Source organism: Cypionkella sp. PAMC25878, from assembly GCF_058135695.1.
Map to the genome: position 1 here is coordinate 1,815,774 of NZ_CM176871.1, position 53,782 is coordinate 1,869,555.

The 53,782-nt window shown below is 60.0% G+C and carries 65 protein-coding genes, 3 pseudogenes and 1 other annotated feature (2 of these 69 only partly in view); of the genes and pseudogenes, 24 read left to right on the forward strand and 44 right to left on the reverse strand.

Annotated features, from left to right (window positions below):
* The 3 genes from ACS5RD_RS08655 to ACS5RD_RS08665 form a co-directional block, all read left to right on the forward strand.
* Positions 1 to 13, forward strand: a protein-coding gene (locus ACS5RD_RS08655) for an IS5 family transposase (RefSeq protein WP_489927796.1) (it extends 745 nt beyond the left edge of the window). Within the gene, positions 1 to 13 belong to an annotated coding region that runs on past the window's edge; the region does not span the whole gene.
* Positions 14 to 66: 53 nt separating this feature from the next.
* On the forward strand, positions 67 to 702 hold the full coding sequence (locus ACS5RD_RS08660) for a DUF1007 family protein (protein WP_489930841.1): 636 nt from the start codon (positions 67 to 69) through the stop codon (positions 700 to 702).
* A complete protein-coding gene (locus tag ACS5RD_RS08665) occupies positions 684 to 1,577 on the forward strand; it encodes a nickel/cobalt transporter (RefSeq protein ID WP_489930842.1) in 894 nt (297 codons plus the stop codon). The genes ACS5RD_RS08660 and ACS5RD_RS08665 overlap by 19 nt, the downstream gene beginning before the upstream one ends.
* A gap of 93 nt (positions 1,578 to 1,670) precedes the next feature.
* Here ACS5RD_RS08665 and ACS5RD_RS08670 read toward each other — a convergent pair.
* A pseudogene (locus ACS5RD_RS08670) lies at positions 1,671 to 2,104 on the reverse strand (hypothetical protein); the annotation flags it as partial.
* A gap of 116 nt (positions 2,105 to 2,220) precedes the next feature.
* On the opposite strand from ACS5RD_RS08670, the gene ACS5RD_RS08675 reads away from it, so the two are divergent.
* From ACS5RD_RS08675 to ACS5RD_RS08700, 6 genes are all read left to right on the forward strand, one after another.
* On the forward strand, positions 2,221 to 2,415 hold the full coding sequence (locus ACS5RD_RS08675) for a DUF6900 domain-containing protein (protein WP_489930843.1): 195 nt from the start codon (positions 2,221 to 2,223) through the stop codon (positions 2,413 to 2,415).
* A 15-nt stretch (positions 2,416 to 2,430) separates the two neighbouring features.
* A complete protein-coding gene (locus tag ACS5RD_RS08680; protein WP_489930844.1) occupies positions 2,431 to 2,661 on the forward strand; it encodes a hypothetical protein in 231 nt (76 codons plus the stop codon).
* 88 nt (positions 2,662 to 2,749) lie between these two features.
* Entirely contained in the window at positions 2,750 to 2,986 is a 237-nt protein-coding gene (locus tag ACS5RD_RS08685) for a hypothetical protein (protein WP_489930845.1), read from the forward strand.
* The gene (locus ACS5RD_RS08690; RefSeq protein WP_489930846.1) at positions 2,976 to 3,200 is read left to right on the forward strand and encodes a hypothetical protein; all 225 of its coding nucleotides are present in this window, start codon (positions 2,976 to 2,978) and stop codon (positions 3,198 to 3,200) included. The genes ACS5RD_RS08685 and ACS5RD_RS08690 overlap by 11 nt, the downstream gene beginning before the upstream one ends.
* Positions 3,201 to 3,208: 8 nt before the next feature.
* Positions 3,209 to 3,748: a DUF3489 domain-containing protein gene (locus tag ACS5RD_RS08695; protein ID WP_489930847.1), complete on the forward strand. Its 540-nt coding sequence runs from the start codon at positions 3,209 to 3,211 to the stop codon at positions 3,746 to 3,748.
* Between the two features lie 104 nt (positions 3,749 to 3,852).
* A complete protein-coding gene (locus tag ACS5RD_RS08700; protein WP_489930848.1) occupies positions 3,853 to 4,926 on the forward strand; it encodes a DMT family transporter in 1,074 nt (357 codons plus the stop codon).
* 567 nt (positions 4,927 to 5,493) lie between these two features.
* Here the strand turns inward: ACS5RD_RS08700 and ACS5RD_RS08705 are convergent.
* Positions 5,494 to 5,976: a hypothetical protein gene (locus ACS5RD_RS08705; RefSeq protein WP_489930849.1), complete on the reverse strand. Its 483-nt coding sequence runs from the start codon at positions 5,974 to 5,976 to the stop codon at positions 5,494 to 5,496.
* A 386-nt stretch (positions 5,977 to 6,362) separates the two neighbouring features.
* Positions 6,363 to 7,412, reverse strand: a complete 1,050-nt coding sequence (locus ACS5RD_RS08710) for an exonuclease domain-containing protein (protein WP_489930850.1) — start codon at positions 7,410 to 7,412, stop codon at positions 6,363 to 6,365.
* 278 nt (positions 7,413 to 7,690) lie between these two features.
* Here ACS5RD_RS08710 and dcm point away from each other — a divergent pair, with 278 nt between their 5' ends.
* From dcm to ACS5RD_RS08725, 3 genes are read left to right on the forward strand one after another with little or no spacing between them, the layout of a single operon-like run.
* A complete protein-coding gene (gene dcm, locus ACS5RD_RS08715; RefSeq protein ID WP_489930851.1) occupies positions 7,691 to 8,920 on the forward strand; it encodes a DNA (cytosine-5-)-methyltransferase in 1,230 nt (409 codons plus the stop codon).
* 31 nt (positions 8,921 to 8,951) lie between these two features.
* Complete coding sequence (locus ACS5RD_RS08720) at positions 8,952 to 9,386, forward strand: very short patch repair endonuclease (RefSeq protein WP_489930852.1); 435 nt, start codon at positions 8,952 to 8,954, stop codon at positions 9,384 to 9,386.
* Between the two features lie 15 nt (positions 9,387 to 9,401).
* The gene (locus ACS5RD_RS08725) at positions 9,402 to 10,640 is read left to right on the forward strand and encodes a type II restriction endonuclease (protein WP_489930853.1); all 1,239 of its coding nucleotides are present in this window, start codon (positions 9,402 to 9,404) and stop codon (positions 10,638 to 10,640) included.
* On the opposite strand, the pseudogene ACS5RD_RS08730 reads toward ACS5RD_RS08725, so the two are convergent.
* Positions 10,625 to 11,116, reverse strand: a pseudogene (locus ACS5RD_RS08730) (hypothetical protein); the annotation flags it as partial. The gene ACS5RD_RS08725 and the pseudogene ACS5RD_RS08730 overlap by 16 nt on opposite strands.
* 133 nt (positions 11,117 to 11,249) lie before the next feature.
* Between ACS5RD_RS08730 and ACS5RD_RS08735 the strand changes: the two are divergent.
* Positions 11,250 to 11,609 (forward strand): ATP-binding protein, encoded by a 360-nt coding sequence (locus tag ACS5RD_RS08735; RefSeq protein WP_489930854.1) that lies wholly within the window; start codon positions 11,250 to 11,252, stop codon positions 11,607 to 11,609.
* A gap of 26 nt (positions 11,610 to 11,635) precedes the next feature.
* Positions 11,636 to 12,393 (forward strand): IS5 family transposase gene (locus ACS5RD_RS08740; RefSeq protein ID WP_489927796.1). Its coding sequence is split into 2 segments (ribosomal slippage): positions 11,636 to 11,954 and positions 11,954 to 12,393, totalling 759 coding nucleotides; the frame shifts between segments, so codons are not numbered across the junction.
* A gap of 3 nt (positions 12,394 to 12,396) precedes the next feature.
* Here the strand turns inward: ACS5RD_RS08740 and ACS5RD_RS08745 are convergent.
* The 18 genes from ACS5RD_RS08745 to ACS5RD_RS08830 all read right to left on the reverse strand — a co-directional run bounded on the left by ACS5RD_RS08745 (position 12,397) and on the right by ACS5RD_RS08830 (position 27,610).
* Positions 12,397 to 13,032 carry a phage distal tail protein, Rcc01695 family gene (locus tag ACS5RD_RS08745; RefSeq protein ID WP_489930855.1) on the reverse strand — a complete coding sequence of 212 codons (636 nt, stop codon included), beginning with the start codon at positions 13,030 to 13,032 and terminating at the stop codon, positions 12,397 to 12,399.
* 2 nt (positions 13,033 to 13,034) lie between these two features.
* A complete protein-coding gene (locus ACS5RD_RS08750; RefSeq protein WP_489930856.1) occupies positions 13,035 to 14,570 on the reverse strand; it encodes a phage tail tape measure C-terminal domain-containing protein in 1,536 nt (511 codons plus the stop codon).
* Positions 14,563 to 14,742: a DUF7697 family protein gene (locus ACS5RD_RS08755; RefSeq protein WP_489930857.1), complete on the reverse strand. Its 180-nt coding sequence runs from the start codon at positions 14,740 to 14,742 to the stop codon at positions 14,563 to 14,565. The genes ACS5RD_RS08750 and ACS5RD_RS08755 overlap by 8 nt, the downstream gene beginning before the upstream one ends.
* 50 nt (positions 14,743 to 14,792) lie before the next feature.
* Complete coding sequence (locus ACS5RD_RS08760) at positions 14,793 to 15,230, reverse strand: hypothetical protein (RefSeq protein ID WP_489930858.1); 438 nt, start codon at positions 15,228 to 15,230, stop codon at positions 14,793 to 14,795.
* Positions 15,231 to 15,240: 10 nt separating this feature from the next.
* Entirely contained in the window at positions 15,241 to 16,188 is a 948-nt protein-coding gene (locus ACS5RD_RS08765; RefSeq protein ID WP_489930859.1) for a phage tail tube protein, read from the reverse strand.
* A 15-nt stretch (positions 16,189 to 16,203) separates the two neighbouring features.
* A complete protein-coding gene (locus tag ACS5RD_RS08770) occupies positions 16,204 to 16,641 on the reverse strand; it encodes an acyl-CoA transferase (RefSeq protein ID WP_489930860.1) in 438 nt (145 codons plus the stop codon).
* A gap of 3 nt (positions 16,642 to 16,644) precedes the next feature.
* Positions 16,645 to 17,292 (reverse strand): DUF6441 family protein, encoded by a 648-nt coding sequence (locus tag ACS5RD_RS08775; protein WP_489930861.1) that lies wholly within the window; start codon positions 17,290 to 17,292, stop codon positions 16,645 to 16,647.
* Complete coding sequence (locus ACS5RD_RS08780; protein ID WP_489930862.1) at positions 17,289 to 17,603, reverse strand: head-tail joining protein; 315 nt, start codon at positions 17,601 to 17,603, stop codon at positions 17,289 to 17,291. The genes ACS5RD_RS08775 and ACS5RD_RS08780 overlap by 4 nt, the downstream gene beginning before the upstream one ends.
* On the reverse strand, positions 17,600 to 17,938 hold the full coding sequence (locus tag ACS5RD_RS08785) for a DUF2190 family protein (RefSeq protein WP_489930863.1): 339 nt from the start codon (positions 17,936 to 17,938) through the stop codon (positions 17,600 to 17,602). Before ACS5RD_RS08785 ends, ACS5RD_RS08780 begins: the two co-directional genes overlap by 4 nt.
* A gap of 67 nt (positions 17,939 to 18,005) precedes the next feature.
* On the reverse strand, positions 18,006 to 20,033 hold the full coding sequence (locus ACS5RD_RS08790) for a prohead protease/major capsid protein fusion protein (RefSeq protein WP_489930864.1): 2,028 nt from the start codon (positions 20,031 to 20,033) through the stop codon (positions 18,006 to 18,008).
* A gap of 11 nt (positions 20,034 to 20,044) precedes the next feature.
* Positions 20,045 to 21,592 (reverse strand): phage portal protein, encoded by a 1,548-nt coding sequence (locus ACS5RD_RS08795; RefSeq protein ID WP_489930865.1) that lies wholly within the window; start codon positions 21,590 to 21,592, stop codon positions 20,045 to 20,047.
* A gap of 3 nt (positions 21,593 to 21,595) precedes the next feature.
* Positions 21,596 to 21,799 (reverse strand): phage head-tail joining protein, encoded by a 204-nt coding sequence (locus tag ACS5RD_RS08800; RefSeq protein ID WP_489930866.1) that lies wholly within the window; start codon positions 21,797 to 21,799, stop codon positions 21,596 to 21,598.
* 1 nt (position 21,800) lies between these two features.
* Entirely contained in the window at positions 21,801 to 23,786 is a 1,986-nt protein-coding gene (locus ACS5RD_RS08805) for a phage terminase large subunit family protein (protein WP_489930867.1), read from the reverse strand.
* Entirely contained in the window at positions 23,773 to 24,378 is a 606-nt protein-coding gene (locus ACS5RD_RS08810) for an elements of external origin (protein WP_489930868.1), read from the reverse strand. Before ACS5RD_RS08810 ends, ACS5RD_RS08805 begins: the two co-directional genes overlap by 14 nt.
* Positions 24,379 to 24,456: 78 nt before the next feature.
* Positions 24,457 to 24,804 (reverse strand): type II toxin-antitoxin system RelE/ParE family toxin, encoded by a 348-nt coding sequence (locus tag ACS5RD_RS08815; protein ID WP_489930869.1) that lies wholly within the window; start codon positions 24,802 to 24,804, stop codon positions 24,457 to 24,459.
* Positions 24,788 to 25,063 (reverse strand): ribbon-helix-helix domain-containing protein, encoded by a 276-nt coding sequence (locus tag ACS5RD_RS08820; protein ID WP_489930870.1) that lies wholly within the window; start codon positions 25,061 to 25,063, stop codon positions 24,788 to 24,790. Before ACS5RD_RS08820 ends, ACS5RD_RS08815 begins: the two co-directional genes overlap by 17 nt.
* Before the next feature lie 82 nt (positions 25,064 to 25,145).
* Positions 25,146 to 26,252: a Fic family protein gene (locus tag ACS5RD_RS08825; RefSeq protein ID WP_489930871.1), complete on the reverse strand. Its 1,107-nt coding sequence runs from the start codon at positions 26,250 to 26,252 to the stop codon at positions 25,146 to 25,148.
* A 128-nt stretch (positions 26,253 to 26,380) separates the two neighbouring features.
* Entirely contained in the window at positions 26,381 to 27,610 is a 1,230-nt protein-coding gene (locus tag ACS5RD_RS08830; protein ID WP_489931356.1) for a site-specific DNA-methyltransferase, read from the reverse strand.
* Positions 27,611 to 28,112: 502 nt separating this feature from the next.
* Between ACS5RD_RS08830 and ACS5RD_RS08835 the strand changes: the two genes are divergently transcribed.
* Positions 28,113 to 28,478 (forward strand): hypothetical protein, encoded by a 366-nt coding sequence (locus ACS5RD_RS08835; protein WP_489930872.1) that lies wholly within the window; start codon positions 28,113 to 28,115, stop codon positions 28,476 to 28,478.
* 36 nt (positions 28,479 to 28,514) lie between these two features.
* On the opposite strand, the gene ACS5RD_RS08840 is transcribed toward ACS5RD_RS08835, so the two are convergent.
* The 4 genes from ACS5RD_RS08840 to ACS5RD_RS08855 form a co-directional block, all read right to left on the reverse strand.
* Positions 28,515 to 29,749, reverse strand: a protein-coding gene (locus ACS5RD_RS08840; protein ID WP_489928112.1) for an IS3 family transposase whose coding sequence is annotated in 2 segments (ribosomal slippage) — positions 28,515 to 29,455 and positions 29,455 to 29,749 — 1,236 coding nt in all. Because the reading frame shifts where the segments join, the coding sequence is not laid out codon by codon here.
* Positions 29,346 to 29,462: a sequence feature (AL1L pseudoknot), on the reverse strand. (Overlaps the previous gene by 117 nt.)
* A 365-nt stretch (positions 29,750 to 30,114) precedes the next feature.
* A complete protein-coding gene (locus ACS5RD_RS08845) occupies positions 30,115 to 31,449 on the reverse strand; it encodes an ATP-binding protein (RefSeq protein ID WP_489930873.1) in 1,335 nt (444 codons plus the stop codon).
* Positions 31,449 to 32,096 (reverse strand): response regulator, encoded by a 648-nt coding sequence (locus ACS5RD_RS08850; protein WP_489930874.1) that lies wholly within the window; start codon positions 32,094 to 32,096, stop codon positions 31,449 to 31,451. Before ACS5RD_RS08850 ends, ACS5RD_RS08845 begins: the two co-directional genes overlap by 1 nt.
* A 51-nt stretch (positions 32,097 to 32,147) precedes the next feature.
* Positions 32,148 to 32,618, reverse strand: a complete 471-nt coding sequence (locus ACS5RD_RS08855; protein ID WP_489930875.1) for a PepSY domain-containing protein — start codon at positions 32,616 to 32,618, stop codon at positions 32,148 to 32,150.
* Positions 32,619 to 32,756: 138 nt separating this feature from the next.
* On the opposite strand from ACS5RD_RS08855, the gene ACS5RD_RS08860 reads away from it, so the two are divergent.
* Positions 32,757 to 33,701, forward strand: coding sequence for a hypothetical protein (locus tag ACS5RD_RS08860; protein WP_489930876.1), 945 nt, complete (start codon positions 32,757 to 32,759; stop codon positions 33,699 to 33,701).
* A gap of 182 nt (positions 33,702 to 33,883) precedes the next feature.
* On the forward strand, positions 33,884 to 35,713 hold the full coding sequence (locus ACS5RD_RS08865; protein WP_489930877.1) for a sensor histidine kinase: 1,830 nt from the start codon (positions 33,884 to 33,886) through the stop codon (positions 35,711 to 35,713).
* 53 nt (positions 35,714 to 35,766) lie between these two features.
* Here the strand turns inward: ACS5RD_RS08865 and ACS5RD_RS08870 are convergent, their stop codons facing one another.
* Together ACS5RD_RS08870 and ACS5RD_RS08875 are read right to left on the reverse strand one after the other, a co-directional pair.
* Positions 35,767 to 36,744 (reverse strand): response regulator, encoded by a 978-nt coding sequence (locus tag ACS5RD_RS08870; protein WP_489930878.1) that lies wholly within the window; start codon positions 36,742 to 36,744, stop codon positions 35,767 to 35,769.
* 443 nt (positions 36,745 to 37,187) lie between these two features.
* Positions 37,188 to 37,334, reverse strand: a complete 147-nt coding sequence (locus ACS5RD_RS08875; protein WP_489931444.1) for a hypothetical protein — start codon at positions 37,332 to 37,334, stop codon at positions 37,188 to 37,190.
* 78 nt (positions 37,335 to 37,412) lie between these two features.
* On the opposite strand from ACS5RD_RS08875, the gene ACS5RD_RS08880 reads away from it, so the two are divergent.
* Both ACS5RD_RS08880 and ACS5RD_RS08885 read left to right on the forward strand, forming a co-directional pair.
* Positions 37,413 to 37,853 carry a thermonuclease family protein gene (locus tag ACS5RD_RS08880; protein WP_489930879.1) on the forward strand — a complete coding sequence of 147 codons (441 nt, stop codon included), beginning with the start codon at positions 37,413 to 37,415 and terminating at the stop codon, positions 37,851 to 37,853.
* Between the two features lie 44 nt (positions 37,854 to 37,897).
* The gene (locus tag ACS5RD_RS08885; RefSeq protein WP_489930880.1) at positions 37,898 to 38,116 is read left to right on the forward strand and encodes a hypothetical protein; all 219 of its coding nucleotides are present in this window, start codon (positions 37,898 to 37,900) and stop codon (positions 38,114 to 38,116) included.
* Positions 38,117 to 38,153: 37 nt separating this feature from the next.
* Here the strand turns inward: ACS5RD_RS08885 and ACS5RD_RS08890 are convergent, their stop codons facing one another.
* The gene (locus ACS5RD_RS08890) at positions 38,154 to 38,576 is read right to left on the reverse strand and encodes an acyl-CoA transferase (RefSeq protein ID WP_489930881.1); all 423 of its coding nucleotides are present in this window, start codon (positions 38,574 to 38,576) and stop codon (positions 38,154 to 38,156) included.
* An 84-nt stretch (positions 38,577 to 38,660) separates the two neighbouring features.
* On the opposite strand from ACS5RD_RS08890, the gene ACS5RD_RS08895 reads away from it, so the two are divergent.
* The gene (locus tag ACS5RD_RS08895) at positions 38,661 to 38,945 is read left to right on the forward strand and encodes a CopG family ribbon-helix-helix protein (protein WP_489930882.1); all 285 of its coding nucleotides are present in this window, start codon (positions 38,661 to 38,663) and stop codon (positions 38,943 to 38,945) included.
* The gene (locus ACS5RD_RS08900; RefSeq protein ID WP_489930883.1) at positions 38,933 to 39,223 is read left to right on the forward strand and encodes a type II toxin-antitoxin system RelE/ParE family toxin; all 291 of its coding nucleotides are present in this window, start codon (positions 38,933 to 38,935) and stop codon (positions 39,221 to 39,223) included. Before ACS5RD_RS08895 ends, ACS5RD_RS08900 begins: the two co-directional genes overlap by 13 nt.
* 13 nt (positions 39,224 to 39,236) lie before the next feature.
* Here ACS5RD_RS08900 and ACS5RD_RS08905 read toward each other — a convergent pair whose 3' ends face one another.
* From ACS5RD_RS08905 to ACS5RD_RS08945, 9 genes and pseudogenes are all read right to left on the reverse strand, one after another.
* The gene (locus tag ACS5RD_RS08905) at positions 39,237 to 40,523 is read right to left on the reverse strand and encodes a peptidoglycan-binding domain-containing protein (protein WP_489930884.1); all 1,287 of its coding nucleotides are present in this window, start codon (positions 40,521 to 40,523) and stop codon (positions 39,237 to 39,239) included.
* 64 nt (positions 40,524 to 40,587) lie between these two features.
* Complete coding sequence (locus ACS5RD_RS08910; protein WP_489930885.1) at positions 40,588 to 41,217, reverse strand: DUF6441 family protein; 630 nt, start codon at positions 41,215 to 41,217, stop codon at positions 40,588 to 40,590.
* Positions 41,214 to 41,360 (reverse strand): head-tail joining protein, encoded by a 147-nt coding sequence (locus ACS5RD_RS08915; protein ID WP_489930886.1) that lies wholly within the window; start codon positions 41,358 to 41,360, stop codon positions 41,214 to 41,216. Before ACS5RD_RS08915 ends, ACS5RD_RS08910 begins: the two co-directional genes overlap by 4 nt.
* 34 nt (positions 41,361 to 41,394) lie before the next feature.
* A pseudogene (locus ACS5RD_RS08920) lies at positions 41,395 to 41,574 on the reverse strand (IS110 family transposase); the annotation flags it as partial.
* Positions 41,575 to 42,135: 561 nt separating this feature from the next.
* Positions 42,136 to 42,708 carry a chemotaxis protein CheB gene (locus tag ACS5RD_RS08925; RefSeq protein ID WP_489930887.1) on the reverse strand — a complete coding sequence of 191 codons (573 nt, stop codon included), beginning with the start codon at positions 42,706 to 42,708 and terminating at the stop codon, positions 42,136 to 42,138.
* A gap of 168 nt (positions 42,709 to 42,876) precedes the next feature.
* Entirely contained in the window at positions 42,877 to 43,101 is a 225-nt protein-coding gene (locus ACS5RD_RS08930) for a rhodanese-like domain-containing protein (RefSeq protein ID WP_489930888.1), read from the reverse strand.
* Complete coding sequence (locus ACS5RD_RS08935; RefSeq protein ID WP_489930889.1) at positions 43,094 to 43,276, reverse strand: extracellular solute-binding protein; 183 nt, start codon at positions 43,274 to 43,276, stop codon at positions 43,094 to 43,096. Before ACS5RD_RS08935 ends, ACS5RD_RS08930 begins: the two co-directional genes overlap by 8 nt.
* 58 nt (positions 43,277 to 43,334) lie before the next feature.
* Entirely contained in the window at positions 43,335 to 44,204 is an 870-nt protein-coding gene (locus tag ACS5RD_RS08940) for a translation initiation factor eIF-2B alpha/beta/delta subunit family protein (protein ID WP_489930890.1), read from the reverse strand.
* Between the two features lie 453 nt (positions 44,205 to 44,657).
* Positions 44,658 to 45,143: a prepilin peptidase gene (locus ACS5RD_RS08945; RefSeq protein WP_489930891.1), complete on the reverse strand. Its 486-nt coding sequence runs from the start codon at positions 45,141 to 45,143 to the stop codon at positions 44,658 to 44,660.
* Between the two features lie 218 nt (positions 45,144 to 45,361).
* Here ACS5RD_RS08945 and ACS5RD_RS08950 point away from each other — a divergent pair, with 218 nt between their 5' ends.
* Both ACS5RD_RS08950 and ACS5RD_RS08955 read left to right on the forward strand, forming a co-directional pair.
* The gene (locus tag ACS5RD_RS08950) at positions 45,362 to 47,005 is read left to right on the forward strand and encodes a DUF4331 domain-containing protein (RefSeq protein WP_489930892.1); all 1,644 of its coding nucleotides are present in this window, start codon (positions 45,362 to 45,364) and stop codon (positions 47,003 to 47,005) included.
* Between the two features lie 4 nt (positions 47,006 to 47,009).
* Positions 47,010 to 47,240, forward strand: coding sequence for a hypothetical protein (locus tag ACS5RD_RS08955; protein WP_489930893.1), 231 nt, complete (start codon positions 47,010 to 47,012; stop codon positions 47,238 to 47,240).
* 119 nt (positions 47,241 to 47,359) lie between these two features.
* Here ACS5RD_RS08955 and ACS5RD_RS08960 read toward each other — a convergent pair whose 3' ends face one another.
* The 3 genes from ACS5RD_RS08960 to ACS5RD_RS08970 are packed head-to-tail and all read right to left on the reverse strand — an operon-like array spanning position 47,360 to position 49,844.
* The gene (locus ACS5RD_RS08960) at positions 47,360 to 48,232 is read right to left on the reverse strand and encodes a type II secretion system minor pseudopilin (RefSeq protein ID WP_489930894.1); all 873 of its coding nucleotides are present in this window, start codon (positions 48,230 to 48,232) and stop codon (positions 47,360 to 47,362) included.
* A 2-nt stretch (positions 48,233 to 48,234) separates the two neighbouring features.
* Complete coding sequence (locus ACS5RD_RS08965; protein WP_489930895.1) at positions 48,235 to 48,837, reverse strand: type II secretion system protein GspJ; 603 nt, start codon at positions 48,835 to 48,837, stop codon at positions 48,235 to 48,237.
* Complete coding sequence (locus ACS5RD_RS08970; RefSeq protein WP_489930896.1) at positions 48,834 to 49,844, reverse strand: penicillin-binding protein activator; 1,011 nt, start codon at positions 49,842 to 49,844, stop codon at positions 48,834 to 48,836. The genes ACS5RD_RS08965 and ACS5RD_RS08970 overlap by 4 nt, the downstream gene beginning before the upstream one ends.
* 119 nt (positions 49,845 to 49,963) lie before the next feature.
* Between ACS5RD_RS08970 and gspN the strand changes: the two genes are divergently transcribed.
* Positions 49,964 to 50,665 (forward strand): type II secretion system protein N, encoded by a 702-nt coding sequence (gspN, locus tag ACS5RD_RS08975; protein WP_489930897.1) that lies wholly within the window; start codon positions 49,964 to 49,966, stop codon positions 50,663 to 50,665.
* Positions 50,666 to 50,671: 6 nt separating this feature from the next.
* On the opposite strand, the gene ACS5RD_RS08980 is transcribed toward gspN, so the two are convergent.
* The 3 genes in view from ACS5RD_RS08980 to ACS5RD_RS08990 are tightly spaced (at most 3 nt apart) and all read right to left on the reverse strand, a layout consistent with a single transcriptional unit that may run on beyond the window.
* Positions 50,672 to 51,922 (reverse strand): type II secretion system F family protein, encoded by a 1,251-nt coding sequence (locus ACS5RD_RS08980; RefSeq protein WP_489930898.1) that lies wholly within the window; start codon positions 51,920 to 51,922, stop codon positions 50,672 to 50,674.
* 3 nt (positions 51,923 to 51,925) lie between these two features.
* Complete coding sequence (gspE, locus tag ACS5RD_RS08985) at positions 51,926 to 53,425, reverse strand: type II secretion system ATPase GspE (protein WP_489930899.1); 1,500 nt, start codon at positions 53,423 to 53,425, stop codon at positions 51,926 to 51,928.
* 3 nt (positions 53,426 to 53,428) lie between these two features.
* A protein-coding gene (locus ACS5RD_RS08990) for a type II secretion system protein M (RefSeq protein ID WP_489930900.1) crosses the window boundary here: on the reverse strand, positions 53,429 to 53,782 show its 3' portion. 126 nt of this gene lie beyond the right edge of the window; the window shows 354 of its 480 coding nt (coding positions 127-480); its start codon lies beyond the right edge, outside the window; it ends in the stop codon at positions 53,429 to 53,431.

The window sequence follows — 53,782 nt, forward strand, 5'->3', positions numbered from 1 at the left end:
GTTCTGGCTTTGACGATCAATGAGTCTGGACCCTAAAGGACTGATCCATCTATGAACCGACGTTCGATGATCATCGTGCTGTCAACGGTCCTTGGTACGCCAGCCAATGCGCATCCGCATATTTTTGTTGATACACAGCTCGAAATCTCTTTCAACACGGCAGGTGAGGCAGAAGGCGTCCGAATTACCTGGACCTATGATGATCTTACGTCACTTCAGTTTATCGCCGATAGGGGGATGGACGTAGACTTTGATGGAAAGCTTACGCCAACAGAGACAACAGCGCTGTCTGGGTTTGATATGCACTGGGATGAAGGTTACCCCGGCGATACGTTCGCACTAAATGGCGCGGTTCCTTTGCAACTGTCTGGGCCGTCGGACTGGACTGCGGCCTATGCCGATGCAAAAATTACGACGTCGCATTTTCGACGTCTCATCCCACCCGTTGCTCTTGGTTCTGACCCGCTGGTCATACAGGTCTATGATCCCAGCCTGTATTCGGGGTATTACATTGTGGGGGAACCCAAAGTGACCGGGCGACCAGACTGCAACGCTCAAATTCAAAGACCGGACATGAAGGCTGCAAATGAAAAACTCGATGCTGCGATTGCGGCTTTGCCAGGGGATGTCGAAAATGAGTTTCCCGCTCTTGGGGCCATCTTCGCCGAGGGGGTTCGTGTAACATGCGCCGCGCACTCTTAGTTCTCGGCGTCGTATTGGCAGTTTCCCTTCTGATTTTGTGGCTCTCCGGTGGTTTTACGGCTCTGCAAGCTTGGATCCTTGCCGGACAACGCGAAATCCAAAATGCCTTGGCGTCTGCCGTGCGCAAAATCAAAAGGGCGCAACCTGGAGCCCTTACTGCATTGCTGACTGTTTGTTTCAGTTATGGATTTTTGCACGCAGCTGGCCCTGGACACGGCAAGGTCGTGATTGGTGGCTTTGGGCTGGGGCGTCGGGTACCGCTGTTAACGCTGTCTGCGATTTCCTTGGCCGCAAGTTTGGCTCAGGCGGCTGTTGCTGTGGGTTTCGTCTATACGGGCGTTGCCTTGTTGGGTTGGACGCGCGAGCAAGCGCATGGCGTTGCCGATGAGATCATGGCGCCGGTCGGCACTATTGCAATCATCGGTGTCGGAATGTGGCTGATGTGGCGGGGATTGCGCGGGTTGCATCGCCAAACTCAGCGCCAAACTCAGGACGATTCAAGCCATGTCCATGACGAACACTGTGGACATGCCCATGGTCCCAAAGTCGAGGACCTGGACAACCTGACCGGTTGGCGTGATGTTGCGGCATTGATCGCAGGAATCGCCATGAGGCCATGCTCTGGGGCGCTGTTTTTGCTGATTTTGACATGGCAACTGGGCATTGGTTTGGCTGGCGTGGCCGGGGTCTTTGCTATGGGGCTGGGGACAGCAATCGTTACCGTGACTGTTGCCGGTCTAGCGGTGTGGACGCGCGAAGGGGCATTGGCAAGCCTGCCTGGACAAAGCATTGCACGTGTTTTGCCATGGTTTGAAGTGCTTGCAGGTGCGTTGGTTGCAGTGATTGCTTTGTCGCTTTTGGTTCAAGTTATTTGAGACCAATATGGGTCTGATAGGTCTAAGCGGTACGTGCTGGTGCCCTTGCGCCAGAAAACAGAATGCCGTGGCTGAACGAGAGAGCCGTACAATTTTGCCCGATTGCCTTTCCACCTCCGCTGCGATTTGTTCGACGACCAGCGCCATCACTCGGATAGGCCGAGTCACCCAGACATCGCGCTACTGAAGCGCCAGGCGGAACACCAGCGCCTTTGCCCGGGCGCTATCAACCCGCGGCCCTTCTTCTGAATCGCCAGTTGGCGTTCCTGCGCCTGGTAGACCGTCAGCGCAGTGCGGGCTTTTGGATAGGACGAGCCGTCGGCCGGACCGGAAAAGCCTTTGTCGCCGCCCTTGCTGCGGTGCCGCTTGGCCGGGTCGGTCATCTCTCACCGGCGCGCGTCAGACGCGGCTGCATTGATCGATCCATCCCCGTAAACCACCAGCCGCCCGGCCTTGCGTTCCTTCTGAATGGCCCCGCGCGACAACCCGGAATGGCCGGAATACTCCCGCTCGCTCATGCCGTCCATCGCGCCGATACCTCACCTAAAGCAATGTTATTGCTTGGTATTCAGTTGATTACACTCTTGGAAAGAGCGACTCTGATTGTACCAGAACGATGCAACTCACCCTCGGAGATCAAGCCATGACCGCCAAGACCGCAGCCACCGCCAAAGGCCCCAGCGATGCCCTGCTGCTGGAAATCGCCGCCAAACATTTCTGCTTGGAGACGCTGGAAACCCGCAACAGCGACCGCCTCGACTTCCACGATGTGGCGGTCTGGTCGATCCGCGCCGCGCTGGAAGCGGCCTTCGCCGCTGGCAAAGCCGCAACCCGCTGAACAGGAGAACACACCATGACCACCCGCCGCGCCACCGCCACCAACGACAAAGCCCTCGCCGCCTTCGTGGCGGCCAAAGCCGAAATCGACGCCCGGCTTGAGCGCCTGAAAGGCCTGAGCGACGACCACTTCCACGCCAACCCGGACGAGATCCACTGGGGGCATGTTGGTGACCTGCAGCGCTACGCAAGTCTGCTGCGCCAGATGACGGACATCGCCTTTAGCGAGGGCGAATGCGCCGATTGATCCGAAGCACACCGACCGAGCCCCGCGATGGCTGGGCTTGCTTGCGTAGAAGGGCTCGCTTTGCGCCCGCCCATCCAGAGGAGACACCATGTCCTACCAGACGCTGCTGCACGAACTGGCACCCGACTTGAACCCTGCCGGGATCGAAGCGTCGATGCGCCTGCACTATGGCACACTGGACCACCTGCCGCGCGAAACCTTCGTCGCGGAGGTCCAGCTCGCCGCCGACTTGGAAGACCAATCGCCGGGGATACTGCGCAAGATCGCGGACAGCATGGGGATGGCCGTCGATTTTGCCAAGTGGGAGGCCAACCATGCCGCTTGATCCCGCCCAGCGCCATCAGATCGAACAGGACGCCATTACCACCGCATGGGGGGTCGAACGCCTCGCCGCTTGCGACGACGCCATCGCCCTGCTGCGCGAGATCGCCGATCTGGAGCGCGACGACGATGGCGATGTGATCCTCGGGGCCGATGAGAATGGCCACAACGATCTGATGGTCCGCATCACCACCTTCCTTGCCACCCACGACCAATAGGGAACGCCATGACGAAACTCACCGAAACCCAGACCATCGTCCTCTGCGCCGGAGCCCAGCGCCCCGACAACATCGCGCTGCCGCTGCCCAAGGGGCTGGCCGGTGCGGCGGCGAAGATGGCTGTCAGCAAGATGATCGAACGCGGCTGGCTGCAAGAGGTCGATGCCAATTTGCGCAGGGGCGAGCCGCTCTGGCGTGAAACCGGCGATGGTCACGGCACCACGTTGGTGGTCACCGTCGCGGGGCTGCTGGCCATAGGGATCGAGCCGGTGGTCAAGGCCGTGGTCACGATCCACAAACAAGACGCCGAAGAGCCTGCGCCCAAAGTGCCAACGCCGCGCCCCGGAACTAAGCAAGCCATGCTGATCTCGCTGCTTCGGGGGTCCAAAGGGGCCACGATGGACGAGATCATTGCGGCAACGGGCTGGTTGGCTCACACTGCGAGGGGAGCCATGTCGGGCGCCTTGGGCAAGAAGTTGGGGCTGGTCGTAATCTCGGTGAAAGAAGACGTCAGGGGACGGGTCTACCGGATCCGCCCGTCCGAATGACAGATGTCCAATGGCCGCGTTGATCCTTGAGCGGCCATTCATAGCGCGCAGTGTGCCCAAGGCCGCACCCTTGATCATGCGAGTCCACGTGATAAGCTTTCCGGATGTCAAAAACACATTCACATCTCTGGCCCGGCGTGCCACTCGCCCTCGGTGCAGCCGTCCTGTTCGGCGCATCGACCCCTCTGGCAAAACTGCTGGTAGGATCGATGGACCCATGGCTTCTGGCCGGTATTCTCTATCTGGGCGCAGGAGTAGGCCTGGCCCTCGTTCAATTGGGTCGGCCGCTGATTGGGTTGCCCAATCCCGAGGCGGCGCTGCAAAAATCTGATCTGCCTTGGCTTGCCGCCGTGGTCACTTTTGGTGGCATGTTCGGGCCGCTTCTTCTGATGCTGGGTCTGTCCCGAACGTCCGGTTCAACGGGCGCTCTGTTGCTCAACCTCGAGGGACTGGCGACCATGGCAATTGCCTGGATCGTGTTTCGGGAAAACGTCGATCGCCGTCTGCTGCTTGGCGCTGGCGCGATCCTGTGCGGAGCGGTTGTGCTGTCTTGGAACGGAAATGGCCTACGGCTTGATGCGGGCGGACTGCTGATCGCTGGGGCCTGTCTGTGCTGGGGCATCGACAATAATCTAACGCGCAAGCTCTCTGCAACGGACCCGGTTCAAATCGCGATGATCAAGGGGCTGGTTGCAGGCTGTGTGAATTTTACGCTGGCGCTCTGGCTTGGAGCTGCGATGCCAGGGGTGGGACTTTTCGCCGCTGGCGCAATTATCGGCTTTTTGGGGGTCGGGGTAAGTCTTGCCATGTTCATGCTGGGACTGCGCCATTTGGGAACCGCGCGGACAGGGGCTTACTTTTCACTGGCGCCCTTCATTGGGGCGGTCCTTGCCCTTTTGTTGTTCAAGGAGGCGCTGACGGGCACGCTGGTTGCGGCCGGATTGATGATGGCGCTGGGCCTTTGGCTGCACCTCGCCGAACGACATGACCACGAGCATCAGCATGAGGCGCTGGAACATGAGCATGCCCACAGCCACGATGAACACCATCAGCATGAACATGATGGCCCGATAACCGAACCGCACTCACACTGGCATCGACATGAGCCCATGCGGCACAGACACCCGCACTACCCCGATTTGCACCATCGGCACATTCACCCCGATGCGGCGCCATAAACCGGGCAACCCGCAAACGATCCCCAATATGCGCTTTAGTTCCCGCTGGCTGGCCGCGAACCTCACCACAAATCGATGCCGTCGACCTTTGCGCTTGACGCTCAAGGATGCCGCCGATCAGACGCCAATGTCTCGATCAGGCCTATTGCGAAGTCCAGATCGATTGCGGGCCACCTAGCTGTTTTGGGGCCATTCGGTCCCTGGCTTCCGCAGGGTGGCTTCCACAAAGTGGATTCCCTGGCTTCCGCGAAAGAATCCAGCTTGATCAGGTCGTGATTTCATAAGTAATTGATATATTGATGTTTATTTGACTGGATTCCGCCAAGTGGATTCCGCCTGGATTCCCCGGTGAAGAAGCCAGTCGCTAGCGAAATGCCGCGCTGCGCCCCCCGCATACAAACAGGGCCGGGGAGGAACCATGCCAGGGGGGTGGGGCCGAAGAGAAAGCGCCCGAGAGGATAACCTCCGGGCGCAAATCTTCGCGATTCAATTCATGCATCAATGGGGGCAGCGTTTTCAATGGATTGCTGGACGATCCGTGCCCAAGGATCCAGTCCAGAAGTGACCTTACGGCGCGTAGAGAGAAAAGATGCCCCCTTCGAAAAGGTACCATGCTGATTTGCGGGCCTCATTCGTAACAAAGGGGTAGAGCACTTGTCGACGAAACGGGTCGCCCTTTCCCTCGCAGGTAACCCGGTGAACGAAGATCTTGGAGGTTGAAAGCCGTATTCCGTCTTCCTCCGCCTTGAATAGTGCAAATTCGGGGTTGGCGAAGAAATCCTCCGGTTCATAGGTCGTGTAGGTGGAAGACATCCCGGCGAAATCGCAGTTGAAGAAAACGCCTTCGGCAAATCCACGGTTGAAGGTCTGCGACCGTCCTATCACGTCAGTTGTGCTGATAAACCAAGGCTCGCCTGAGAAGCCGACGACCGACCAAGTAGTATCGATGAAATCAGCCCTTGCTGCAGAGGCAAATGCCAAGACCAAGGGAAGGGCGAGCGCGAAACGCGGGACTGTGCCCTTGTCAGTATTTGAAGGTCGAAGTGCCATTTGCCGCCTCCGTTTCCATAGCGATGCAGCCCTCTAGAATTGAATATGATCCGCCGCTTACGCGGCCAACCTCATCACAATATGATTGGATCCGACTGGGTATAGCGCTCCATCGCGCCTTTAGCCCATTGTAGGCGGTCTGTTCCATGTCAACGCAACCGTTGTAGATCATTGCTGATCCGCCACTCACATCGGATACAGTCTGACAATAACCCGCGACGTCGTAGCGTGGGACGGCATCAGCGAAGGCGGGCGATGCGATGGACAGCAGTATTATCGCATTGAAAACTGCATTCATTCAAATTCCCCTATCAGTCCCATGAAGCAAAGCAGGGCAGTTCGATCTTTCCATGTCGAGATGACGGCAAACTGTTGGCAAGAGAAGTCTAACTCAGCGCTGGCGCTGACTCCGTTATGGCCAGCGCTCCCCTCGCGCGGCCATCTGACATAAGTCCCTTGAACTCAGTTTCACCCATTATCCGGATCGGATGGCCCGCTTCGCGCATTTCCTCTGCCTTGCGGTACTTGCTGCTCTTAACATGACCTCCAAGCACGGAAAGGTCCTGGTCGCCCACGATCAGGTGGGTTGTCTGTTTCGTCACGCCCGCTTTCACTTCCATGCCAAACTTGGCCGCGAGGTATGTCGCCTCTTCGCGCGAAATGCTCAGGCTGCCGGTGAACACTGCGACCGCACCGGCGAGTGGCCCGGAGGGATTTGCCGGAGGCAACGGCTTTGTCGCAAACCGGCTTTTTGTTACGGGGAGGACCAGTTCGTCAAACGTTACGGCCAGCCGGGTTTCGGCATGGAGCACTACCAGAGCTGCGGCGCGGGCATCTTCACCGGCATCGTGATGGTGAAAGTGCAGGTTGAGAGTGCGCTTGAGGTTCGCGAGCCCGTGACCGCCGTTCCCCTTCAACTCGGGCCATGCCCGCCTCGCAATCGTGACGCTGTCGCTCCAGCGAAGGTCTGGTTGGGGGATGCCGCAGAAACCACAGGCTGCGTTTACGGCCTGCTTGTCGAAATTGCTGTGTTGGACGAGATGATGCCGTGTTAGCAACGGCAGCAGCATACCCAAAGCATCAGGGAAACGGGGGGTATCGGTCACATGATTAGGTCCGATTCCATGAAGTTGGATGTTGAATGGGTCAAATCGGGTGCCGGGATTGACCAGCATGGAGAAAGTCTGGATCTGATTGTCGGCCTGCACACAGGCCAGGCCGATCTGGCAGATGCTGGCCACATCGCTGCAGGCGGTTTCAACATCCAGCGCGATGAAGCGGAAATTGCCGTCGGGCACCCGGTGGACATGGGGGAATGTTGGCCGGGCCTGTGTGCGGACGATTTGGGGTGACCGGATCTCGGGTTCGACTAGTAGCGGCTGGCTTCGTTGTGGCGGTTCGGGGGAGCGGCCGAAAAGCCAATCAAAAAGCGCCATTGGTAAATTCTCCGAAAATTCAAACCGCTGACCGGCTGATTCCGGTCCTCTCTTGCATTCAATAGCACATTTGCAGTCCGTGCGACCCTTGAGGTGTCGCTCAGTGCTGGACGTAGGGGTCGGACTTGCCCCAGCGGACTTTCACCGGCCTTTTTTGTGCGGCGGTTTTTGCTGTTTGTTTGTGAATTGTTCTTGTTCAGGAGCTCAAGTTCAGACACTGTGTCAGAAAAAGTCCCCCCGGCGCTGGCGGAGGGTCGATGCTGGGAGAGCGAGCAGATATGACGGATTTCGGGACGCTGTTGCAGCAGGCGGGTTGGTCGGTGCCGGATGCAGCCAAGATACTGGGCTATTCCGAAGGTCACATCTATCGCTGGAAGCGTGGAGAGGAAACACCCCGTGATGGCGTGCTGCACCTCCTCCGACACGAGATCGGCGCACTGACTCAGTCTCACACTGATAGCGCCTTCACTTTTATTGACCTCTTTGCTGGCATCGGCGGGTTGCGCAAAGCCATGGAGGGTGCGGGTGGGCGCTGTGTGTTCACCTCGGAATGGGACAGGTTCGCCCAGCAGACTTATCACGCCAATTTCCCCGACAACCGGCCAATCGCCGGAGATATTCGCGAGGTTGAAGCCGCGGATATCCCAGATCATGATGTTCTGGTGGCTGGCTTCCCTTGCCAACCTTTCTCGATTGCCGGTGTCTCAAAGAAGAATGCGCTCGGGCGGCTGCATGGATTTCTTGATGAAACTCAGGGCACATTGTTTTTTGACGTACTGCGGATCCTGATGCATCACCGGCCACAAGCCTTCCTGCTGGAGAACGTCAAGAATCTCAAAAGCCATGATCAGGGCCGTACATTTGAAGTGATCCGCCGAGCGCTGACGAACGAACTGGGCTACACGCTGGAAACCCGGATCGTTGATGCGGCGCATTTTGTGCCGCAGCATCGCGAGCGGATTGTGATGGTCGGGTTTCGCCAAAAGACCGGCTTTTCGTTTGATGACATGCAGATGCCTCGTCGTGGCAGCCGAAGGATGCGCCATGTGCTGCATCCCGAAGATGGCGCCGAGAACCCGGAAAGCCATTTCACAGTTGGCCCGGATGCGCGGGTGAGCGACAAGTATACGCTGAGTGACAAGCTCTGGCGGTATCTCCGGGACTACTCGGACAAGCATAAGGCCAAGGGTAACGGATTCGGCTTCGGACTGGTGGATGGCGACAGCGTCGCGCGCACGCTTTCAGCACGATATTACAAAGACGGGTCGGAAATTCTGGTTAGTCGCGGTGAAGGTCAGAACCCGCGTCGCCTGACGCCACGCGAATGCGCAAGGCTGATGGGCTACGACCCAACTTTCCGGATCCCGGTATCCGACACGCAGGCCTACCGGCAGTTTGGCAACTCGGTCGCGGTTCCTGTCTTTGCTGAAGTGGCCCGGCTGATGCGCCCGCACATATTGGCCCTGAAGAGTGGTGTTCAGGAGCAGCCTTTGTCCGCAGTTGGCTGACGTCCATGACGCTGCCACGCGTAGCCGGAACATGGCGGCAATCCACGGCAAAAATACGAAGCCCGAGATGCTCCTGCGGCGTGCGTTGCATGCACGGGGTTTTCGCTATCGGCTGCATGAACGTCGATTGCCGGGGCGGCCTGATCTGGTATTTCCAAAGTACCACGCTGTTGTTTTTGTGAACGGATGCTTTTGGCATGGACACCAATGTGACCAGTTCCGCTGGCCGGATAGTCGTGAAGAGTTCTGGTGGGCAAAGATTGGCGGAAACGTTGCGCGAGATGGAGTGAATATCGCGGAGCTTCAAGGCGTCGGCTGGCGTGTCGGTATTGTTTGGGGATGCGCGTTGAAGGGCAAGGGACGCCTTGGAGTGGAAGCAGTGGTTGACGCCATCGCGGGATGGCTATCCTCTGAAGGCCGCGATCTTGTCGTGCAAGGCGGGAGCCGCCAAGATGCCAGCATGTAGGCCCGGGGTGAGTGGATGAAATTCGGTCAGCTTTCTGATCTCTTTGCAGGCGCTGGAGCCAAACACCTGAGTGAGGTTGAGGTGAACCGCCTGCGCTCAAATCAGCACGAGTTTCAGGGGGTGGGAGGTTTTCGCGCCTTTCTTGGAACGCCTCCGGAAAAGGTGACATTCCCGGCTACGTTTTATTGGCTGGATGACGATGACGACACACGACCTGAACGGTTGAATTCCTTCTGTACCTGGAGCGATGTGCGCCGTGGCAAGGTCGGACGGAGCGCGGAATACCATCTCTACTATTCGGCCGAGTCCGAAGCGGTAGTGCATCGTGCGCGTGCCGATGATCTCCTTGTCATCGCTAGGACAAAGGATGACCGCCTCCTGGCAATGCTGGCACCGGCTGATTCGACGATCGGTGCACAGCTTCTTTGGTTGTTTGGCCTTGACCTGCTTGCCGGTCGACCGGACGCAATTGAACTTGGCGCAGAAAACAGTGTCAGTCTCGGGCTTGCTGCACGGTCTATTCTCGAAGACTTGGGCATCGAGGCTGAAGAACCGCAGCCAGATGCGCTTGGTTTGCTGCTTGATACCTTTGGCCTTCGGTTTCCCGGCACGGTCGCGTTCTCCGAATTCGCCCGCAGCACGTTGACTGGCATTGATCCGCGTGCGGCGCCGGATGAAGCGCTCGTGGCCTGGATGGAGCACGAAGAGGCGCTGTTCCGGCACATGGAGCGCCACGTCGTGGCGGAACGGCTGGCGAACGGTTTCATGATGGAAGGTACGGCAGACGTCGACGGTTTCCTGTCCTTCTCATTAAGCGTGCAAAACCGCCGCAAGTCGCGCGCAGGCTGGGCATTTGGTCATCATGTCGAAGCGATCCTGCAGGCGCAGGGGTTGGACTTTAAACGTGAAGCAACTACTGAGAAGCGCAATGCAGCGGATTTCCTTTTTCCTAGCGAATTGCAGTATGCGGACCTGGCATTTCCCGCTGACCGGTTGGCGATGCTGGCGGTCAAAACGACATGTAAGGATCGCTGGCGTCAGGTGCTGGCAGAAGCGAACAGAATTCCTGCCAAACACCTGCTCACTTTGGAACCCGCGATTTCCGAGACCCAGACCGCCGAGATGCAGGCTCAGAGCCTAAAACTGGTTTTGCCTGCGCCACTCCATGCCACATACCGCGAAGCGCAACGGGCTTGGCTTATGAGCTTGAGAGATTTCATTACACTGGTTCAGGGGCATCAAACCATCGCCTGATGTGGTCGGGGCGACCACGGCCGCACCTTCGGTATCGCCCCAGTGACCTCGACTTCCCGCAGCATCCCGCCCGCGATCAACCCGTCCCGCACCCAGTCCAGCGCCTGCCACCAATCGTCATAGCCGCGCCGGGCGGATGCGATCTGCTCCGGATGCGGTCGCCAGGTGACCGGGCAGGCCAGAATCTCGACGGTGCGCCACTTGCCGCGGTGCAGCACGCGTTCGATCCCAACCACCACCGTGGTGGACCGCTCACAATGCTGGTTGCTCTTGGTTTCCACCGGCACGCAGCGCAGGACAACCGCTGGCAGCCAGTCTGGCGTCAACCCGGCCCGCGCCAGTTCGGCGACGTAGATCGCCATGCGTTTGCCGCCGAGGCTGTCGGGCATTCCGGCCGAGGTCGCGGCGACGATCTCGGCATCCTCATGGGTGTAGGACTGCGATTTATGGCCGCCATCGTCAACCTTGCACCCTATACGGTCAAGTTAAGCACGCCGGGTTGGCCGGACGCTCAACACTACCACCTTGGCAGACGCCCGCTGAACAGATACCGTTGTGCTGGAGAAACATGAGCTCCATTGCTCATAAGCAAGTCGGATAAAATCTCTAGTGGCAAAGTTTCACATCAGAGCGAGAACCATTGATCTTCTTGGTCGACAGCAAATCGCCAACATCTCCACAGCAATAAGTGAGCTATTCAAGAATGCTCATGACGCTTATGCTAATACTGCTGAAGTCGACTACTTTCGGGACGATGGGCTCTTTGTCTTAAGAGACGATGGTCTCGGAATGACGCGGAAGGACTTTGAAGAGCGCTGGCTCACTCTTGGTACTGACAGCAAAGTAGGTTCGTTTTCTGGCCTCAAACGCCCCCCTGTAGATAGCGAACAAGATCGCCGTCCGCTTCTCGGCGAGAAGGGCATAGGCCGCCTAGGGTCAGGACCTATTGATTTTGCAACGCAGCCGTGATTCAGGCTCCGCAAGGAGACTGAGCAATGAGCAACCTTTACTGGCTGACGGACGAGCAGATGGCTCGACTTAAACCCTTCTTTCCCAAGAGCCACGGGGTGCCGCGTGTCGATGATCGTCGGGTCTTGAGCGGCATTATCTTCATCAATCGCAATGGCTTGCGTTGGTCTGACGCGCCGAAGGAATACGGCCCGGCGAAGACGCTTTACAACCGTTGGAAGCGATGGGGCGACATGGGCGTCTTTGCCCGGATGATGGAAGGGTTGGCCTCCGAGGCGGCGGTCCCGAAGACGGTGATGATCGACGCGACCTATCTCAAGGCGCACCGCACGGCTTCAAGCCTTGGGGTGAAAAAGGGGGGCGCGGTCGTCTGATTGGCCGGACCAAAGGTGGCATGAATACCAAACTGCATGCCGTCACTGACGAAAACGGCCGACCGATCCGCTTCTTCATGACCGCAGGTCAGGTCAGCGATTACACCGGCGCTGCGGCCTTACTGGGCAGCTTACCCAAAGCGACGTGGCTGCTGGCTGACCGGGGTTATGACGCCGACTGGTTCCGAGACGCCCTGAAAAACAAGGGGATCACGCCTTGCATCCCCGGCCGGAAGTCACGCGCGAAGCCTGTCAAATACGATAAACGCCGATACAAACGCCGCAATCGGATTGAGATCATGTTTGGCCGTCTCAAAGACTGGCGGCGGGTGGCAACACGTTACGACAGATGCCCAAAAGTCTTCCTCTCCGCCGTCGCTCTCGCCGCAACCGTCTTGTTCTGGCTTTGACGATCAATGAGTCTGGACCCTAATCTCCGCCAGCGGCACTGAGGTGATCGATCCGGTGCGTTCGATATCGAGGGTGACTGGCAACTCGTCAGTGTCAAAGCGCACGGGCACGTCATATTCAAACCCGGCCGTCACACTCACGCCGACGCCGGGTGCGGCGGTGAAGGTGACAAGCCCGGTCGCATCGTCAACCGACCAACCCGAGGCTTGTACCACGGTGTTCAAGGCAATTACGGTGGTGCCAGCAACAGGCTTGCGGATTGTCCGGCTCCAGGACTGCGCGCCACTTTGGTAGAGTTTGACCAGCTGGAAAGTCGTGACGGCACCTGTGCCAATGCCCAGCAGCTGATCGGTGGCCGCCCGTGTGCCAGAGGGCAGGCAGCTTTTGTAATCCGACCAGTCTTTCCAGCGAAACCCGTAAAGCCGTCCGCGTCGGGCTTCGAAAAACGCGACCACGGCGGCCAAATCATCGGCGCGGCGGATGCCATAGGCGGCGTCATAGCGGCGACGCGAGTCGGCCCAAGAGGCGTTGCGCTCTTCATCCCCCGAGGCGAGTTCAACAATCTGGGTGCGTCGTTCAGGCCCACCTCTCGCGCCTCGGCTGATATTGTCGGGGAAGCGAACATCGTGAAATGCCATGATCAGAGACTCCTGCGGCCAAAGCTGACAGCGCGCGCGATGTCAGAGGCGACCTGCGCGCGGGATTGACGGAACGATTGGACGTCGCGGGTGTTGATGACGATGCTGGCCCCGGCACCGCCCTCCCACGCCCGCGTCTTGTCGCGGTTCAGCACCCGCTCGCCACGTTGCAAGATTGCCGCCTGCTCGTCGGAGCGTAGGCCGAAACCACCGCCCATGTGAAACCTCGGCGCACTCATGAAAGCTGCCGCCGAAACACTGGTCGGCGTGCCAAGCCCGACTTTGCCGCCGCTGTGGAACTTGCCTGCAAGGACTTTGCCGATCTGGCCGATGAAGCCGCCACCGCCCAGCGCGCCGGAAAGACCCTGCGCTAGGGGGCCAAGCACCGCGTTGCGGATCGAAAGTTGGGCGAGATCGGCCAGGATCGAGACCACCAGCGACCGCACGTCCAGCTTTCCGGTGCGCACGAAATCTCCCACCGCGTTTTCTGCCGCCTGAAACGCGCCGGTCAGGGCGTCGCCGATCTGGGTGCCAAAATCACTGGCTTGTTCGGCATAAGCGCCCAGTGCCGCCACGATCTGGTCGATGGCGATGTGGGTTTCCTCCAACGGCGGACCCGCCTCATCCGCCGCCTTTCGGATGGCCCCGCCTGCGCGACCGGCGCTGGTCGTCACCGTGTCAGCACCGGCGGCAATGCTCTCGAAAGTGGTCCCGAGCATCTTTTCGGTCTGCTCAATGGTAAGGTTGTTCAGCTCCATTTCGGCTTTGAGCTTGCGCAGGGCCAGGCGGTCCAACTCAGTTGCCGCAGCAAATTCGGCTTCCATCCCGACATCATTGCCACGCGCGTAGCCCGGCACTTGCTGAATCGGGTAGTCCCGGCTGAAGTCGAACTTGTCGGCGATCTCGGTGCGCCGGATATCGAACGCGTCAAATTCGCGGTTGATCGCCTCCTGCAGATTGGCGGCACCCTCAGTCCGCTCATTCTGCCGGATGCGCAACAGCTCCAGCTCGACCGCCAGTACCTGTTTGCGCGCTTCAAATTCGCGGGCGGAATTGGACAAAACCAAGGATGCAGCGGCGGACGAGGCCCCGCCGGTCTGGCCGATGGTGTCATTATAGGTGCGCTGAACGGCCTCCAGCGCCGAGACGGCACCCTCAACGGCGCTGATTGATCCGCCCGCGACGACCATCTCATCGACCAGTTTTGCAGCGGCGTCCGAGGTGCTGAACATCGCTACCGCCAACGGCACAAAGACCGCGACAGCGGCACCAGCGACGGCACCCAAGATACCCATGCCGCCCAGCAGCTGCGGCAAATTTTGTGCGAGGGCTTGGCTGGCGCTGGTGCCATAAGCCACCTGAACCGCGAAATCCTGCACCTGATAGGCAGCATTCTGGATTGTGCCGCCAAGACGGCGTCCACCATCGGCGACCTGGTTCAGCGCCCGCGATCCTTCGCGCCCGATGTCGGCCAACTCGTTCTTGACCTGTTGGCCGCCGATGGCTGCAAGCCGAACCGAGACCCGCCTTTCAACCATCACCCGATCCCTTCATCCGTTCATTGATATGCCGCACGGCAATCGCCTCGATCCCCGGAAGCAGCTCTGCCACGACCATCTCGTTCACGCCCAGCGCGCGTGCCAGTGCCAGCCCGGCACCCAGATCCCAGCCAAGCACCGCGCCCGGCACCGCGCGCAGCTGTCCACTCATGCGTTTGGCAAGGTCCCAGACCTGCCAGCCCTCGACGGTTTCAGGCTGGTTCAGGCGTTCGGGGCAGGCGGTGCATCTGCCGGGGCAGGCTGCGCAATATCCGTCGCCACCGCCGAAGTGCCATTCGGCGAGGGCGCGGAGCCGTTTCCCTCGGCACTCAGCAACAGCCCCTTTGCGACGTATTTGCCGTTGAAGGCCTCGAAGAACGGGTAGAGGTCGAGCAGCGCCGAAATCGCCTCAAGGCTGGGCAGGATCGGGTTGCCGTCGGCATCACCGACCCCGTTCCAGTCCAGCACCGCGCGTTGTGCCAGGGCTTTGGCCAGCGCCAGCGCGCGGGCATTGGGGGCTGCTTCTTCGGCCACCTCCGCCAGTTGCGGATCGGCACGGGCGGCATTGAACATCGCGGTGGTCAGCGGGGCGAGCAGCACATCGACACCGTGACCGAGGTCGGTCCACTCGGGTTGAGCGGACAGATTGAGATAGAACATGGGGCCTCCTTCAGAGAATGTAGCTGTTGACGTCGTTGATCAGAACGGCGGTGCACATGCGCCCGACGGTGGCGTCGCGGGCGGCCTGCCAAGCGAAAGACGCCTGCACTCCGCCGGGGCCTTCGAGGGCGATGCGGGGGCGGGGCAGGTAAACCGCATGGGCGGTCAGGCGGAACAGCTGGCTGGCGGAAATCTGATAAACGAACTGCGACTCGGTCGGAGCACCATTGATCGCGTCGGTCAGCAGGGTCTGGTTGTCGAACCGCACGTCGATAGTGCCGGTCAGGCTGGCGCGTGATGGGTCCAGCCCGTCGATCAAGCCATCGCCGCGCAGCACCTCGATGCGGTCGAGGTTGTTGGCATAGGTCACCTGGGCTGAAACCACATTGCCGAGCGCACTGCCGCCGCGCAGCAGCGAACCTTGGAAGGCGGTGAACCGCGACATCACCAGCTGTTGCAAAGTACCGACGGCGGTGACGGTGCCCGGCACTTCGGTCTGCGCCATCAGCCCGGCGCTGGCGGTGATCAACCCGCGCGCGTTCATCGTCCAGGACAGTTGGTTCAGCACGGCCCCACGCGTCATGCCATAGAACGGCACCTCGGGCATGCCGATCTCGATGGACATGCTGGGCAGCACCCAGCCGCCGGATTGAAAGGTATGGGTGCGCGGCGTGGCGCCGGTTGATACCGACTCGCCAAAGGCGGCTTTGAGCCAGACGCCCCAGAACCGCGCATCAATTGGCACGACCAGATCGCCCATCGCCTCGATGGCATCTTTAATCGGGATCTGCGGGTCGCGCCCGAAGCCCAGCAGTTCGGAGGTCAGGAGCGCCTGTTCGGCCCCGATGTTCGCCGAGGCAAAGGGCATCTGCCAGAATTTGTTGATGGCGACTTGCGTGCCATAGGTCGTCTCGAAGCCCAGCGCCATTTGAGCGCGGGCACCAATGGCGCGGGCCATGTCGTGTCCTTTCGGTCAGAGGAGGGGATCGGAGGTCTGGTAAGTCAGCAAGATGCCAAGGGTTGCGGCTTTCATGCCATCGCTGCCTTCGCCTGCGATATCGACGGGGGATGGGGCTTCGCCCTGCACATAGTCACAAAGCCCGTCAAGGCTGCGGTTGCTGGCCAGAACGGTGCCGACCGCCGTTTTCCACGCATCGAAAGCGGCATCGCGCAGGGCAGGCGTTGCGAGGTCGACGACCAGTTCGAGATCGGCGCGATGCTCGTATATATAGAGTGTGGGCGACAGCAGCACTTCGGGCTCGCCCGGCTCGCCGTCGCGCAGGATGGCAATGCCCGCCGCAGGCACGCGTTCGGGCAGGACGGAATTGCGCAGCAGCACCGATCCCGGCGGTTTGCCCGTATTCAGCACCGCGAACAGTGCCTGGAGGACGGCTTCAGATTTCGTTGGCATGGATCACCTATCTGTCTCGGGCCAGTTGGCGAGGATCAGGGCGGGGAGACGGGCACCGACGGCATTGGCGGCGCTGTCGAGGTTCAGTCGTTTGGGCAGTTTTACCTGCGGCACGAGAATGAAAATCACCACGGGCTTGCGTTTGAACCCGCGCTGCTGGGGCGGGTTGGTGAAGGACAGCGCATCGGTTGGACGGCGGAACTCTTTCAGGCCCTTGTCGATCAGCAGCGAGGGGCCTTTGGCCTGATAAACGAAGGTCAAGCGTTTTCCAGTGCGCCGCTCCCAGCCCAAGGGTGTGATGCGCTTGTTGCCGATGCCCTTTTTCCCGGCCTTTGCGGTCGGGATGGCAAGGTAGAAGCCGTGCTTGGATCGGATGATCACGCCCCGATCAAAAGCATCGATCACCTTGGAGGCGTTGCTGTAGACCAGCGAGGCCGCGTTGATCGAATTGCCGGATTTCGGAAAGGTCCTTTTGCGGATGGTCTTGGGTAATGTGTTGCCGAGCTTGGCCACCACGATCTGCGCCCGCCAATCCGATTGCAGCTGAGTGCCGCCTGCATCAATGCCACGCTGCACCGCGCGTTCGGCCAGCCGGACCTCGCGCTTCAGCATCTGGCTGAAATCGCCCTCGATGCTGACCTCGATCCTCACGGCTCGCGCACCTCTGCGGTCCAGATCAGCCGGTCGGAGTTGCGAACCGGCGCGCCACGAACCTCGTAGACGGTGCCAGTGATTTCCACCGTGTCGCCTGCCGCGAGGGTGGGAACTTCGGAAACGCGAATGTCGATCAGCACCGAGTCCGTCACGAACCGCCCATCGCCGAATTCCAGCGCACGATCCAGGCTGCGGCGTATCACACGGATCGCAACGCCGGGTCCTGCACCACCGGCGCGCCAAAGCGCATCAAGTGCCAGGTTCTGATCACCGAACAGCGTGTCGGCGGCGAGGACGAAGGCATTCACGTCGCGGCACCGTTCAGCCGCACGCGCCCGGTGGTTTCACCTGCGCCCGCGCCCACGACCAGAACGGCAATGCCGATCCGGATGTTGGTGGCCACGACGTTGGTGACGCGGGCCGCCGCCGAATCCCAATAGATGGTCTGCCCGAGCGTCCAGGCTTGGGTGCCGGGTTTCGGAAGATCGAAAATGCCGTTCATCACCAGAGTGAGGGACTCGCCGATGGCGGCGGTGTTTTCCGCGACACCGAAGATCGAGCCGACCTGCAGGCCAGCGCCTGAGACGGTTGCCACGGTGGCGATGAAGGTGAAGCGGTTGCCGACCGCGATGAAGTTTTTCACGTGGGGTCTCCTGGAATGGATGGAATTTGTGGCGCGACCGCTTGGGCCGCGCCCGGTTCAGGGGCGATCAGACGCCGATGTTGCGGTAGATGCCGCGCCAGTCGATGGCCTTGGACGCGAAGTCGTGGCGGGCTTTGATCTCGATCCCGTCGACCTCGAAGCCAGTGCGGGTTTCGGTGGTCACCCCATTGCTGCCCTCGAGATAGGCATATTCCACCGTGTCGATCCGCGACGGATCGGCGGCGAGAAACCACGGATCGGCCCCCGCCGCCGGGATCAGCCGCGCCTCCTCGATGGTTTCCAAGCGGTTGGCAAAAGCGTTCACGCCCGCGACAGCCGCCGGGGTGGTGGCGGTGACGTTCTTGCGCGCCTCGACCGAACGCGCGCCGGGCGGGGTGATGATGTAGCGCGGCAGGATACTGATCTGCCGCCCTTCAAGGCCGCGCTGGTTGCCGAAGAGACGGAAGGCTTCGGCCAGCGAGGTCTCAGTGATGCCCGCCGCCGTGCCGACATTGCCGTGCCCGGCCACGAACAGAGCAAGACCGTCGCTCATCAGCGGGTTCGAGGTCAGGATCGAATAGACAATGTCGGATTCAAGGTCGGCCGCCGCAGCCCCAAAGGCACTTGGCACACGGGTGAAGGCATCAAGATCGTCGTTGATCAGGGTCTGCCGGGTGATGCCGACGATGCGACCATAGGTCAGCAGGGCATAGACCTCGCGGCCTTCCCCGATGGTGCCATAGCTGAATTCGCCGCTTTCCGGCACCCGCTGCAGATCGGGCGCGCCGCCAAGCTGGGTGCGCTGCACCGGTTTGAAATCGGTGATGGTGGCTTGCCGCGCCCAGGCTGTGAAGGTCCGCGGCGTGGAATCGTAGGCCGCGCGCAAGGTCTTGTTGGCCACGTTCGCCAGAATGAACGGGAAATCGGCGGTCGAGTGCAGAGCATTGCCGACCCGACCCAGCAGAGCCTCGCCCGCCAGTTCCATCTTCGACATGCCGCGCGTGTTGACACCCCGGCGCTCGGTGGCATGGCGGGCGATTTCCAGCAGCGACATGCCGCGAAAATCGCGGGCACGCTCGGTGATCGGGTGCTGGCCCGGCGCATGGCGGTGCAAAAGCGCCTCGGAAATAGCATCACGGTAAGCACCATCCCGTTCGCCACCACCACGCGCCGAGGCGGGAAGCGGCTCGACGGTGCGTGCGCCAACCTGATCGTGGTCGGCCAGTTTGTCGAGGATCGCGGACCGGGCCGCATCTAGCGACAACCCGCGACCGATCAGATCGGCGGCAAAGGTCTGATCAAGTCCGTGGCGCTGGCAAAGCTGCAGCACGGTGGCGCTTGTTTGGCGCACCTCGGCACGGATCGCCTCTGCATCCGGCGCTGTGGGTGCCGGGGCAGGTGCGGGCTGGACGACCGGCGCAGTGACTGGCAGGGCGCGGGTTGCATCAGTATCTGCGCTGGTGATTTGGGTGGTATCGTTGGGCATGATAGACCTCATGGGTTGGGCCACCGGCGGGGCGGCGGCAGGGTTCATTCGGATCAGGGCGCAGTGCATCAAGCTCTGCTCCTCTCCTTTGGCGGCGCGGATGTGGGCACCGGGATCGGCACCGATGGCGACCGCCGAGATTTCCATCGGTTCCCAATCGACGGCACGCCAGAGTTCGGGCGAGCCGTCGCGTTTTTCGATCTCAAAACGGTGGACGCGGTAGCCGACCGAGACGTTGCGGATGATCCCGGCGGCGATGTCGCGGAAGATCGGTGTGACCTCGTCGCGTTCGCTGAACCGGATGGTGGCGACACCGATGCCCGCCTCGATCCGGGCGCTGCCATCAACCACCACGCCCAGAACCGATTCCAGCTCCCAGGCGTTGTGCGAGTTAAGAAACGGCGCGCCACCGTTCAGCCGACCAAGGCGGACAGCGCCGGGAGCCAGAGACAGTTCCTCGTCAATCGGCTCACCAAACCAGCTGTGCCGACGCACCACGGCACCGGTGGTCCACACGATATCGACGGTGCGGGCGTCCAGGTCGGCAGTTTGCGCGCGCACTTCTGCCACCCGCCCGAGAACGGGCAGATTGATGTGGTCTTTGGGCATTTGGCGTCCCTTCAGGGCTCGGTTGGCGGCGGCGTCGGGGCATGATCGCCGGAGTTGGGATCGGTCGGATCGCGCGGCTGCACCCCGCCGGACCGGCTGACCTTGCGCGGATCGCTGTCAAAGATCAGATCCAGCGCATCGGCGATCTGAGCATATTCCGCCCATTCGGCGATGACCTTTTTCGGATCATAGCCGCGTTTGGCGATCTGCTGACCAAGGGTGGCGAAACCCGCCCGTGTCTCCAACAGATCGGTCGTGGCGTCCTGGAGCGGGTTCACGGAGTCGAACTTTGGCGGTGCCCACTCAACTGGTACATCCGGCGACGGGAGCAACCCGGCGGTGAAGGCTGCATCGCAGAACCAGCGCCAGATCGGCTCGCAAAACATCGGGATGATGATCTGCCACTGCATGGCTTCGATCATCCGGCGAAACTCGTTCAGGCCCACCCGGCTAGAGGAAAAGTTCACCTGAGACAGATCCCCGGTCATCAGCTCGTAGGGCACCCGAAACCCGGCGGCGATGATATGCAACTGCACCCGGTGCCATTCTGCGACGCCAGCGGTCGAGGACGGCTGGTTGAACTTGATGTCCTTGCCGCCGCGCGCATAGGCGATCAGGCCCGGTTCAAACTGCTCGATCCGGTTGCCGTCGCCGTCTTGCACGATCGGCGCAATCGCTTGCTGGTCCTCCTCGGCCCCAAACACGATGCCAACGAGGCAGGCTTCAGTTTTCTTGCGGACAAGTTCGGCGTTTTGCCAGTCATCCACATCGCGCAGTGCGCGCATTGCCGGGGTGCCCCAGGGGACACCGCGCGATTGCACGCGCTGGCGTTCAAAGAGGTGACAGACCCGGTCCGCTTCAATCCGCACCGACTGGAACCGCCGGGTGAAAGTCATCGGCGAGGCGTCGCCCGGATGATCGGGGAACATCCAGTAGGCGGTGCGCTGTGCGATGCCATTGTATTCAATGCCGTAGCGCACCCGCGCGCCGCCGGGACGATCCTCGTTGCGACCAGCGTCCAGATGATCGGCTTCCTTCAGCTCGATCTGCAGCGGCACCGGCAGACCGTCGGATTTCCGTCGAGTGCGGCGAAGGGCGAAGACCTCGCCGCCCTCGATCATTTCGCGCACCGCCAGCGCCAGCACCCCGTGAAAATCGGTGTGACCGTCGGCGTCGCAGCGTGCCGCCCAGCGCGTCCAAAGATCGTCGACCGCCTTATCGAGGGTCTTATCGCCCGAGACGGCGCGAGGCCGGATGCCTGCGCCGACCAGATTGTTCACCAGCACCGCCACAGCGCGGGCGGCGAGCGGGTTGTTGCGGACTAGATCGCGCATCCGTTCGCGCAAAAGCCCTGCAGCGGGGGCAATTTCGGAATCCGCCGCATTGCCCGTCGAGCGCCAGCCATCAGTGCTGCGCCCCTTGGCAGCACCGTCATAGGCGCGCACCATATTGCCCAGCGCGATCTTTGCGGCAAAACGCTGCGCTGCCATCCTTGGTGAAAACACCGACAGCACCCGGTCCAAGGGGCCGAGGCGAATTTCGGGCATCGGTTGCTTCATCGCTCAGCCCCGCCGGAATCCGGCAAGCCCGGCGATCGGAAGCGGGCGGCCCGCACCGGTGGCGACCTCGTTTTCAATGGCGCGAATGCGGCGCAGCAGATCGTCGGCATTGCCAAATTCAACCGTGCGACCATCAGCGGACACCCGCAGTGTGCCCGAGGCAAAGGCCCGTTTCAGCGCATCAAGTTCAGTTTGCGTCCATGCCATGTCAGAACCATTTCCCACGTTGCGTGCCCATCCACCCGGATTGGCGCTTTGGTTGTTGTTTGAGTGCCGGTCGGTTTGGTTGCCCCGCAGGGGGCGCATCCTTTCGGCCTGCGTTGATTTGTTCGTCCAACTGCTCCCAGCGCCGCTCGTCCCAACGGTCGATGCCCATCAGCCAAGCGGCCCCGCGCGCGTAAACCCTGCAATCAAGCGCCTCGTTGCGATCACGCATCTTGGCCCATTCCAGCTTTTGAAACCCGCCCTTCACCTTGCTGGTGATCAGCTGTTCGGCGGTCAGCTGCTTGACCCATTCGGCGGTTGTGCCCTTTGGGATATGGATGAATCCGGTGGGCCAACCGCCCCCGGCAGCGATATCCTCTTCTGTAGGGGGTACCAGCCGCAGGTAGCGGTAGGTTTCCGACTTGAACACCGCACCAGCGATCTTCCATAGCTGCACGCCGCGCCGGAGTTTGCGCCCGCCTTCGGTGGTTTCGACATAGGTCGGCCCGTCGACGGGGGTGGAGCGGTCAAAGCCTGCCACACCCTTGATCGCAATCACCTGACCGCGCCCGACCGAGCGCACCCAGGCATAGACGGCATCGGTCGTCACACCGTCGCCGCTGTCGATGGCAAGGCGCGCCAGTGCCATCTGCACGCCGGAAGCGTGGGTCCAGGTTTGCCCGAGGAATTCGGACAGATCGGCCCAGACCTCCGGGCGGGCGGTGTCACCCTCCAGCACGACGTGATCGACCAGCCAAGACTGTAGGTTGCGACCCCAACCCCAGATATCGATCTCGATCCGGTCGCGTTGCACATCAACCCCGGCGGTCAGGATCAACACACCTTCAGGCGCATGGCCCAACTGCCAATCTTCGCGGCGTTCATAAAGGCGCTGCCAGTCCGGGGCTTCGCCCTTTTCCTGCCAGGTCTCACCCAGCACGGTGTTCTTCACCGTTTTCAAGGCGGCGTCATTGCCCTGCGCCTGCTCCCAGCGCTTGGCAATTTTTTCCCACGACAGCCAGCCCAGCGGTGAATACAGCCCGTTAATGTGAAATCCCACCACGCCATTGCGGTGCGCGGCATCGGCGGTTTCAGCGTCGGCCGTCGCCAGCCATTCTGCGCCGTTTTCCTCGGCCATCATCCAGGTCATGTGCCGCTCCGGGATCGGTTCGCTGCAATGTTCGCAGACATAGCGGGCGGTCTCAGGGTGCCCTGCATCCCAGCGCAGGTGTTCGAACTTCAACCATTGCACCCCGCCGCAATGCGGGCAAGGTACGTGATAACGCTGCTGGTCGGTCATTTCGAACTCCCGTTCGATGCGCGACAAGCCTTTGACCGTGGGCGTCGACGCGAGGAAAATCTTCCGCCGATGCCCGAAGGAATCCGTGCGTGCCTCTGCCAGACCAATAGGATCACCCTCGCCGTCGATATCGCCCGGATAGGCATCCACCTCGTCCAGAAACAGCCAGCGCGCGGGCATCGACCGCAGGCCGACCGCCGAATTTGCCCCGGTCAGGATCAGCTGGCCGCCGGGAAACCGCTTGGCCAGCACCGTGTTGCCGGAATCGCGCGACCGGGCGGGCAGGACCAGCTCGCGCAGGTCCGGACTTTCCTCGATCAGAGGCTCGATCCGCTGTTGCGACAGGCGCTTTGCCAGATCGGTTGTCGGCTGCACCGCCAGAAACGGGCCGGGCGCGCGGTGCATGCAGAACCCGATCCAGTTGTTTCCGGCCTCGGTCGCGCCAACCTGGCTGGATTTCATGAACACCACGCGCTGCGCCGGATGCGATGGCGACAGCGCGTCCATGATCGCCTTGATGTAGGGCGTGCGGCTGGTGCGATACGGCCCGGCCTCGGACGCCGCCCGCGATGACAGAAAACGATGCCGATCTGCCCATTCAGAAACCGTCATCGCCGGATCGGGGGCCAGCCCACGCGCCCAGGCCCGGCGAATATCGTCGGCACCGTCATAGCTGTCAGCGAAGCTCAATCTTGACCTCTGCCATCTCGGTAAGGTGCGCCCGCAGGTAGCGATCCAGCACCTGTTCCATTGCATGGGCCTCGATGCCCAGTTCGGCCGCCATGTTGGCAGCGATCCGGGGCGGCCAGTTCAGCCATGCATCCCGTTCGCGCCGCGCCAGATCGAACACCTGCGTGGTAGCCCGCGCCCGGTCGACCAGCTCGCCTTTCAGCTTTTGCAGTTTGATCTTGCCGGTCTGCGCCTTCAGAACCTCGTTTGCCATTCTGGCCCGCAGGAAAGAAATATCGCCGCCGCCAGTTTCCCCCGGTCCGTCGCCGCCAACTTCGCGCAGTGTTTCGGACACCGCCTCAATGGCTGTGCGCGGCACAGGCTTCGTGGCAGTGGCCCGCGCGGTGGATGCTGCGGTCTGGGTGCCCAGCGCGATGGATTGCAGACCCCGCTGTTTGGCCGGATCGGTTTGCGACGACCAATCCCGATCTGCCTTCACCGGATCAATGGTGCCGTCGGCCTCGACGCTGACCCTGCCGGTGGCAATCGCTTTGCGCACGGCAGTTTCCGAAACGCCGCGGCGCGCCGCATAGGCGCGACGTGAAAGGCCCATGCTGTCCCTGACTGTCTTGATGATTTATTGATGGGCGAACGGGTGGCCCTGCTACGCTGGCCAACGCCCAAGTACGGGTTAAGGCTGCAGGAGCCTTGGCAGCATGTGGCGGACGTGATCCTGACCGCCGAAGAAAATGGCAAGAACACGGACCCGCTGTTCCGCGTCGTCAACTTCGAACCAATAGATGGCCCGGTCAATCGTTAGGTGTCGTAGCCCCGGCCGTAGGTGGTCGTGACGCTCACCGCGATGTGGTACCTCCGACAGCCGGTCAGCTTCCTGGCGAATGTCGCGGATGCGATCCTCGCAATGATCCAGCGCCGCTTCGACGCTTTCGCCAAAGCTGCGGTAACTCTCGAACAGGTGGTCGAAGATCAGGGCGAAATCACGCTCGGCTTCCGCCGAAAACTCAATTCTGAACCGCATGTGCACGGCGCTTCTCAATGAACATACGCGAGATGGACTTATCCATCTGGGCACCCGTGACAAACGCGCCCGCACTGCGCTGGTCCAGAAGGGCTTTCAGCGCCGACCGTTGTAGATCTTCATCCTGCATCCGTTGCCGCAGGAGATCGATCCCTTGTTGCAGCACTGCGCTGACGCTTGAATAGCGGCCGGCTTCGACAAGTTCTTTGGCGAACGCGTGCTGCTCGTCGGTCAGCGAGATCGAGGATTTAATCGTCATATCCGGACTCCTTTGTGGCAAAGTAATACCGAGTAGCACCATGGTCAACCTTTCTGACCAGAGACATCTTCAGTTGTCGCACCTAATTCAGCACCAACGAATAGCTGGTGCTCCGCCCACCGCCTGCATCCTTTGCCAGAATGCCGTGGGTCAGCAGATCGTCAATGTCGCGCAAAGCGGTGTCCTGCGAACACTTGGCAAGAACCGCCCATTTCGAAGAGGTGAGCTTGCCCTCGAACCCGTTTAACAGGCGGTTCAGGATCGTGCGTTGCCGCTCGTTGAAAGCAAGATCCCGATGCCCCTCCCAAAATCGCGCTTTGGTCATAATCGAGGCCAGAGTCTGCTCGGCGCCGTCAAAAGCGCGGTCGAGGCATGCGAGGAACCATTCGATCCACGGTGTCACGTCCAGATCGTGTTTCTGGATCTGCTCAAGAATCTCGTAATAGGCTTTTCGCTCGATCCGGATTTGCGCCGACATGCTGTAGAACCGTTGCGCCGTGCCCTCGGACCTCACCAGCGCCATGTCGGCGATGGCGCGTGCGATACGACCGTTGCCATCGTCAAACGGGTGGATGGTCACGAACCACAGATGCGCGAGGGCGGCCTTCAGAACCGGATCGACGGTTGCGGCGCTGTTGAACCAGTCCAGAAACGCCTGCATTTCCGCATCGAGCCGTTGGGCTGCGGGGGCCTCAAAATGCACCCGCTCCCGGCCCATCGGCCCGGATACAACCTGCATCGGTCCGGTTTGATCTTTCCGCCACGCCCCGACAGTGATGCGGGTCATGCCGCTGCGCCCGGTCGGAAACAGTGCTGCGTGCCATCCGAACAATCGATCAGGCGTCAAAGGCTCTGCAAAGCGTTGCGTGGCGTCCAGCATCATCTCGACCACGCCTTCAACATCGCGGTCCTTTGGGGCCAGTGCGCCAATATCGATGCCAAGACGTCGTGCAATGGAGGAACGGACCTGTTCCTTGTCCAGCATCTCGCCTTCGATCTCGCTGGATTTCAGCACATCTTCGGTCAAGGTTTGCAGGACGGCTTCGGTTTGCAACTGAAAGCCCAGCGCCTCCATCCGCCCGATCAACCGACCCTGGCGGTGGCGGACGGCGGCCAGTCGCGCGGTGAGCGCTTGATCGCGCCACCGGTAGGCAGGCCATTCGGTCAGTTCGTGGGTGTAAGTTGTCATTCGCCGCACCTCTTGCGGTGAACATACGCTGTATTCGCCGCAAGGCGCAAACTATTTCACCGCACACTTTGCGGCGAATAGTGTGGGCATTCACCGCATAGCGGTTCGGTCACGCCGAAAGCGCGCCGTCACGCCGCCTTTCGCTCGGCCACGATCTCACCGAAGGCACGGCCATCACCATCCAGCGTGGCTATCTGGCCCGTGAACCGCTGCCACCTCTCCACCGCCACATCAATGTAGGCCGGATTGAGTTCGATCCCTAGGCAGACCCGCCCGGTGGTTTCCGCCGCGATCAAGGTGGTGCCAGAACCGGTGAACGGCTCGTAGATCGCCTGACCGGGGATGGAATTGTTCAGGATCGGGCGACGCATGCACTCGACCGGCTTTTGAGTGCCATGCACAGTTTCGGCGTCCTGATCCCGGCTGGAAATATGCCAGAGTGTCGTCTGTTTTCGGTCGCCCGCCCAATGACCCTTGCCCTTCTTGCGCACCGCATACCAGCAGGGCTCATGTTGCCAGTGATAATCGCCCCGGCTTAGAACAAGCCGTTCCTTGGCCCAGATGATCTGCGACCGGATGGCAAAGCCCGATATCTCGAGGCTTTCGGCCACCACCGCCGCATGCAGCGCACCATGCCAGACATAGGCGACGTCGCCGGGAAACAGCGCCCAAGCCTCGCGCCAATCGGCACGATCATCATTCAGCACCTTGCCGGTGCGCTTGGTCGCGGATGCGCCGGTCTGGTTGCGCCAAGCCGGATCGTATTCCACACCGTAAGGCGGATCGGTCACCATCAGCATCGGGCTGACCGCCCCGAACAGCCGAGAGACGTCGGTGGCCACTGTGGAATTGCCGCAGAGCAACCGATGTGCCCCCATGATCCACAGATCGCCGGGCCGCGAAATCGGATCAATCGGCGGCTCCGGCACCTCGTCTTCGCCATCGACAGCATCACCGACGCCGGGGGCCTCGAGGTCCGACAAAAGCCGATCCAGTTCCTCGTCGTCAAATCCGATCAGCTCGAGGTCGAAGTCCATGTCCTGCAAAGTGGCCAGTTCGGCGCGCAACAGGTCTTCATCCCAACCGGCATTTTGCGCAATGCGGTTGTCGGCGATGATCAACGCGCGGCGCTGGGCGTCCGAGAGATGATCCAGCACGATCACCGGCACGTCGGGCAATTCCAGCATCTGGGCGGCACGCAAACGACCATGCCCGGCGATGATCACATTATCCCCGCCGATCAGGATCGGGTTGGTGAAACCGAACTCGGCGATGGAGGCCGCGATCTGGGCAATCTGTTCCTCGGAGTGCGTTCGGGCGTTGCGGGTATAGGGCGCGAGGCCCGTGATCTGCTTCATCACGATCTGCAAGCTGCGATCTCCAAGGTTTTCAACGAGGTGCGAACCCGCGAACCTGCAGGTTCGCACCTGTAAGCGGGTTTCGGGGTTGGCTATTCTGGGTTCGCAGGGGATGCGCTTGCCGTGTCGTGCCCAGTGACGGGACATTTGGCCGAAAGAAACGTGCGGGTCAGAGGGCAAGGTGACCGAACAAGCGACAATTGGGCAGCAGGTGCCTCTATCGCAGTCGTTCCCCTATCATATCGCTAAAATGCACCCAAAACGCTGAAAATGTCGCGCCAAAAGTTCGACGTGTTGAGCCGTCCTCGCCACGCTTCGGCGACGTTCTGCTTCGTCAGACCCACGCACCGGGCCAGAGGTCGATTTGGTGGGAACGGGTGCGAACCCAAAATAAATGTTTATCCGTAAGGCTTTAACGCGCCTCCGCCCCCCGCATACAAATAGGCCGCCGGAGGAACCGGGCGGGGGGGCCGGGCCGCCGCCCTGGGCGGGTGCCGACCGGGTGCCGGGGCCGAGTCGGGGCGGCGGCGCGCGGCCAGTCGGTCTGGGTGAGTCGGGCGCGGCGGCGGTGCCGGGGTGCGGGGGCCGGGCTGGGGGACCGCGAGCGGTCGGCGGGTGGAGCGGCGCGGGGGTGGCAGGCGGTCCCGCGCGGGCGGCGCAAACGAAAACCGCCCGCCCGGTTGGGCGGGCGGTGCGGCGGCGGAGTGGCTCAGGCGCGGGGCAGTTGGGCCACCGCGTCGGCCAGCCGTTCGCGGATGAAGTCGGCGGTCCCTACGTGGCCCCAGTTGACTTCGTCCGGGCCGACCCCGAGGTGGTCGTTGTTCGCCTCGGTCAGGGTCGCCAAAAGCCGCAGGATTTCAGCGTTTGAACCGCCCCGGGTTTGCCGGAGACCAATTAGTCCGTATTACGCGACCATATCGAGTGTGTTCAGATTTGCATAGAAGGCCTCCTCTGCCTCAGCCGGTGGTATATTTCCGATGGGTTCAAGCAGGCGGCGGTTGTTGAACCAATCGACCCATTTGAGGGTTTCCAGTTCGACCTCGTCCATGGTTTTCCATGAACTACGCCGCCGGATGACCTCGGTTTTGTAGAGGCCGTTTATGGTTTCGGCCAAAGCATTGTCATAGGCGTCGCCGACGCTGCCAACGGATGGTTCGATGCCCGCTTTTCCCAAACGCTCGGTGTATCGGATCGAGACGTATTGGCTTCCCCTGTCGCTGTGGTGGATCAGCCCGCCCCGATGAGCCGGACGGCGGGCATAAAGTGCTTGCTCAAGTGCATCAAGAACGAAGTCGGTCTTGGCAGACCGCGACGCCTTCCAGCCAACAATGCGGTTGGCGAAGGTGTCGATCACGAAGGCGACGTAAACAAATCCCTGCCATGTCGAGACATAGGTGAAGTCGCTGACCCATAGCATATTTGGTGCTAGCGCTCGGAACACGCGGTTCACCTTGTCACGCGGGCATGGAACTGACGTGTCTGGGATCGTTGTTTTCATAGCCTTTCCGCGAACAACGCCCCGCAATCCCATGCTGGTCATAAGGCGTGCCACGGTGCAACGCGCGGCACCTTCACCTTCACGGCACAACTGTCGCCAGGTTTTGCGAACCCCATAGACCTGCCAGTTATCATTCCAGACTTTCGTTATTTTGGGTCGCAAGACCAAATCCCTCTGCTTTCGTGCGGAAGCTTTGGCCGGATCGGCACGCACAGCGAGACAGGCATAGTAAGTAGATGGGGCAATCGGCAGCACCCTGCAGATCGACTCGACCCCATGCACCACGCGATGATCATCAATAAAGCCGATCATGGCTTGAACGGGCGGTCGAGTTCCGCCTGAGCAAAATAAGCAGACGCCTTGCGCAGGATCTCGTTTGCCTGCCGAAGCTGGCGCACCTCACGTTCAAGTTCCTTGATCCGGTCACGCTCAGCACTGGTGGCACCATCGCGTGCCCCACTGTCACGTTCTGCCTGCCGAACCCAGACCCTCAAGGTCTCCGGGATACAGCCGATTTTGGGCGCAATCGCAGACACTGCCGCAGATTGCGTTTCATAGGAGCCTTGATGCTCCAGCACCATGCGAACGGCCCGTGCCCGCATCTCAGGTGAATAGCGATTTGATGTCTTACTCTTTTCCATAGCCCTCATCCTTAGTCAGGTTGAAGGTCTCCGGCAAACCCGGGGCGGTTCAGATCAGCACATTTTGCGCCTGCCTCGTGCTCATGCAGAATCCCAATGATCTGCTCTTCCGTTCGTATCGTTCGCTTCATCGTCCGTCCCTTCCCTGGGTCGAACTCTAGTCGCAAATGGAGGAAAAATCCCGTGGCAGGTCACCTGCTCAGCGAGTGCCTTCGTGGTCACGGGTTTCTTCATCATCTTCAACTCCATATCGGTTAAAGATGAGCCGCAAACCCTCCGCTACGCAATCACGCTAAACTGTTCCATACACGCTGATGGCGCACAGAACATGCAAAGCTCAAGCGATTGGTTGAAGATATGAATTCTCAAAGTCCATGTCTTATCGGCAAATTGCAGTCTACTTGTAGGCCGCTCAGGGCCGCGGATTGCCCAAGTGTTAACGTTCCGCCATAGGCATTCACAATGTCCGATGCGATGGCAAGACCCAGACCGGTGCCGCGAGTCGCTGTGTCCAGCCGCCCGCCCGGTCTCAAGGCTTCGACCCGATCCGGTTCGGGAATGCCGGGTCCGTCGTCCTCAATGCGAACAAGGGTCATGTGTTCCGTGCGATGCGCACTTACGACAACCTTGGTCCGACAGAACTTCAGGCCATTCTCAAGAATATTCCCCAGCACGTCCTCCAGATCCTGCGCATCCATCGACACCGCAAGATCAAGCGGCACATGCAAGTCAAGGATGCGTGCGTTGTCTGCCAAAAGCGTGGCGAAGGCGTGGGAAAGCCGGTCCAGCGATCCCCGAAGATTGGCTCCTCTTTGGGCTGCGCCTGCCAGATTGGCCGCGCGCACCCGCGTCAGGGATCGAGTGATCTGCGCGTCGATGCGGTCGAGAGCGTCTTGAGCCACATCTATCGTCTGCCCCGCCTGATCGAAACGATAAAGCTCGTTTCGAAGAATGGCCGACGGGGTTTTCAGCGCATGGGCAAGATCCGCGCCCTGCCTGCGTGTCCGGTCGATGAGGTTGCGATTGCGGTCTAGCAAGATGTTGATGTCGTTAACCAATGGCGCGACTTCTTTTGGGTAGCGGCCCGGATCAAGGGCTTCGTCGCTGTCCCACCGTTGGTTGATGTCCTGTTGCAGGGTCGTCAATGGACGCAGAATGGCAGATGTCTGCAAAGTCGCAATGATGAGGCCCAAAAAACCGACAATGGCAAACCCCGTAAGCAGACTGCGGCGAATATCCCAGCGTTCCTGATCGAGTTCGGCCAGAGAACTGGCCACGGCAACGACCATCGGCGCATCGCCTTCGGCCGTAATCTGGCGCCATGCAATTCGCACTTCGCCGTCCGGCCCGACACCATCCGCATATTGCAGCTCGGACGTTGCGGCTGGCAGCGTCAGAACGGCATCAAACAGTGACCGCGAGGTGACAATCGTTCCGTCGAGGGTGATGACCTGCCAGTATCGCCCTGAATAGGGCCGATTATACAGCGGATCAGTAAGTTCGGTGGCGATCACATCGGCGTCAAGACCGCCGTTGGCCACCGCCACAGTCAACTGCAGGTGTCGCGCGGCCATATCGGTGTCAAATCGACGCAACGCGATATCGTCGACGGATGTGACCAAAACCACAGCGCCGACAAAAATCGACAGAACCGAGAGCCAGACGCCCGACAGGATGGCCCTGCTGCGCAGCGATCGCATCAGGCCTGATCTATCTTGTAGCCGCGGCCCCGGATCGTTTGTATCACATCCGCCCCCAATTTCTTGCGCAGACGGGCAATGAACACCGCGATGGTGTTCGAATCCCGGTCGTCATCATAGGCATAAATATGCTCGGATAATTCCGTCCGCGACACCAGACGACCAGCCTGATTGACGAGATAGGTCAGCACCGCAGCTTCTTGCGCGGTCAGATCGACGGCGATCCCGTTGACCAGTGCCCGGCCCATGCGTGTGTCAAAGCTGAACGCCCCGATTTCGAACACAGCGCTTTGCTGGCCCATCCGCCGGCGCAGCAGGGCACGCACGCGCGCCAGCAGTTCGGCCATATGGAAAGGTTTGACGATGTAGTCATCGGCACCGGCATCAAGGCCATCAACCCGTTGTGACCAGCCGTCTCGTGCAGTCAGGATCAGCACCGGGACGGTGTTCTTTTCGGCGCGCCATTCGCGCAGGATGGAAAGGCCGTCCCTTTTGGGTAAACCAAGATCCAGGATGATCAGATCGTAGGGTTCCGTCGAGCCAAGAAACGCCGCCTCCTCGCCGTCTTGCACCACATCCACTACCCGGCCTTCTTGTACCAGCGCCTGACGGATCTGGTCACCCAGTACCAGATCATCCTCTGCCAATAGTAATCTCATGCGATACAATGTCTGCGGAACGGAACAAGCGGCGACACGTCAGTTCTTGCCATTGCCGTTCCCCTTTCCACCGGCGTTGCCATTTCCGCCGCTGTTGCCGTCATTCCCCGCCGTACCTGAATTGCCTTGACCATTTTTAGACTTTGATTTGCTGGCATCCACTGCCGCGGCCTTTGCATGGGTTGCCGCCGCACGTACCCGCTTGGCAGTGGGCGATGTGTCAGAGAGAAGTTCGCCGGTTTGCGCGTCCAATACCAGACGAACCAGTTTTCCCGACGAATCCATCACGACCACACGGAAGAACAGTCCGGAAGATTCAAACAGCCGCACGTCAAGCGGATCGCCTGCCGCGCTGCGAGTTACAACGTCCATTATGCGGGAAAGGCTCAGGCTTTGGCCTGTTGCAACCATACGGCGCAGTTCCACTTGTCCGACCTCGCGGGGCACTTGGGCAAGCGCCACGCAAGGCAGGCCGAACATAACGACAAGGGCAAGCGCAAATCGGGTCATACTGCGGTGTACCAGATTGGAGGTGAACCCAAAATGAATGGGTCATTCAACGACGGTTCATCAAGCCTGTGTTCTATCTCTGCCATGAATTGGCTGATGTCGAGAAGGCATGGCCCACGGACCAGATTGGAGACGGACATGGCATCTAAACACACAAGCATCCTTTCGGCGGCATTCTTTTCTGCCGCCCTTCTTGGCGCAGTCTCGATTGCTGCAACAGTTCCCTTCGCTGACGCCGCCCATGCCAAAGGCGGTAACGGGGGTGGGAACGGCGGCGGCAATGGCGGTGGCAATGGAAATGGCGGGCATGGGTCCGAAGCTTCGGGCAAAGGCGCTTCTGGCAAGGCAGATCACAGCAAGTCAGACAAAGCCGCGAAACACGCCCCGCAAGCGGATATGGCAACCACAAGCCCGCGTCCGGCCACCCGCACGGCAATGTTGAACAAAAGCCTGGATCTTGCCGAGGTTCTTGGCGCGCATCCATCAGAGCTGGGCGCATTGAATGCGGCAAACGCTTCCCCCCAGGCTTTGGCCAATGCGAACCCGAATTCTCGGGTGGGCCGGATTGCCGCTTACCGCGACGCCGTGTTGGGCCGGGCCGATTTGCTGTCGGACTATGATCTGACACGCGCGGCGCTTGATGCCACAACACCACCCGCCCGCGACCCTGATGCCGTCAGCGTCGATCTTGCGCAGCTTGACGCGGATACCGACCTTGCCGCAGCCGATCTTGCTGCCGCGCGGGCAGAACTGGCCGCAGCGCCAGCAGGCACCGATACGACAGCGCTGGAAGACGAAATCGAAACTCTTGAAGGCGAAGTGGAGGCGATTTCAATCGAGCGCGCCACGGTGCAGGCTGAACTGGACGCGGCAAATGACTATGCCGACTTGGTCGAACAAGAAGCCGAACTGCGTGATGCTATCGCTAATCAACCCGAGTTTGAACAGAGCCTGCTGGAAGCGGCTGCCAACAAGACTGTCACCCCCGGTGTCGTGACGTCGGTCAACGATCTCCTCGGGCTGGCCCCGGTTGAACTCGTAGTCCCCGACGCGCCGGTTGTCTTCGTACCGGTTACAGAGTAACCGGCGTCACGCGGGGGGCGGCGGGGGTACCCGTCGGCCCACGGCGCATCGTCGAAACACAGGTCACCATTTCCGACATCTTGGTATCGTATCGTATAAAGGAAGCTGCGGCCTCTTCGTCGCGGGGTTCGACTATCGTTCAATATGCCGGACTTTATGGCCCGGCCCTTGGTAGGTGACTGATGGACAAGATGCTAATAGCCGACGCAATCAGCGCGGCCGAGATTGCAGTGCTGGTGTTGGACGCGGCAGACCGGGTCATTGAGAGCAATCCTCCTGCGGCCAAGCTGCTGGGCCATTTGCCGGAGGATCTGATCGGGATGCATGTTTCCGCCTTCCTGCCGTTGGCTTTGGCAACAGCTCCCTGGAACAGCAGTCCGACAGAGACGCCACTTCAAGGAGCGGTGGAGTACTTAACTGGGCGCGACAAGGCCAACCAACCCATCGCCCTAGCGGTTAAAATCGCCCGTTGGGCCGACTCTACTGGATGTGTCTATTCGACGGTGATCATGCGCGACGCCGCTGCCGAGCGCGAGATTGATCAGATCAGGCAGAAAGGCCTCATCCAGTCGGACAATGCGATCCGGGGAGCAAATATCGGTGTCTTCGAATACAATCCGGCGACCGACTCCGTAAGCGTTTCAGACATCTGGCGAGAGGTATTGGAACTTGCGCCGGAGGAAGACCTTGATGTGCAACTGGAATGGCGGAACCGGGTCCATCCCGATGACCTGGCGGGGGCTCTCGAACCTATTCGACTGTGCGGCGAAGATCAGGCCGAGCGTGCGAGTTGCGAGTATCGGCTGCATTCTCGCGATCGCTTGCATTGGCAGTGGATGCGGACAGATATCGCGGTGGCGCGGCGCGACCCGACGGGCAAGCCCAGTCTGCTGGTCGGCGCGCAAACCGACATCACCGAACGTAAGGCAATGGAAGATGCGCTGCGGATCAGCGTCGAACAGTTTCGATCGGCCTTCGAAAACGCGCCAATCGGCATGGCGATTATCAGTCCTGATGGAGCTTGGCTGAAAGTCAATCAAGCCCTCTGCAACCTGTTGGGTTTTGCCGAGGAGGACCTGCTCAGGACCGACTTCCAGACGCTGACCCACCCCGACGATCTGGATGCGGACCTCAGTCAGCTCAAATTGCTGACCCGCGGCGAAATCCCCTCCTACACCATAGAAAAACGCTACTATCGGGCCAATGGCTCGATCCTGTGGGGGAAGCTGAGAGTCGGCATGGTTCGAAATGCCGATGGCAAACCGGATCATTTTGTCTCGCAGATCATCGATGTCACTGAACAACGACGGATCGACGAGATGAAGAACGAGTTCGTTTCCACTGTCAGTCACGAATTGCGCACACCACTGACCTCGATCCTTGGTGCCTTGTCGCTTCTGGAAGCCGACGAAGATGCGCTGTTTTCAGACCAGGTGCATCGGCTTTTGTTCATCGCCAAGACAAACGGCGACCGCCTGCATCACCTGATCAACGATATTCTCGATTTTCAGAAGTTCTCGGCCCAGCAGATGCATTTTTCACTCGCCCCTCACATGGTCGCCGATCTGGTGGAGGAGACCCTTCTGGCCAACCTGGCGTCGGCAGACAAATACGGCGTGCGGTTCGCGACGATGTTTCCAGACCGATCCCTGATTGCCATCGTCGATCCCAAACGGTTCCATCAGGTGATGGCCAACCTCTTGTCGAATGCCACGAAATTCGCGGCCCCCCGCAGCGCGGTCGAGATATCCGCCCAGCTGCAGGGACCATCAATCCGGGTTTCCGTCAGCAATACCGGGCCCGGAATACCGGAAGCGTTCAAGGGACAGGTTTTCAAGCCCTTCTCGCAGGTCGCATCCATGTCTGACCTCAGATCAGGCGGAACCGGGCTGGGCCTGAGCATTACCAAGCAAATCGTTGAACAGATGGGCGGAGATATCGGGTTTGAAAGCTTACCCGATGTAAAGACGACATTCTGGTTCACGATCCGTGCCGCGGAAGCAGCCCAATAGAGGGTTCGCCATGGATTCTCCGCCATATTCATCGCCTATCGGTTTGTCTGGCGCTACGGCCCGCATCGGCGGATATTCACCGTGGGAGGTCTATCAGGTTTTGTCAGGAAACGGGTTTCGGCGCGGGCGATGGCGCGTTCAAGTGACTCGGGTACTTCGGCGATGTCATCGAAATTTGGCTGAATCGGATTCCCGATCGAAACTGTAATATCAAGCGGGGCACCGCAGTCATACTCAGAGTTTTTTCCGTCAAGCAGGTGCTGAACTTCAGATTCAATCTCATCGGAAGAAAGCGGTCCAGCGCTGTTGGAAACGATAACGAATATCCCGTTGCCCGCATATGAGATCAGGCCGCCGCTTGTCCGCAGCACTTCGTTGATTGCGTCAGCAACCTCGCGCAACGCATAGATAAACTCCTCGGTGGTGGCGCGGACGTAAAGTTCCTCGATCTGGTCGATCTTGACCGCGATCACATGCGACGCGGCAAGGCCCGCACGGGAGATCTGCTTGAGGTAGCTTTTCAATGAGACAAACTCGACAAGGGCCTGCGCCCTGTCGATACGGATCGCCTCGGACAGGTCGAAACTATGCTTTTGGTTGAATACACTGCCGGATGCCGCCTGCGAGTCCTTCGCCATTTCGGCTTCGCGCCGCGCAATGACCAGTCCCTGCGCAACCCGAAGCCGGGCGCCGAGTTCGTTGATGTCGAAGGGTTTGGTCGCATAGTCTGTAGCACCCGCCTTGAATGCGCGATCTATGTAGTCTCGCTCGGACATCGCTGTCAGCATGATGATGGGCGTCCTACGATAGGCCTCAAGCAGTCGCACGCGCTCGCACAGTTCTATCCCATCCATGCCTGGCATATTGATGTCTAGCAAAAGGCAATCGAAGGAAGCATCTCCGTTTGCCAGAGCATCAAGTGCAAGTTGGCCGGACGATGCTGTGGTCACATTGGGAAATCCAGATTTTGCCGCGAGCAACGGCATCAATTCAAGAATGCAGGGGTCATCATCGACGGCGAGGATTCTCATGCTTGCCTCCAGATTGGTTGTGACTGCCTGTCTCGAAGAGGAATTCAGCCTTTGCGGGAACAATAGCTGGTTCTAAGTGTGAAGCCAACCACGACAGCTTGATGCCGAGAGGATGCGTGCTGACCGTTGATCACTGAGGCCGGGGTGGTGACAGAAACAGGCATTCAGATGCGCGTCTAGCTCGACCTTGATTTTATGGAGGCGCGGGCCAAAGCAGTCGCAAAGACCGGTGCCTGTCCGCCTCTCAGCGCCCTTGGAACAGTTTGGCGTGATTGCTGATCTGTGGTTTCGGCCTTTTGGTTCTGGGTTTTGGTCACGTCTGTTTCTGTGTCGTTGCCCCAGGGACCTTTTGATATCATGAGCTTTCTCCAAGCAAGGCCGGTTCAGCGCTTCAGTTTTTTAGCAACGGTGGTCCAGTGTGTGGGGTTCACTCCAAACCCGGATCAATTCTGAATGGAAATCAACATCTTATTTCCGCCAGCTTCTTCGCCGACATTGGAGCGGTTGCTAAAGCCGCTGATCGGCGGAGTGCCGTAAACCGTCTCATACGCAAGCGCCATCTGCGCCCGCGCGCCTAGCGCACGTGCCATCGGGGTCTCCTCTGTTTACGGATATGATTTCTCGGGGACGACTTGCGGTGCCGTCCAAGTTCGCGCCATCATGGGTGCATGACAGAATATCTTCGTGCCCAGCAGCTGCATCACCGCCTTCGTCCCGCGTTTTTCCTGCTCGCGGCCTTTGCAGCTTTCCTGGTCCTGTTGGCAGGGCCGGAAGCCCGGGCCGAGCAGGCGCCCGCCCTCGAGGCGAGCGTCAGCAAGATCCTCGACGGTGACACTTTCACGCTAAATGGCGAGTCGCGCCGGATTCGGGTCTGGGGCTTCGATGCACAAGAATGGGACCATCGCGGAGGTGTGGCAGCCACATCCACTCTGCGCGGGCTGATCTCCGGCACACCTCTGCGCTGTTCCATTCTGGACGTGGATCGTTACGGTCGCCCGGTCGAGCAATGCATCCTCCCAGATGGTCGCGACATCGCCGCCGAAATGATCCGCTCGGGCGCTGCCCGCGAGTATTGCCGCTATTACCGCGGCTACTACGGTACCTGCTGAGGGCACGTGGTACACGCATCGCCGTCAAAAGGAGATACCAGAGCATGATCGAAGGTCTTCTCGCCCTGCTTTTCGGACTGGCAGCCCTGTACTTCATCCTTTGGCTCTTCATTTTCCTGCCCGCCAGAATGGCAGAAGCGAGAGGGCGCAGTGCCGTCGGCTGGGTTCTTGTAAGTATCTTCTTCTCGCCCTTTCTGGCCGTCTTTCTGCTTTGGTTGCTCGGTGGCCTCCCGCACCGGGGTAACTACGAAAACATCGATTGATCCCCAGTCAATCTTTGTCGGTCCCGCGGCATGGGCATCAGGCCAGTGGCCCGGGGGCGGTGTAATGCAGGACGACGGCGACAACGGCCGCTTTCAGGGCTGCCGCGCCTTCGACGGGTAGGTCGACAGAGGCCGGGGCTTCGGGTTCGACCCAATCGCAAAGGCCGCCTAGCGTGCGGTCCGCTTCCAGCGCCACGCCAATGGCGGCGATCAGGCTGTCAAAGGCGCTGGCACTGCCAATTCCAGCTTGGACGACAACCTCAAGCTCGGCTCGGTGCTGATAGTGATAGCGCAGGGGGGACAGCGTGACTTCGGCTTCGCCAGGCTGGCCGTCGCGCAGGATGATCAGCCCGGCGGCCGGGATCCGCTCGGGCAGTACCTCATCGCGCAAGATCAGGGCGGCAAGCGGCTGCATCCGTGCGTGAAGTGCGGCGAGGATGGCTTCGCGCGTGGTTGGCATCGATGTATCCTGAATTGTGACTTTTGTGATGGTCGCTGATGTGCTAAAAGTAATACCTGTGAATACTCGCTCGGAGCAGCACCCATGAACGCCGTCCGCCCCATCGCCGTAAAGCTCGATCAGGACACTCGCGACCGCCTCAAGCGGTTGGCGGATGCCAAGGACCGCTCCACGCACTGGATGCTGCGCGAGGCGGTAGCCCAGTTCGTCGAGCGTGAGGAGAAGCGCGAGACGTTTCGGCAGGCTGGATTGCAGGCTTGGGAAGAGTTTCAGGCAACCGGCAAGCACGTCACGCATGAAGAAGCCGATGCCTGGCTTGCCAAGCTGGAAGCAGGCGAAGATGCGGCCGTTCCTGAATGCCACAACTGATTTGGTCGTCCGCCGCGTTGCGGGATGTGGAACGGCTTTATCGTTTCCTTGCCGACAAGAACCCTGACGCCGCCCGCCGCGCGGCCAAATCAATCCGCGAGGGCATGAACATCCTGCGCGATCAACCTAGCGTAGGACGACCGGTCGATGACATGGAGCCAGAGTTTCGCGAGTGGTTCGTCACATTTGGCGACAGTGGCTACGTGTTCCTCTACCGGTTTGATGGCGAAACGGCGGTGATCCTCGCGGTGCGCCATCAGCGCGAGGCTGGCTACTGACCGTACACGACAGTTAGCCGCTGAAGCCAAGTTGCTGCAAGGTCGCCCGGTCAGGTGCGCCCGTCGCGGGAATGCCGACGGATGTCTGGAAGGCTCTCATAGCCTCCTTTGATCCCGCACCCCATTGGCCATCCGGCGTGCCGGTGTCGAAGCCCCCGGCGTTGAGCAATGTTTGGATGGCACGGTAGTCGTCCTTGGTCAGAGATAGCGTTGTCCAGCCACAAGCCCCGGCCACATCTTCAAAGGCTTCCTGGCTTCCGGCAAGTTCAAAGGTTGCGTCATGATCCTGGCCGTTGTTTTCGGTGAGCCGGATGAACAGACGCTTCGCGTCATAGATGGTGCGGATGAAATTTTCTGCGTCAGCGCCAAAGAGCCCGGCACCCTTGTTGCTGGTAAGCCCGTTCCAGCGCGTTTGTTGCGCGGATGCTTCATCGACCCGCAGCGTGATGTCGAAGGTGTTTCGTTGATAATCCGACATCAGGAAATCATCCTGCACGAAGATCAGGGCGGTTTCCCCCTCGACACAACGGGCAAACAGGCCAGTCAGCCCCATATAGTTCGAAGGGTCATAGGCAGAGTAGTTCACGGCCGTGATCTGCAAGCTGTCGTCTACCGCGGCGCGTTCAGTCTTGATCGCCCACCAACCGGCAATTCGATCACCCTCCTTGTGGGCCTGCTCGAAAGCTGGGTTGTTGTAGTCAATTTCTGGATGTTTGGGATCTGCCCAGGCTACGGTGCTGACGGCCGCGGCCGCGCTATCCGCAGACGAAGCGAGCGCAGTGGCAGCTGTCGCAGCCGCAGTAGGAGCTGGTGCCGCCACCGTCGGGAAGGCAATACCGTATTTCGCTTGCAGGTAACCCATCTGCAGCTGTGCCAGTGTGAGCTTCTCAGTTTCGGCACGGCTCAGAGCAAGCGCCTGCACAAGGCCACCGCCCTGTGCCGCCTCCTTTTCAGCCTCGCCGATACGCTGCTGGGCAGATGCCATTTCTCCAAGAATTTGCTGCGTACGCGCTTCGTCGGGTTGCACGGCGGAGACGATCACCTCGACGGTTGCGCCGCTTTCGGCGGCCGAGATGCGGTTCTCAATGAGTGTTTTCGACAATAACAGCGCTTCAAGCCGAGCTTCTGCCAACCCTTTGATCAGCCCACCGTCGTAAATTGCAATTTTAGACTTAACGTCGGTGATCTGTTGTTCGATGGCAGCAAGTTCTGCAGGAAGGGCCTCGTTCGTTTGCGCGAAGGCCAAGTTCGAAAGACAAAATGCGAAAGCAATGGGAAGGGATTTCTGCAAGATGCGCATCTAAAAAAACTCCACTTTGCAATCAGGCTAGTGATCTCGCTGGAGTTGTGCAAGTCGCTGTTGTTCACAGCTTTCCTTCCGCCCAGCTCGCCACGTTCAACCCCGGCACCCCGTCCACTGCCCGTTCGGCATCGCGCGCCAGATCCAGCCGCTTGCGCAGTTTGATCTGTGGCACCAGCAGGAAGATCGGCACGGTCGCCCCGCCACGGCCGGTCTTGGATTTTGACGCCACGGCGCGGCCCTTCGAATTCAGCCTCCCTTCGGCGACCAGCAGGCTCGGCCCCCGGCGACGATAGATAAACCGCAGGCGCAAGCCGGTACGGCGTTCCCATTCACTTGGGGTGATGCGACTGCCTTTCGTGCTTTTGCCAGTGGCTAGGGTCGGGATGGCGAGCCAGAACCCGTCCTTGGACCGGATTAGCGGGCCGGTGTCATGTGCGCCGATGATCACCGGCGCGTTGGACCAGACCATCGTCGCCGCATTCAGGCTGTTGCCGGATTTCGGGAAGCTGGCGAGGCGGATGCTGTTGCCGAGCCGGGTTCCCAGCCCTGCACCGGTGATCTGCGCGCGCCAGGCGGATTTCAGGGTGGTGCCCGCAGTGCGCATAGCAGCGGACACCGCCCTTTCCCCAGCGGCAATTTCGGCCTGCATCAAGGCGATGAGATCGGGGTCGAATGCTATCTTCAACCTCATGATGGCCGCAGGTTCAGGGTCCAGATCAGCCGTTCGCGGTCGCGGATCGGCTCCCCCTGAATGATGAAACTGTCCACCCCGATCACGATCAGATCACCAGCGCGAGGGTCCGGCAGATCTGACACCCGGACATCCACCATCATCGTATCGCTGACAAACCGGCCTGCGCCGAATTCGGTAATGCGACGACGCGCAGGCTTCCATCTCGACCAGACACGGCGACAAGGTGGCGAAGAACCGCAACACCTCCGCCCGCCGCAACTTGCGGCGAATGCTAATCCGGCCATCTGCATCAATGCCATGGACCTGAAACACATTCTTCGCGAGATCTAGGCCAATCGTTACAATCTCCGTCATGGTGGTTCCCTCCTATATTGGAGCCCTGATCATACCACGGAGCCCCGATGCGCCACGGTTGGGACAGGGGCCGTCCACCACATCAATTTTGGACGCCGAAACACATGATGACACCGACTTCCGCACGGAGCCGCAAATGCTTCATGCAGCATGACGGTCCGATGTTGAAACTGATGCCTGCCTAACCGCAGGCCTTCGAGGTCCCCCACGGGACGCGGTTCCGATGATGCCGTGCTCAGGACTGATGCCGATCGTATCGAGCACGCCAATGAGATGGGCAGACCGGAATTGCATTGAACCGGCATCATTCTGGCGGCCACGGCGCCGACCACGGACCGAAGCATGCACCCCGGGGGCACCTCAATCGAAGGTCAAAGGAACAGCAGACCAGACGGCCACCGGACAAAACCGCCGCCCGGCGCCGTATGCAGCATGCGCAAAAGCACTTAACTGAGACGAACCCGTTACCGAAGTCCTGACCCTAAATCCGATGAGCCCGAACACTCCGCTCCAATATTAAGCCGCCTGTCCCCAATCATTCGACGACGGACACAGGCCGTATCAACCATCCGCTCGCTCCGCGATCAGCCGAATCTGCTTCGCGATTTCTTCGGGCGAGAGGATGAAGTCGATGCAGCCGCTTTCTATTGCGCTCTGCGGCATATCAGGCTGAACGGCTGTATCGAGCTTCTGTGCAATCGTGATGCCCCCAACATCTTTGATGCCACAAAGCGCGGCCGCCCCATCACCATCGTATCCCGAAACGATGACCGCGATCAGTTGACCGGTCCAGTTCTCCGTAAGCGAGCGCAGGAAGACAGTGATGACATCGGGCCATCCCCTTGGCTTCGAGATCGGTCTTAGACGAAACTCCCCGTTCAGCACGTGGAGGTCACGTTTTTCCGGAATAATGAACACGCAATTCGGGCGAACGTCCAATCGGTCTGATATTAGCTCTACCTGCATTGGAGTGTAGCGTGGCAGAATTTCGTGCAACAACGTGGACACGGTTCGCAGGTGATTTACGATGACGATTGCGACGCCCATATCGGCTGGCAGATTTTTCAAAAGCCGCGTGTAAGCGTCAAGTCCGCCAGCAGACCCGCCGACACAAACGATCGGGAAATTCTTCATAAAAGATACCCTTCGTACCTGTCTTCAAACAGGAGCACCCTAAGTGTCACAATAACACGCCGCTTAGTTGACGTTGCCCGTTCTGCAATGCTTCGGCAAGCCTGAATGGCAGGTCTGGGGAGCCACACTGCGGCATAGAGATGGTCTCGACGGGCGGCTTTGGGCCGTTCACACCGTTGCGAGGACTGGACTGCTTTCATTGGCGGCCCAGTCTGCGAAACTCAGGTAGTAAACATTCACATCCTTATGGCCGCCTGCTACCGCAGCAAAGGCGGCGAGGGTTGCCCGGCCCCCGCCGTTGCAATGCGTGACCACCGGTTTCGCGCCATCGATCTCTGCATCGCCGAACGCCTTCGCGATCTCGTCGGCGAACCTAACAAACTGATCATCCAACAAAGCGCATGCGATAGCCCAGTGTGGCCACGTAGTCGTCCAGCGGCATCAGTTGTCCTGCCTGCGCCATGGCCGCGAGATATGCCGGACCCGGCGTATAGACTATATCAGGGCCGCTGCCCGACAGCATCGCCACTCGCAACTGCTTGTCCAGTTCGGTGCCGCGGAAAATCAACCACGCTCTCGCAATGACCGAGGGACGACCGAATGCAGGCCCGCAGAACGATCCTTTCTCAAGCCATTTCGACGGAGGTGTAGGTGCAGATCAAACTGGGATCAAAGGCACCTCTGTCCGTTACAATCTTCGAAATCAAACGCGGTGGCACTATGTCGAAAGTTGGATAAAGCCCCTGCGCGTCCAGCGGAGCCGTGCGGTGGCCCATGAAATTCACAACTTCCTCGCCATCGCGCATTTCAATCGTGATGTCCTTTTCAGTTGCGCTCTCAACGTCGGGGCCACTTTGGCGCAGAACGAAATAGGGCCGTCCGGTATCGGCTGCCGCGAGCGCGTACTGGTAGCTCCCAATCTTGTTGCAAACTGTACCGTCCATGCAGACGCGATCAGCGGCTGTGATGAAATAGTCGACAATACCTTCCCGCATCAGATAGCCGCCCATCCCGTCGGTTATGACCTTTGTCGGAAAGCCAAGCTCGACCGCGCAGAGTGCCGTGAGACGCGCGCCCTGAAGGTAGGGGCGCGTTTCGCTACAGATCACGTTCAGAGACTTGCCCTGACGTTTTGCCTCAAGAAGCAGGTAGGCGTATGAGCGATCCGGAAAGCAATGGGTAAGGATCGTGGCGCCATCCTTGATCAACGCGCAGGCGTTCCTGCCGGTTTCATAGCCTTGCCGGGCAAGCACCGCTGCGGCGCGATCGACCGTTTCAATGATCGCCTCACTGGGATCCCGGCGCGTCTTGACCGCGTCTTCCGCTGAGTCAATACAAGCCTGCACAAGTCGCTTTAACGCAAGGCCGGTGGGCCGTGTGGCGATCAGGACGCCTGCCGCAGCCTTGATTTGTTCAAAGCGAGCGTCTTGCCGGGCGGCAAGTGCCAGCCCATATCCCGCCGCGATAGAGATGGAGAACGCACCCTGAATGACCATGTCTCGGATCCCTACGACGAAGAGATTGGCACTGTGAACGCCGATGGGCACTGTAACACCCAGAGCCTCCACTCCGCCCTTATTGATCGCAATGACACAGGAATGGCCGATTCTGAACGGATGCCTTTATGGGTGCCCTCGCTCGCCACAAAACCCTGCGTGGCTCTTGGCACTATGGTAGGGCATTCCGAACACGCAGGAAGGTATGCGACGCCAGCACGCCTTTGAATCCGAAGGTGGGTTGCCTCTGTGCATTTGGAAAACGCACCGCAGCCAGAGACCTGAACCGCCGAAAATCTAGGTTGGCATCGCCCTCATCTATTGCTTTGAAACACTTTTTACGCTGACAGTATCCACGTGGCCTCAAGCCATTGGGGAAACGGAACCTCACATCTCAGGCGTTCGTTTTTGCGACTTCGCCGACCATTGCGCAAAAAATCATCTCTAGCCGTTTCAGCCGCTCCATCCCATGAAATGCATGCTTATCCATACCAGCCCCATTGCCAGCGCAATCCAAGGGCCAAATGCCAGATGGGATTGCGATTTTTGCCACAGCAATGCTTGGATTAAGCCGCCAACACTTGCCAGCAGCAACACGAGCGGTAGATTTTGCCAACCGAGCCATGCTCCCGCGGCTGCAAAAAGCTTCGCGTCGCCGAGGCCCAGACCGTCAATGCCCCGAAAGCGAAAGAAGACTTCGCCCAACCCCGCAAACAGCAAAAAAGCAGCGGCCGCGCCGATTGCGTGATCCAGCGCCGCAGTTCGTGAAGTGATGACTGCCAGCGCCAAACCCATGGCGATCAGCGGAAGGCTAAGTTTGTCTGGGATGCGGAGGGTTTTGATATCAATATAAGAAATTGTCAAAAGCATCACAAACAGAACAGTTGTTGCAGCAGAAAACAGACCAAGTGGCAAGCTATCAGCGATAGGAGTGATCACTTCTGCACCTTAGTTGATCACGAGCTGTAAAGAAAAGTTCAATGGCGCTGAAACTTTTCCGAATCTCGCAACGTTGCTGGTTTGACGCGAAATATTTTCCGAACCTGAGACACCGAAACGCCGCGTCCACTTAGTGCAATCAAAGACTGAAATACCAGTGCGTACGCCTCATAAAGATAATCTTAGTGGCGGTCACACGCCATACCCCAGGAGGAATTATGAAAATCAAAACCCGTTATATGCTTGGAACGATGATGGTGGCGGTGCTTGCCAGCACTGCTCCGGTTGGCTGGGCTTCAAGCCACAGAGAAGCGCCCGGTATCGCCGGGATGCCGCGCGTAGATGCCACCGATTTTTACATGTTCCGCAGTTACGAACCCGGCCGTGAGGGCTATGTCACCCTGATCGCAAACTATGTGCCGTTGCAGTCTCCCTATGGCGGCCCTAACTATTTTAAGCTCGACAACGACGCCGTTTATGAAATTCACATCGACAACGACGGTGATGCCAAGGAAAATCTGACGTTCCAATTTAACTTTGACAGCACTTTGGTTGAAGCTGGAAAAGGAAAAACATACGATATTGGCGGCGTGACAGTTGCAGGGCCGCTGCGTCAGGCAGGTCAGATTGGCACCGATCCTGCAGATCCGAACATCAACGAGACCGAATCCTACACGCTGAAGATGATCAAAGATGATCGTCGCAAAGGCGCCATTTCGAATGTGACGAAGGTTGGCGGTTCGGCCACAGTCTTCGCCAAACCGATCGACAATATCGGCAACAAAACCATTCCAGATTACGATGCCTACGCGAACAACCACATCTTCGACATTACGGTTCCAGGATGCGCACAGCCCGGCCGGGTGTTTGTCGGCCAGCGTGCAGAAGCCTTTGCGGTTAATCTTGGTGAAGTGTTTGACCTTGTGAACCTTGTACCGCTCCAGGGTGCGTCTAACGCGGCTTATCCGCAATATGACACCACGCCGTTTGCCGGTGGCATTATGCAAAGCCGCGACAATGACGATGTTGTCGGTAAATCAAATGTGACATCGCTGGCTCTGGAGTTGCCGATTGCTTGCGTGACGGGGGCAGGCAATGGCGTGATCGGGGCATGGACCACCGCAAGCCTGCCGCAAGCGCAGTTGCGTGATCCATCGCCGACCTACAATGGCACAACCGTTCAAGGCGGCGCGCTGGTGCAGGTCTCGCGGCTTTCGGCACCTTTGGTCAATGAAATTGTGATCGGCCTGAAAGACAAGGATCTGTTCAACGCGGCAGAGCCAACTCAAGACGGTGCCTTGGCAAGCTATGTGACCAACCCGGTGTTCCCGGCCTTGCTGGATGCTTTGTTCCGCGACGCAGTGCAAGCGACGTCTAACATCGCCCCCAGCAACTTTCCGCGCAACGACCTTGTCACTGCGTTCCTGACCGGCTTTCCGGGGGTGAACCAGCTTTCGACGGTGACGGGTTCGGAAATGATGCGCCTGAACACCACTTTCCCGGCAACTCCGCGGGCAAATCAGAACACCTTTGGTCTGGTTGCCGAGGATTTGGCCGGCTTCCCGAACGGGCGTCGTCCGGGTGATGATGTGGTTGATATCGAGCTCCGCGTGGCGATGGGGGCCTTGTGCCACGATCTGCCATTGGGTGCTGAACTGGCCGTGCCCGGTGCGGTTGAAGATACTCCGACTGATCTGGTGAACCTGAACCTGTGCGGTGCGGACCGCGAATCCAGCATGGCCGCCGCGCCAGTTGGCACAGCGGCCTTCACCGATGGCGCACCGCTCAGCGCGACCGAACTGCTGAACGCCTTCCCTTACCTGAACGCACCGATCCCCGGATCGCCGAACAACGAGGGCTGATAGCATGACACGCAACAAAAAACTGCTGACTGCATTTGTAGGGTCGCTGGCTTTTCTCGCCGCCTGCGATGGAAGCGATGGCGTGATGGGCAACGCACAAGCCCAGTTCGGCAACCAGTTTGCGGCGGCCTTCAATGCCAAGACCGCCGCCGACCCCAAGGATGATCCCAACTTGGTCATCGTCTACAAGGGCGTGACTGGGGTGGACTACACGGCAGACCCGCTGGATATCTGAACCAAAGCCCCCGCCATCACTTTGGTGGCGGGGAGCACAACACAGATGGCGGCGGTTTTGTTACCGCCGCCATTTTTATGTCAGGCCTTCAAAGTGCTGCTTTAAGGAGGCGGGTGGGTTCAAGGAGAGATCGTAGCCTGTGGTGGCGTAAACGCGACCTGCGGGCTTTGACGAAATATCGCCACAACTTCAGGCTGCCCACCGCGACCTGTGCGGCGCTGCAAAATGCTTTGCATGCTTTGCGCCGTATCCGCGATGGTCACGTTGACCGTCACCTCAAAATACCGCGAGACAAAGCCAACACCAGTAGCGAGGATTACATTTGCGGCGGCAAGATCTTGCGGCGTCAGAAATCCTTGCCGTTTGCGTATGCCTTGCAGGCTGCGCGCCTGAACCGGATTATCGGTGATGATCCCAAGCAAAACATCGGGCGCGGTGTTGATGTTTATATCTGTGCGGCTGGGCAACACCGTGGCAAGCTGCGCAAGCCGGGTGACTTCGCCGGGAGTTAGCCCCGCTTCGGCCACCAGATCAGCCATGCGCACCAAGGGCTGCGGTTGGGTCAGCCTTGCGGCAATGCGGGGGCCAACATCGGCTGGCAGATCAAGCAAAGCGACGATGCGCTGCAACATCTGCGCACCCAACGCCCCGCTTTGCGGCAGATTGTTCAGGTTGAATTTTGCCTGCGCATCCGCAATCTGCAACGCAAAACTGCCGCCTGCTATCGGCACTTCTTGCTGCCCCACCAACGCCCAAGGCTCGCGCAGATTGTCAGTTTGTGGCGCGTCGGTCATATCGCGGCGCAGGGCGACAATGGCGCTGGCCTCACCCCCCGATATCAAGGCAAGGGCTTGGCCCGCTGCGCTGAAGCGTTGACTACGCAGGATCGCAAGATCAGACAGGCTGATCATCGCGTAGACCACCGAGGCCGTCAGCGCCAGAATGACCAGCACGTTGATCAGAACTACGCCTTTTTCTGGCTCGCGGGCCATGATCAGCGGGCCTCGGCTGGCAAAACCACCACACGGCGCAGATGATTGCCATTTTCGGCAAGCGTTACTGTCAGGGCGATCGCCAGTGGATTGGGCGTGGGCTGTCCCGGCAGGATCACCCGATCCGCAGGCGGCCAAACCGCAGCCCAGCCAGAACTTGCCGCGTAAAACTGCCAGTCAACCGCAGCCACACCTTGCAACAGCGGCTGGCGCGCCGCCTCAGCGCCGGGTTTTGCCGCGAGGTCGCGAAACAGCGTGTCATCATTCATTTCGTAGCGCAGCGCGACACTGCCGCCAGAGGTTTCTGCCGCGTTGCGTTGCAGGCTGACAGCAGGAGCCTTTGACGCCGTATCCAGCGCCACAGAGCTGCCGCGTGCCTGACTGAAATCCAGTGTCAAAAGATACATCGCGCGTTGCAGTTCCGCCAGCCGCTCTAGACGACCTTCAGTCAGCCTTTGGGTGCGCAAAACCTGATCCAACATCGAAAATCCAGCCACACCGATCAGCGCAAAGATCGCCAAAGCCACCAACACTTCGACCAGCGAGAAGCCCGCCGTCGGATCGCGCTTTTGGCCTGTCCGCTTTTGATTGGTGCGCTTTGTCACGTCCCTGCGACTTCGCCCAGCACGACAATGCTGCCATCCTCAATCCCGAGCACGGTCAGATCGCGCTGACAGCGGCCATCGGCCAGAAAGCGGAACGCGCCGAGTACGCCGGTAAAGCCAGCGGCCCTTGTGACGCCTTTGCTCGACAGCGCGCCTGCATCGCCCAAACCGACCGCCAGCAAAGCCGCATCATGGCCCAATGCTGCAACAGTGCCGGGCTGTTCGCCAAAGGCTGCCTCAAACCTGTCTGCAAACGGCAAGAACAAATCGGGCGGCGGTGCAGCAAACCACGCTCCGGCAAGATTGGCGTCATTTTCGACATTGCCAACACCCCATTGCACCGACCCCAACAGCTGCACGCCGCTGCCTTTCAACGCTGCCGCGAAAGCCTTCAAGCTGGCCCCCCCGTCGGGCAGGAAAACCGCTTCGGGCAGACGCCCACCACCCGCAGCTTTCAGGGCTGCCACCAATCCACCCGCAGCGGGATCACGCAGCAGCGTGGCGGTCAGCGTGATCCCGCCCGCCGGTGCGATGCGGTTTGCGGCTTGGGCTGTGGCAGTTCCCAACGGACCGTCGCGGGCGACAATTGCTATGCGCGAAATGCCTTGCGCGCGGGCATAGCTGAACATGGTTGATACGGATTGCCCCGGCGTGATGCCCATCACGAACGCGCCCTGCGCGCCCAATGTGTCATCATTCGAGAACGTGATCACCGGCACCTTGCCCGCGACGGCAATCACCCCCGGTGTCTGATCGGATTTCAGCGGCCCAAGCAGCAGTTTTGCGCCGCCCGCTATGGCCTTTTGTGCGGCAGCGGCAGCGCCTTCCACGGTATCGGTAGTGTCATAAACCTTTGGCGCGGTTCCCACCGCCGCGGCTTGGGTGACAAGGCTTGCAGCCCGCGCCATATTCTGGCCCAAGGTTGCGGCAGAACCTGTTAAGGGTAGCAACAACGCCGCATCGCGGCCACCGACACCAGAGCCTGCCTTGAACGGACCTGCGGCCATCCCCGCGCATCCACTTAGAGAGGCAGTAAACAACGGGAGACTAACGCTTGCAACAACTGAACCTCCAAACCAACGACGGGTCACTGGGGTGGCGGCGCAAAGTGCTTTGGTCATTGGTTGTGCTCCTGGGTATTGCGGCTTTCTTGGTGTCGGTTGTCACGCATATGCCTGCGCGTTTCGCGGCGAAACAGATCGGTCTGCCGCTAGACACGCTGCAGGTGTCAGGCACGATTTGGAATGGGTATGCGCGTTTGGGCGATGCCCATATGCTGAGCTGGCAGACATCAGGTTGGGAAAGTTTGCGCCGGATGGCGGTTGTGGTCAATTGGCACCTTGAGGGGCCGCAGACAGATTTGACTGGCCGCATCGCCGTGCCACTGCCACCGCAGGCGGACCGCGCTGAACTCGATGCCGTGCGCGGCAGCTTGGGCTGGGCGCTGATTGAGGCGGCGCTGCCGGACCTGCCGATCCGCTGCGACGCTACCGCGGTTTTCGAAAGTTTGCGCATCAGCCTGACACCGGGCGTTCGAGTGGGTGAGGGAATGATTTCAACAGCCAAGGGGCGATGTGAACGGCGCGATTCTGACATGCCGCCAGTGCCCACACCTGCGCTAACTGCGGCTCTCGGTTCTGACAGCGAAGGTCTGGTGGCGGTGCTGGTGCAGACCGATCTGCCGCAAACGCCGCTTGCCACCGCGCGTCTGACAAATTCGGATCGCATCATCGTGACCATCCATGCCGCCGGGGCGGCACTGGTGCCGGGCATGCCATCCAGTGCCGACAGCGAGATCGAATTGCCGTTGGCGACCCTGTTTCCCTAACGCGTCTCATTTTGTGACCAGCCCGTTCATCGACACGATGGGCAGCAAGATTGCCAACACCATGACCATCACCATACCGCCCATCAACAGCAGGATTGCAGGCTCGGCCAACGCCACAAGCGCGCGCACCCAAGCATCCAGATCGCGCTGCTGATCTGTCGCTGCGTGATCAAGTGCAGCACCCAGATTGCCAGAGGCTTCACCGCTGGCAACCATAGCCACCAGCATCGGCGGGAACACCGCAGCCTCGTCCATTGCGCGCTTCAGACTGGTGCCTTGGCGGACTTTCTCGGTCACCTCGGCGACGCGGGCGCGGACATGCAGGTTTGGGGTGACATCGGCGGCGGCCATCAAGGCCTCGATCAACGGCACGCGGCTTTGCACCAAAGTCGCAAGGGTTCCGGCAAATTGGCTGGCGTTCATCCGTTGCACAAGTTTCGCGGTCAGCCGACCTTCTGCCAGTACGCGGTGCCAGCGCAGCCGATTTTGCGGCACGCGCAGCCAGCGCGTCCAAGCAAAAATCGCAGCTATCAGGCCGAGTGCCGCATAAAGCCCATAGCCGCGCACCAAGGCGGATACCGCGATCAAAGCGCGGGTCAGAAACGGCAAATCGGTCCCGCGTGAGGTGAAGACCCGCACAATGTCCGGCACCACGAAGGCCATCAGCAGGGTGATGATCGACAGGCTGACCACCGCCAAAAGTGCAGGGTAAAGCAGCGCCAGTTGTACGGTTTGCCGATTGCGGGCGCGGTTTTCAACAAAGCCTGCGAGATGCGTCATCACCTGATCCAACTTGCCCGCCTGCTCGCCCGCACGCACCGAAGCGCGGTAGAAATCGGAAAATATCAGCGGATAGCTGGCCAGCGCATCGCCAAAGCTGCGCCCCTCCAGCACAGATGCGCGCACGTTCAACAAGGTGCCTGCAACCTTTGGATTCATGCCTTGCGCAATCGTCGAAAGCGCATCCTCAATCCGCAGGCCAGAGCCGAGTAGCGTCGCCATTTGTCGAGTGAACAAAGTCAGCGCAGCCAGCGGCATCCTAGGCCCCGATTGTGTGGCCCGCGATTGCGTCCCTTTCAGCGCGGATGTGCTGCGATCCGCCTTGGTGCCATCAGATTTGGCACTTGCAACGACTTCCAGAGGCAACAGGTTGCGGGCGCGCAATTGTTGGCGCGCCGCAGCCAAAGACATCGCTTCCAGCATGCCATTCTGCGGCTTGCCTGCATCGTCCATCGCTTTGAACCGGAAGGCTGCCATGCGTTATGCCTCTTGCGCCACACGGGCGACGTCTTCAACCGTTGTCAGGCCCGCCCGGATTTGGCGCAGACCATCGGCAATCAACCCCGGACCATCGCGCCGCGCCTGCGTCGTCAGATCAGCCTCGGATGCTCCGGCATAGATCAGCGCCTCAATCTCACGCGTCATCGCCACAACCTCGTAAATGCCTGATCGGCCGCGATAGCCTTGACCGTGGCAGGCGGGGCAGCCGCAGGCGCGAAACAGCGCATCGCCGATGGCAAGACCATCAATAAGCGCGGCATCGGTTTCGGTTGCAGTATCAGCGCGTCGACATTCGGCGCATAAGCGGCGTACCAGCCGCTGCGCCACCACACCCACCAGCATCGGCGCCAGCAAGAACCGCTCGACCCCCATGTCAACCAACCGCGACACCGCGCCAACGGCGGTGTTGGTGTGCAAGGTGGACAGCACAAAGTGCCCAGTCATTGCGGATTCAACGGCAACTTGTGCTGTTTCGCGGTCGCGGATTTCGCCCACCATGATCACATCGGGATCTTGCCGCAGAATGGCGCGCAACCCGCGCGCGAAGGTCAGATCAGTGCGCGGGTTGACCTGCATCTGGCCGATGCCATCGACAGAATATTCAATCGGATCTTCCACCGTCATTATATTGCGGCTGCGGTCGTTCAGATGATCCAGTGCGGCATAAAGCGTTGTGGTTTTGCCAGATCCGGTTGGGCCTGTGACCAACAACATGCCATCCGGGCGCGCAAGCAGCCGCGCGAACACCTCGGCATCGCGCGGCGACATGCCAAGCCGGTCAAGCCCAAAGCGGGTGGCATCCCGGTCCAGCAAGCGCATCACCACCCGCTCGCCATATTGTGACGGGATTGTTGAGACGCGCACATCCACCTCGTGGCCACCCACGCGCAGCGACACCCGGCCATCTTGCGGCAGACGCTTTTCGGCAATATCCAACCGCGCCATCACCTTGATGCGGCTGACCAACAATGGGGCGAGTGCCCGCTTTGGTTCCACCATCGCGCGCAACACGCCATCAATGCGAAACCGCACCACCAATTTACGTTCTTGAGTCTCAATATGAATGTCAGAGGCGTTCTCTTTAATCGCCTCAAGCAACAGCGCGTTGATCAGGCGCACGACCGGGGCATCGTCGGATTGGTCGAGCAAATCATCGACCTCGGCAGTGCGGTCGGCAAGGCTTGCCAGATCGTCATCCGCCCCAGCAGCATCCGAGGCATCGCTGGCATTGTCGCGATATGCGACGGCGAGGCGCGCATCAAACAGCGATTCTGACAGTGGCTCAAGGCGCAGGCCTTTGCCCGCGATGCGTTGCACCTCAACAATCGCACAAACGGACACTTCCGGGCGCAACACGCACACCGGACCGTCTGGCCCGGTTTCCAAAATAACCCCGTGCTGACGGGCAAAGGCATAGGGCAAGCCAATTCGGCGTGGCAGCGGCGCGGGGATCAGCGGTGCAGATTGGACGTCGGGCATGATTTATCTCTCCACCGCAAAGGTAGTGCTGACAACACCGGGGGCAGGTTTTCGGTTCATTTCCAACGCGCTGACGTTCAAGCCGTGTTCGCGCTTCAGCGTTTCCAGCCACAGGATCAGTTGCTCAAAACTTGCATCTTCCAGCACAACACGCGCGCCTGCGCCCTCGGATTCCAATCTGCGGATGGCAAGTTGGAAGACGGCGGCGGACTCGGTCAGGATCAATGGGACGGGACGGTTATCAATGATTGCCGACGCCCCGGAGCGGACATCAAACGCCGGGTTTTGCAGCGCGGTCAGCCCTGCGTCATAAAGGGCTATCTTGTTTTCCAATGCAGCACGGTGCTGGCGCAGTGG

Coding starts and splice junctions, on each gene's coding strand:
- ACS5RD_RS08980 (WP_489930898.1), bottom strand. CDS start 51,922: ATGGCAGCCTTCCGGTTCAAAGCGATGGACGATGCAGGCAAGCCGCAG.
- gspE (WP_489930899.1), bottom strand. CDS start 53,425: ATGCCCGACGTCCAATCTGCACCGCTGATCCCCGCGCCGCTGCCACGC.
- ACS5RD_RS08940 (WP_489930890.1), bottom strand. CDS start 44,204: ATGGTCATTCAGGGTGCGTTCTCCATCTCTATCGCGGCGGGATATGGG.
- ACS5RD_RS08820 (WP_489930870.1), bottom strand. CDS start 25,063: ATGACGATTAAATCCTCGATCTCGCTGACCGACGAGCAGCACGCGTTC.
- ACS5RD_RS08830 (WP_489931356.1), bottom strand. CDS start 27,610: ATGAAGCAGATCACGGGCCTCGCGCCCTATACCCGCAACGCCCGAACG.
- dcm (WP_489930851.1), top strand. CDS start 7,691: ATGACGGATTTCGGGACGCTGTTGCAGCAGGCGGGTTGGTCGGTGCCG.
- ACS5RD_RS08970 (WP_489930896.1), bottom strand. CDS start 49,844: ATGGCCGCAGGTCCGTTCAAGGCAGGCTCTGGTGTCGGTGGCCGCGAT.
- ACS5RD_RS08875 (WP_489931444.1), bottom strand. CDS start 37,334: ATGGCACGTGCGCTAGGCGCGCGGGCGCAGATGGCGCTTGCGTATGAG.
- ACS5RD_RS08675 (WP_489930843.1), top strand. CDS start 2,221: ATGACCGCCAAGACCGCAGCCACCGCCAAAGGCCCCAGCGATGCCCTG.
- ACS5RD_RS08765 (WP_489930859.1), bottom strand. CDS start 16,188: ATGGCCCGCGCCATTGGTGCCCGCGCTCAAATGGCGCTGGGCTTCGAG.
- ACS5RD_RS08870 (WP_489930878.1), bottom strand. CDS start 36,744: ATGAGAATCCTCGCCGTCGATGATGACCCCTGCATTCTTGAATTGATG.
- ACS5RD_RS08790 (WP_489930864.1), bottom strand. CDS start 20,033: ATGCCCAAAGACCACATCAATCTGCCCGTTCTCGGGCGGGTGGCAGAA.
- ACS5RD_RS08960 (WP_489930894.1), bottom strand. CDS start 48,232: ATGGCCCGCGAGCCAGAAAAAGGCGTAGTTCTGATCAACGTGCTGGTC.
- ACS5RD_RS08685 (WP_489930845.1), top strand. CDS start 2,750: ATGTCCTACCAGACGCTGCTGCACGAACTGGCACCCGACTTGAACCCT.
- ACS5RD_RS08865 (WP_489930877.1), top strand. CDS start 33,884: ATGGACAAGATGCTAATAGCCGACGCAATCAGCGCGGCCGAGATTGCA.
- ACS5RD_RS08925 (WP_489930887.1), bottom strand. CDS start 42,708: ATGAAGAATTTCCCGATCGTTTGTGTCGGCGGGTCTGCTGGCGGACTT.
- ACS5RD_RS08695 (WP_489930847.1), top strand. CDS start 3,209: ATGACGAAACTCACCGAAACCCAGACCATCGTCCTCTGCGCCGGAGCC.
- ACS5RD_RS08760 (WP_489930858.1), bottom strand. CDS start 15,230: ATGTTCTATCTCAATCTGTCCGCTCAACCCGAGTGGACCGACCTCGGT.
- ACS5RD_RS08855 (WP_489930875.1), bottom strand. CDS start 32,618: ATGACCCGATTTGCGCTTGCCCTTGTCGTTATGTTCGGCCTGCCTTGC.
- ACS5RD_RS08750 (WP_489930856.1), bottom strand. CDS start 14,570: ATGGTTGAAAGGCGGGTCTCGGTTCGGCTTGCAGCCATCGGCGGCCAA.
- ACS5RD_RS08895 (WP_489930882.1), top strand. CDS start 38,661: ATGAACGCCGTCCGCCCCATCGCCGTAAAGCTCGATCAGGACACTCGC.
- ACS5RD_RS08845 (WP_489930873.1), bottom strand. CDS start 31,449: ATGCGATCGCTGCGCAGCAGGGCCATCCTGTCGGGCGTCTGGCTCTCG.
- ACS5RD_RS08800 (WP_489930866.1), bottom strand. CDS start 21,799: ATGGCATGGACGCAAACTGAACTTGATGCGCTGAAACGGGCCTTTGCC.
- ACS5RD_RS08770 (WP_489930860.1), bottom strand. CDS start 16,641: ATGCCAACGAAATCTGAAGCCGTCCTCCAGGCACTGTTCGCGGTGCTG.
- ACS5RD_RS08660 (WP_489930841.1), top strand. CDS start 67: ATGATCATCGTGCTGTCAACGGTCCTTGGTACGCCAGCCAATGCGCAT.
- ACS5RD_RS08915 (WP_489930886.1), bottom strand. CDS start 41,360: ATGATGGTGGATGTCCGGGTGTCAGATCTGCCGGACCCTCGCGCTGGT.
- ACS5RD_RS08955 (WP_489930893.1), top strand. CDS start 47,010: ATGACACGCAACAAAAAACTGCTGACTGCATTTGTAGGGTCGCTGGCT.
- ACS5RD_RS08665 (WP_489930842.1), top strand. CDS start 684: ATGCGCCGCGCACTCTTAGTTCTCGGCGTCGTATTGGCAGTTTCCCTT.
- ACS5RD_RS08720 (WP_489930852.1), top strand. CDS start 8,952: ATGGCGGCAATCCACGGCAAAAATACGAAGCCCGAGATGCTCCTGCGG.
- ACS5RD_RS08810 (WP_489930868.1), bottom strand. CDS start 24,378: ATGGGCCTTTCACGTCGCGCCTATGCGGCGCGCCGCGGCGTTTCGGAA.
- ACS5RD_RS08725 (WP_489930853.1), top strand. CDS start 9,402: ATGAAATTCGGTCAGCTTTCTGATCTCTTTGCAGGCGCTGGAGCCAAA.
- ACS5RD_RS08815 (WP_489930869.1), bottom strand. CDS start 24,804: ATGCGGTTCAGAATTGAGTTTTCGGCGGAAGCCGAGCGTGATTTCGCC.
- ACS5RD_RS08705 (WP_489930849.1), bottom strand. CDS start 5,976: ATGGCACTTCGACCTTCAAATACTGACAAGGGCACAGTCCCGCGTTTC.
- ACS5RD_RS08710 (WP_489930850.1), bottom strand. CDS start 7,412: ATGGCGCTTTTTGATTGGCTTTTCGGCCGCTCCCCCGAACCGCCACAA.
- ACS5RD_RS08950 (WP_489930892.1), top strand. CDS start 45,362: ATGAAAATCAAAACCCGTTATATGCTTGGAACGATGATGGTGGCGGTG.
- ACS5RD_RS08900 (WP_489930883.1), top strand. CDS start 38,933: ATGCCACAACTGATTTGGTCGTCCGCCGCGTTGCGGGATGTGGAACGG.
- ACS5RD_RS08755 (WP_489930857.1), bottom strand. CDS start 14,742: ATGAGTGGACAGCTGCGCGCGGTGCCGGGCGCGGTGCTTGGCTGGGAT.
- ACS5RD_RS08700 (WP_489930848.1), top strand. CDS start 3,853: ATGTCAAAAACACATTCACATCTCTGGCCCGGCGTGCCACTCGCCCTC.
- ACS5RD_RS08745 (WP_489930855.1), bottom strand. CDS start 13,032: ATGGCATTTCACGATGTTCGCTTCCCCGACAATATCAGCCGAGGCGCG.
- ACS5RD_RS08690 (WP_489930846.1), top strand. CDS start 2,976: ATGCCGCTTGATCCCGCCCAGCGCCATCAGATCGAACAGGACGCCATT.
- ACS5RD_RS08890 (WP_489930881.1), bottom strand. CDS start 38,576: ATGCCAACCACGCGCGAAGCCATCCTCGCCGCACTTCACGCACGGATG.
- ACS5RD_RS08910 (WP_489930885.1), bottom strand. CDS start 41,217: ATGAGGTTGAAGATAGCATTCGACCCCGATCTCATCGCCTTGATGCAG.
- ACS5RD_RS08825 (WP_489930871.1), bottom strand. CDS start 26,252: ATGACAACTTACACCCACGAACTGACCGAATGGCCTGCCTACCGGTGG.
- ACS5RD_RS08885 (WP_489930880.1), top strand. CDS start 37,898: ATGATCGAAGGTCTTCTCGCCCTGCTTTTCGGACTGGCAGCCCTGTAC.
- ACS5RD_RS08680 (WP_489930844.1), top strand. CDS start 2,431: ATGACCACCCGCCGCGCCACCGCCACCAACGACAAAGCCCTCGCCGCC.
- ACS5RD_RS08860 (WP_489930876.1), top strand. CDS start 32,757: ATGGCATCTAAACACACAAGCATCCTTTCGGCGGCATTCTTTTCTGCC.
- ACS5RD_RS08905 (WP_489930884.1), bottom strand. CDS start 40,523: ATGCGCATCTTGCAGAAATCCCTTCCCATTGCTTTCGCATTTTGTCTT.
- ACS5RD_RS08880 (WP_489930879.1), top strand. CDS start 37,413: ATGACAGAATATCTTCGTGCCCAGCAGCTGCATCACCGCCTTCGTCCC.
- ACS5RD_RS08795 (WP_489930865.1), bottom strand. CDS start 21,592: ATGAAGCAACCGATGCCCGAAATTCGCCTCGGCCCCTTGGACCGGGTG.